The organism is Pseudoneobacillus rhizosphaerae (assembly GCF_917563885.1).
Classification (GTDB): domain Bacteria; phylum Bacillota; class Bacilli; order Bacillales; family Cytobacillaceae; genus Pseudoneobacillus; species Pseudoneobacillus rhizosphaerae.
In genome coordinates, this window is the sequence record NZ_CAKJTG010000010.1 from 57,672 (window position 1) to 115,342 (window position 57,671).

The 57,671-nt window shown below is 37.2% G+C and carries 45 protein-coding genes and 1 pseudogene (2 of these 46 cut by a window edge); 12 read left to right on the plus strand and 34 right to left on the minus strand.

All coding sequences use genetic code 11. From position 1 onward, the window contains the following. From LRP83_RS10660 to LRP83_RS10690, 7 genes are all read right to left on the minus strand, one after another. On the minus strand, positions 1 to 794 hold the 5' portion of the coding sequence (locus tag LRP83_RS10660; RefSeq protein WP_230496686.1) for a YitT family protein. It extends 70 nt beyond the left edge of the window; the window shows 794 of its 864 coding nt (coding positions 1-794); it begins with the start codon at positions 792 to 794; its stop codon lies off the left edge, out of view. A gap of 197 nt (positions 795 to 991) precedes the next feature. Further along, positions 992 to 2,290 (minus strand): cytochrome c3 family protein, encoded by a 1,299-nt coding sequence (locus LRP83_RS10665; protein WP_230496687.1) that lies wholly within the window; start codon positions 2,288 to 2,290, stop codon positions 992 to 994. Positions 2,291 to 2,636: 346 nt separating this feature from the next. Continuing rightward, positions 2,637 to 4,613 carry a cytochrome c3 family protein gene (locus tag LRP83_RS10670; RefSeq protein ID WP_230496688.1) on the minus strand — a complete coding sequence of 659 codons (1,977 nt, stop codon included), beginning with the start codon at positions 4,611 to 4,613 and terminating at the stop codon, positions 2,637 to 2,639. 98 nt (positions 4,614 to 4,711) lie between these two features. Continuing rightward, the gene (locus LRP83_RS10675) at positions 4,712 to 5,683 is read right to left on the minus strand and encodes a 6-bladed beta-propeller (RefSeq protein WP_230496689.1); all 972 of its coding nucleotides are present in this window, start codon (positions 5,681 to 5,683) and stop codon (positions 4,712 to 4,714) included. Positions 5,684 to 5,701: 18 nt separating this feature from the next. Then, complete coding sequence (locus LRP83_RS10680; protein ID WP_230496690.1) at positions 5,702 to 6,406, minus strand: tetratricopeptide repeat protein; 705 nt, start codon at positions 6,404 to 6,406, stop codon at positions 5,702 to 5,704. 28 nt (positions 6,407 to 6,434) lie between these two features. After that, entirely contained in the window at positions 6,435 to 7,601 is a 1,167-nt protein-coding gene (locus tag LRP83_RS10685; RefSeq protein ID WP_230496691.1) for a cytochrome c3 family protein, read from the minus strand. 31 nt (positions 7,602 to 7,632) lie between these two features. Then, complete coding sequence (locus LRP83_RS10690) at positions 7,633 to 8,994, minus strand: cytochrome c3 family protein (protein WP_230496692.1); 1,362 nt, start codon at positions 8,992 to 8,994, stop codon at positions 7,633 to 7,635. Positions 8,995 to 9,539: 545 nt separating this feature from the next. Here LRP83_RS10690 and secA point away from each other — a divergent pair. Further along, complete coding sequence (secA, locus tag LRP83_RS10695; RefSeq protein ID WP_230496693.1) at positions 9,540 to 12,056, plus strand: preprotein translocase subunit SecA; 2,517 nt, start codon at positions 9,540 to 9,542, stop codon at positions 12,054 to 12,056. A gap of 166 nt (positions 12,057 to 12,222) precedes the next feature. Then, a protein-coding gene (gene prfB, locus LRP83_RS10700) for a peptide chain release factor 2 (protein ID WP_230496694.1) occupies positions 12,223 to 13,324 on the plus strand; the annotation gives its coding sequence in 2 pieces (ribosomal slippage) (positions 12,223 to 12,294 and positions 12,296 to 13,324; 1,101 coding nt in all). A gap of 251 nt (positions 13,325 to 13,575) precedes the next feature. On the opposite strand, the gene LRP83_RS10705 is transcribed toward prfB, so the two are convergent. The 16 genes from LRP83_RS10705 to LRP83_RS10780 form a co-directional block, all read right to left on the minus strand. Continuing rightward, positions 13,576 to 14,409: a DUF1028 domain-containing protein gene (locus LRP83_RS10705; RefSeq protein ID WP_230496695.1), complete on the minus strand. Its 834-nt coding sequence runs from the start codon at positions 14,407 to 14,409 to the stop codon at positions 13,576 to 13,578. A gap of 137 nt (positions 14,410 to 14,546) precedes the next feature. Next, positions 14,547 to 15,863 carry an anaerobic C4-dicarboxylate transporter family protein gene (locus LRP83_RS10710; protein WP_230496696.1) on the minus strand — a complete coding sequence of 439 codons (1,317 nt, stop codon included), beginning with the start codon at positions 15,861 to 15,863 and terminating at the stop codon, positions 14,547 to 14,549. 295 nt (positions 15,864 to 16,158) lie between these two features. Then, entirely contained in the window at positions 16,159 to 16,872 is a 714-nt protein-coding gene (locus tag LRP83_RS10715; protein WP_230496697.1) for a response regulator transcription factor, read from the minus strand. 133 nt (positions 16,873 to 17,005) lie between these two features. Beyond that, positions 17,006 to 18,034 carry an ABC transporter ATP-binding protein gene (locus LRP83_RS10720; RefSeq protein ID WP_290369535.1) on the minus strand — a complete coding sequence of 343 codons (1,029 nt, stop codon included), beginning with the start codon at positions 18,032 to 18,034 and terminating at the stop codon, positions 17,006 to 17,008. Between the two features lie 2 nt (positions 18,035 to 18,036). After that, a complete protein-coding gene (locus LRP83_RS10725; RefSeq protein ID WP_230496783.1) occupies positions 18,037 to 19,026 on the minus strand; it encodes an ABC transporter ATP-binding protein in 990 nt (329 codons plus the stop codon). A 23-nt stretch (positions 19,027 to 19,049) separates the two neighbouring features. Further along, on the minus strand, positions 19,050 to 19,991 hold the full coding sequence (locus tag LRP83_RS10730; RefSeq protein WP_230496698.1) for an ABC transporter permease: 942 nt from the start codon (positions 19,989 to 19,991) through the stop codon (positions 19,050 to 19,052). 16 nt (positions 19,992 to 20,007) lie between these two features. Continuing rightward, positions 20,008 to 20,970: an ABC transporter permease gene (locus LRP83_RS10735; RefSeq protein WP_230496699.1), complete on the minus strand. Its 963-nt coding sequence runs from the start codon at positions 20,968 to 20,970 to the stop codon at positions 20,008 to 20,010. Between the two features lie 209 nt (positions 20,971 to 21,179). Continuing rightward, positions 21,180 to 22,820 carry an ABC transporter substrate-binding protein gene (locus LRP83_RS10740; RefSeq protein ID WP_230496700.1) on the minus strand — a complete coding sequence of 547 codons (1,641 nt, stop codon included), beginning with the start codon at positions 22,818 to 22,820 and terminating at the stop codon, positions 21,180 to 21,182. Between the two features lie 37 nt (positions 22,821 to 22,857). Next, the gene (locus LRP83_RS10745) at positions 22,858 to 24,114 is read right to left on the minus strand and encodes an S-layer homology domain-containing protein (RefSeq protein ID WP_230496701.1); all 1,257 of its coding nucleotides are present in this window, start codon (positions 24,112 to 24,114) and stop codon (positions 22,858 to 22,860) included. A 631-nt stretch (positions 24,115 to 24,745) separates the two neighbouring features. Next, a complete protein-coding gene (hpf, locus tag LRP83_RS10750; RefSeq protein WP_230496702.1) occupies positions 24,746 to 25,294 on the minus strand; it encodes a ribosome hibernation-promoting factor, HPF/YfiA family in 549 nt (182 codons plus the stop codon). Between the two features lie 233 nt (positions 25,295 to 25,527). Then, positions 25,528 to 26,079, minus strand: coding sequence for a ComF family protein (locus LRP83_RS10755; RefSeq protein WP_230496703.1), 552 nt, complete (start codon positions 26,077 to 26,079; stop codon positions 25,528 to 25,530). 157 nt (positions 26,080 to 26,236) lie between these two features. Next, positions 26,237 to 27,637 carry an ATP-dependent helicase ComFA gene (locus LRP83_RS10760; protein WP_230496704.1) on the minus strand — a complete coding sequence of 467 codons (1,401 nt, stop codon included), beginning with the start codon at positions 27,635 to 27,637 and terminating at the stop codon, positions 26,237 to 26,239. Positions 27,638 to 27,732: 95 nt separating this feature from the next. Beyond that, positions 27,733 to 28,572 (minus strand): DegV family protein, encoded by an 840-nt coding sequence (locus LRP83_RS10765; protein WP_230496784.1) that lies wholly within the window; start codon positions 28,570 to 28,572, stop codon positions 27,733 to 27,735. Positions 28,573 to 28,741: 169 nt separating this feature from the next. Next, complete coding sequence (locus LRP83_RS10770) at positions 28,742 to 28,903, minus strand: YwzD family small protein (RefSeq protein WP_230496705.1); 162 nt, start codon at positions 28,901 to 28,903, stop codon at positions 28,742 to 28,744. Between the two features lie 228 nt (positions 28,904 to 29,131). Beyond that, entirely contained in the window at positions 29,132 to 29,818 is a 687-nt protein-coding gene (locus tag LRP83_RS10775; protein ID WP_230496706.1) for a response regulator transcription factor, read from the minus strand. A 27-nt stretch (positions 29,819 to 29,845) separates the two neighbouring features. Beyond that, the gene (locus tag LRP83_RS10780) at positions 29,846 to 31,018 is read right to left on the minus strand and encodes a sensor histidine kinase (protein ID WP_230496707.1); all 1,173 of its coding nucleotides are present in this window, start codon (positions 31,016 to 31,018) and stop codon (positions 29,846 to 29,848) included. Positions 31,019 to 31,232: 214 nt separating this feature from the next. Here LRP83_RS10780 and LRP83_RS10785 point away from each other — a divergent pair, with 214 nt between their 5' ends. Continuing rightward, complete coding sequence (locus tag LRP83_RS10785; protein WP_230496708.1) at positions 31,233 to 31,874, plus strand: YigZ family protein; 642 nt, start codon at positions 31,233 to 31,235, stop codon at positions 31,872 to 31,874. A gap of 152 nt (positions 31,875 to 32,026) precedes the next feature. Next, a complete protein-coding gene (locus LRP83_RS10790; protein ID WP_230496709.1) occupies positions 32,027 to 33,049 on the plus strand; it encodes an LCP family protein in 1,023 nt (340 codons plus the stop codon). A 30-nt stretch (positions 33,050 to 33,079) separates the two neighbouring features. Here LRP83_RS10790 and LRP83_RS10795 read toward each other — a convergent pair whose 3' ends face one another. After that, on the minus strand, positions 33,080 to 33,349 hold the full coding sequence (locus LRP83_RS10795) for a hypothetical protein (protein ID WP_230496710.1): 270 nt from the start codon (positions 33,347 to 33,349) through the stop codon (positions 33,080 to 33,082). 406 nt (positions 33,350 to 33,755) lie between these two features. Beyond that, complete coding sequence (locus tag LRP83_RS23225) at positions 33,756 to 33,884, minus strand: hypothetical protein (RefSeq protein ID WP_290369536.1); 129 nt, start codon at positions 33,882 to 33,884, stop codon at positions 33,756 to 33,758. Positions 33,885 to 34,071: 187 nt separating this feature from the next. Here LRP83_RS23225 and LRP83_RS10800 point away from each other — a divergent pair, with 187 nt between their 5' ends. Further along, positions 34,072 to 34,950, plus strand: coding sequence for a helix-turn-helix domain-containing protein (locus LRP83_RS10800; protein WP_230496711.1), 879 nt, complete (start codon positions 34,072 to 34,074; stop codon positions 34,948 to 34,950). A 77-nt stretch (positions 34,951 to 35,027) separates the two neighbouring features. Here the strand turns inward: LRP83_RS10800 and LRP83_RS10805 are convergent, their stop codons facing one another. Then, positions 35,028 to 36,089, minus strand: a complete 1,062-nt coding sequence (locus LRP83_RS10805; RefSeq protein WP_230496712.1) for a glycosyltransferase family 4 protein — start codon at positions 36,087 to 36,089, stop codon at positions 35,028 to 35,030. 338 nt (positions 36,090 to 36,427) lie between these two features. Between LRP83_RS10805 and LRP83_RS10810 the strand changes: the two genes are divergently transcribed. Together LRP83_RS10810 and LRP83_RS10815 are read left to right on the plus strand one after the other, a co-directional pair. Continuing rightward, positions 36,428 to 36,652 (plus strand): hypothetical protein, encoded by a 225-nt coding sequence (locus LRP83_RS10810; protein WP_230496713.1) that lies wholly within the window; start codon positions 36,428 to 36,430, stop codon positions 36,650 to 36,652. Positions 36,653 to 36,670: 18 nt separating this feature from the next. Beyond that, positions 36,671 to 38,074, plus strand: coding sequence for a SpoIID/LytB domain-containing protein (locus LRP83_RS10815; RefSeq protein WP_230496714.1), 1,404 nt, complete (start codon positions 36,671 to 36,673; stop codon positions 38,072 to 38,074). 803 nt (positions 38,075 to 38,877) lie between these two features. On the opposite strand, the gene LRP83_RS10820 is transcribed toward LRP83_RS10815, so the two are convergent. The 7 genes from LRP83_RS10820 to LRP83_RS10850 form a co-directional block, all read right to left on the minus strand. Next, positions 38,878 to 39,630 (minus strand): S-layer homology domain-containing protein, encoded by a 753-nt coding sequence (locus LRP83_RS10820; protein WP_230496715.1) that lies wholly within the window; start codon positions 39,628 to 39,630, stop codon positions 38,878 to 38,880. A gap of 175 nt (positions 39,631 to 39,805) precedes the next feature. Next, a complete protein-coding gene (murJ, locus tag LRP83_RS10825; protein ID WP_230496716.1) occupies positions 39,806 to 41,314 on the minus strand; it encodes a murein biosynthesis integral membrane protein MurJ in 1,509 nt (502 codons plus the stop codon). A 79-nt stretch (positions 41,315 to 41,393) separates the two neighbouring features. Continuing rightward, positions 41,394 to 42,479, minus strand: coding sequence for a glycosyltransferase family 4 protein (locus LRP83_RS10830; RefSeq protein ID WP_230496717.1), 1,086 nt, complete (start codon positions 42,477 to 42,479; stop codon positions 41,394 to 41,396). A gap of 4 nt (positions 42,480 to 42,483) precedes the next feature. Further along, entirely contained in the window at positions 42,484 to 43,635 is a 1,152-nt protein-coding gene (locus LRP83_RS10835) for a polysaccharide pyruvyl transferase family protein (protein WP_230496718.1), read from the minus strand. 108 nt (positions 43,636 to 43,743) lie between these two features. Then, positions 43,744 to 45,342 carry an N-acetylmuramoyl-L-alanine amidase gene (locus LRP83_RS10840; protein WP_230496719.1) on the minus strand — a complete coding sequence of 533 codons (1,599 nt, stop codon included), beginning with the start codon at positions 45,340 to 45,342 and terminating at the stop codon, positions 43,744 to 43,746. A gap of 108 nt (positions 45,343 to 45,450) precedes the next feature. Next, on the minus strand, positions 45,451 to 48,213 hold the full coding sequence (locus LRP83_RS10845) for an S-layer homology domain-containing protein (protein ID WP_230496720.1): 2,763 nt from the start codon (positions 48,211 to 48,213) through the stop codon (positions 45,451 to 45,453). A gap of 282 nt (positions 48,214 to 48,495) precedes the next feature. Next, positions 48,496 to 49,947, minus strand: coding sequence for an O-antigen ligase family protein (locus LRP83_RS10850; protein WP_230496721.1), 1,452 nt, complete (start codon positions 49,945 to 49,947; stop codon positions 48,496 to 48,498). Between the two features lie 205 nt (positions 49,948 to 50,152). Between LRP83_RS10850 and LRP83_RS10855 the strand changes: the two genes are divergently transcribed. The 4 genes from LRP83_RS10855 to LRP83_RS10870 all read left to right on the plus strand — a co-directional run bounded on the left by LRP83_RS10855 (position 50,153) and on the right by LRP83_RS10870 (position 56,264). Next, the gene (locus LRP83_RS10855; RefSeq protein WP_230496722.1) at positions 50,153 to 52,273 is read left to right on the plus strand and encodes a S8 family peptidase; all 2,121 of its coding nucleotides are present in this window, start codon (positions 50,153 to 50,155) and stop codon (positions 52,271 to 52,273) included. A gap of 230 nt (positions 52,274 to 52,503) precedes the next feature. Next, entirely contained in the window at positions 52,504 to 53,940 is a 1,437-nt protein-coding gene (locus tag LRP83_RS10860) for an MBOAT family O-acyltransferase (RefSeq protein ID WP_230496723.1), read from the plus strand. Positions 53,941 to 53,951: 11 nt separating this feature from the next. Next, the gene (locus LRP83_RS10865) at positions 53,952 to 55,049 is read left to right on the plus strand and encodes a hypothetical protein (RefSeq protein ID WP_230496724.1); all 1,098 of its coding nucleotides are present in this window, start codon (positions 53,952 to 53,954) and stop codon (positions 55,047 to 55,049) included. 177 nt (positions 55,050 to 55,226) lie between these two features. After that, positions 55,227 to 56,264, plus strand: coding sequence for an S-layer homology domain-containing protein (locus LRP83_RS10870; protein WP_230496725.1), 1,038 nt, complete (start codon positions 55,227 to 55,229; stop codon positions 56,262 to 56,264). Between the two features lie 39 nt (positions 56,265 to 56,303). Here the strand turns inward: LRP83_RS10870 and LRP83_RS10875 are convergent, their stop codons facing one another. Beyond that, entirely contained in the window at positions 56,304 to 56,849 is a 546-nt protein-coding gene (locus tag LRP83_RS10875; RefSeq protein ID WP_230496726.1) for a L,D-transpeptidase, read from the minus strand. A 168-nt stretch (positions 56,850 to 57,017) separates the two neighbouring features. Here LRP83_RS10875 and LRP83_RS10880 point away from each other — a divergent pair. After that, a pseudogene (locus LRP83_RS10880) lies at positions 57,018 to 57,671 on the plus strand (C39 family peptidase) (its annotated part continues 33 nt past the right edge of the window); the annotation flags it as partial.

Here is a 57,671-nt window from a genome sequence, read left to right on the forward strand (position 1 = left end):
ATGGTTTTCACTAATTGTTTCAATTTTGTGAACTCCGTTTGATCCACTACACACATAACAACGGGTCGTTCATGATCCGTATAACCGCCATATGCACTTAGTTTTGTCACACCACGGTCGATTTTATTCAAAATTCCTTCTTGAATTTCTGCTTGACGATTAGAAATAATCAAAGTCATCTTGGAGCGGCCAAATCCGATTTGGACTAAATCGATTGTTTTTGTTGTTACGTAAAGTGCAATTAAAGCATAAAGGCCTCTTTCTATGTCGAAAACGATGGCTGCTGTTAAGACAATAAGACCGTCAATAATTGCTACACATGTTCCGAGTGTTAAGCCTGTATATTTATGGATGATTTGCGCGGCAAGGTCAGTTCCGCCAGTTGATGCGTTTCCACGAAAAACAATGCCAAGACCCAGCCCGACCGATATCCCTCCAAACAGGGCACCTAGTAGGGGGTCGTTAGTCCATGGTTCAAGGTCATTTGAGAAAAAAACGACAAACGGAAGGAAAATCGTACCTACCAAGGTTTTAATTCCGAATTGCTTTCCAAGGACCAGGACGCCTGCAATGAACAATGGGATGTTGAAGGACCATTGAACGAATGCTGGTTCCCAGCCTAGTGTTGATTTTAGGATTGTACTGATCCCGCTTACGCCTCCTGAGGCGATGCTGTTAGGTAGTAGGAAGACGTTGAAGCCTATGGCGATGATTGCCGAGCCTAGTAGTATGTATACATACTCAGATATGATTTCTATTTTTAGATTGGGTTTATTCGTCCGTTTTCTTTTCATTTATGGTTATCCCCTTTTGTTTCGGTTGCGCTTAGGTAGCGCAGTTACATTATTAACCGAGAGTGAGTATAGCATGGGATAAAGTGTGTGTAAATATCCTTTGAGTAACGTGTTAAAGCGTTGATTTAAATTTATGATTTTAGATATAGGTTGTGTTGAGGATTCGGGTTTTATCCATAAAAAATACCTCCAAACTTTTAATTTGGAGGTGGTGTTGGCGGGAGATATGGTATAGGGCCGGCCACTCCCTTTATTGGTGCATGTGCCGCACTCTTTGAGCGTTCTAAGAATTCACTACTACCGTCACCATGGCAATCGGAACACGCCTGATTGTTATCTAATTCATGACCACTAACAGAAGTTCCCTCTAGATTTTTATCCGAAAAAGTTACATTCTTACCGTACATTTCTGTGTTGCCATTATGACATTTTAAACAGAAGTTTCGTTCATCAGCTATTGACCAATTTGAACTCGTTTCAAAATCATCATTCCTAGTTTCATCACCAAGTTTTTTCTTTAATGCCTTGATATTACTAGATCCATGAGTATCATGGCAATCAGAGCATGGCATTTGACCATTTAAGGGACTTTCATTCTCTGCATCAACATTATGACCAGATTTAGTTATGATGGCTGGAGAATTATAATATTGTTCAATGTTACTATTCACTCCGTTATGACACTGAAAACAGAAAGAATAATCATCAGCTGTTCCAATAGCTGTATCCCCCTTTTTATAGTATAAGGTTCTATAATGAGAAATATTTATTATTATTTCACTATCTTTATCTTCAGGACATGCCTCGCAATTTATTTCTTTAAGTCTAAAAGGATTTTCTAGGGTTCTATCAATGTGTGGGTCATGACATCCAGTACATGACCCTATTCTACCCTTTTCAACATCAATTTGTTGATGTAGATTGTGCTGATTAAATTCATCTATTATTGGCGCATTAGTTGTACCATCATGACAAGCCATACACATATTGGATGCGTTTTTCTTGGAAGCTGATCCACCGTTTAATCCTTTTCCTGACGACGCTGTGTGGGTATTATGGCAATTTGCACATGCTTGAGTATTTGTTGAATAGTTTCCATGAGCACCAACTACAAAAAAACTGATTTCTTGGTTACCTATTATATCTTGACCATCTTTTAATTCAAACTTAACGACATGAGTACCATCATATAATTCTTTTACAAATGTCCAATTTTCTGAATAAACGTTAATTATAATAGGTTCGGGATTCGAATCAAAATATATGAATATTTTCAAGTCATCTATAGCACTTTCTATATTTATAACTGTTCCATTAAAACTAACATTCAATTCATTTAGTTTTGAGCTATTTTGAGGTGAGTGAATCAACAGTTTAGGGGGATCAGACGCTGCCTCAATACCAATTTCAGGAAAAACAAAAAGGGTTAAACCTATTGAAAAAAATAGGAAGAGACTATTTATTAATATTACTTTTATTAACTTGGTAATTCTCATAGTTGGTCACCACTTTTTCTTTTTTTGACAGAAATATTTTGACTTGAGAAATAATAAATAGTTTGTATAGTCAGCAAATTCACTTATATAATGAATAAATTAATTAATATTAATAATACAAAATAATAAAGTTTCTATTATAAATATAGTCTTAATCTACATTAGATTGAATAGATAAATTGTGAGTATTAATTGACAAATTTGTGAATGAGCTTTTGATAAAAATATGAATATATGTAAAATAATAAACAAGGTAACAATATGCTAGAAGCACATCATTACCTTGCTCTTTTTATTGCTATAATCGTTTCGGGCTATCAAATAGTGGGGCTATTTGGTAGCTTTTTTAGTTACCCCATGGAATTAATTTTTGACCTTTTGTTACACTTCCAGATTGGAAACCATTATTTGAATCTGTAGTGTTATATTCATTGTTATTGATGAATCCTTCAGCATGTGAAGAAGTGTGACATCCATAACATACAGCCATGTTTGTGAAACGTTTTAGGGCAGAAGAATCGTTTTGATCTTTCAAGTACTCGATTGCTTTAACTTGATTACCAACAAATTTTCCACCTGTAGCAGTTAAATCTTCAAGTGTACTACCTTGAGCATCTCTCATGATTTTTGCATCTGTACCGTGGGCATAGTGACAGCGTTCACAGTTGTAGGAATCACTCATTGTATGGTGATTATAGTTTCCATCGACACCAGTGTTTGTTTTCGTGCGTGTGAAGTAATCAACGTGACAAGCTCCACACCATTCATTCATTTGAATACCTTTTCCAGTTGTAGTTAGGTAATTGTTATCAGTTACTAATGGTTGATATCCATTTGCAGCAGGATTTACAACTCCACCCAGTTTATTTTGACCAGAAGGTAAATATCCTAATTGAACAACGTAAGCTTTTTGAACTTCTGTAATTTTATTTATAGTACCATCACCTTTTGTACCTGGTACCTTGTAAAATGCTTTACTATTATTGAACCAATATTTTCCATCAGTTGCATCTTGTTTGTTTGCATTTGCTACAGTGGTTTTGCCAGGTTCAGATGTAGGAACAGCAGGTGGCCAAACTAAAGTAGTATCTTTGTACAATTTCGGCCAGTAAGATGTATTATTGATACCTTGCTTTGTTAAATATACCCCAGGAGCATTTTGCCATGAACCAATGTATCTTTGAAGCTGAAGTACTCTGTCCCCTACTTTTAGACCAGTATTGTAATAATATCCAGCAGGAGTAATAATTTTAGGTGGCGTAGCGGTATCAAAGACAGGAGCAGCAATATCTGCAGCACTGATAGTAATATCTTTAAAAGCATAATCGTTTAAATTAGTTGCAGAAATATTAGCTGTAGGCATTGTTTCATAGACAGAAACTTCCATTAACTTGTTACCATAAACTGTGCTATTAACAGATTTCCTTTCAACAGTTGCCATGCCGTTAGGGTTGACAGAAAGTAAACGATCAGAGTAAGAACCGTGTGGATCATGACAGCTTGCACAAGTGAATTCTGCCGACCACGTTGTGCCCACTTTTGCGTTAGAACCAGGTGCTGCACTAATTTCTAAAGCACCAGTAGCCATATGAACTGACATATTTCCATCATGTGTACCACCAAATGTACCAGCACCCATGTCTTCTGCATTTGAAGTTCCGAAGACATTGTAGAATCCTAAAGTACCGTCATGACAAGCAGTACACGTGTTGTAAGCACCATTTTTGAATAACAAACCGCTGGAAGCCGCTGTATGTGTTTGATGACAGCTTGCACAAGAGTTTGTGTTGTTTTGGTAAGAACCGTGTAATTTGTGTGCACCTATTTTTCCTGCATTATCTAATTGATTACCAGGGTTTTTAACTACTTGACCCACACCAGTTTTATGTGCGTTATTTATGCCGTTATCTACTTCCCCTTCAGGAATAGGTTTTCCATCAAGACCAACCATTGCTTCATTATTTGCTTTTTCTGGTACAACAGTAACTAATGTTGACTTACCAGATATGCCATCTGTAGTTGTTGCAGCTACTTGAAAAGTGTGGTTATCTGTTGAAGTTAGTCCAGTCGCTACATAAGAATTACCACTTGCGACAGGAACATCAATTCCGGCTGTATCTCCATCAACAAAGATTTTATAAGTAACATTTGTTGCACCACCACTTGCTGCTGTCCAAGTCCAGCCTACGTGAATATTTCCGTTTTTCCAATCGAAATACTTCACAGAAGGAGCAGATGGAGCAGCTGCAAAAGCCACTACGCTAAACATTCCAACTAATAAAAGGGTTAGCAAGAATGAAAAGCTTAATTTAACCTTACTCATTTAAAAAACCTCCCTTAAATCTCTCTTTTTCTTTTTTAAAATCTACCACACTTACATTGATGCATTGTTAAGGCATCACCTCCCTTAAATCCTAATAGTTAGTTATAAACAGCAATTCTTTGATTAACTGTGTCAGTAATGTAGATTAATCCGTTTTCATCGATGTTAAGTCCATTAGGTAAATAAAATTGATTGTTTTCCTCACCCATAGTTCCAAATTCAAAGATCTTTTTACCATCTTTATCAAAACCAGACACACTTGATGCTAAGTTATTAACTACATATAAAATCCCTCTTGAATCCACCCCCACACCACGAGGATTAACAAAAGTAGATTGTCCGTTTCCATCTGATGAACCATTAATCGTAGCGAGATATTTTCCTTCTTTGTCAAATTTTAAAACTCGTTGATTACCAGAGTCAGAGACATAAATATTTTTGTTATCGTCCAATGCAATGGCATTTGGAGCAGCCATCCTATCATCTTTATTTTGGCCTTGACTAATTTCTAACTCTTTCTTTCCATCTAAACTAAAGATGTATACAGAGCTTTTTTTAATGTCTGTAACATAAAGTTTATTATTAGTAATGCGTAGTCCAGCAGGTGCTTCAATGACTTTATTATTTTTATCTTGTTCTTCAAAGTACTTAATAAATTTTCCTTTAGAATCAAAGATTGATATTTTTCCAGTATACAAATCAGCGATATAGACATTTTCTTTTTCATCCCCAGCAATTCCGTAAGGGAATCTAAAATCACCTTCACCCTCACCTTCTTTTCCAAACCGGAAGAAAGTGGAGCCTGATACATCAAATACTTGAACTTGCTTATTATTTGTATCTGTTACATAAAGAAATTCACCAATTTTTGCAACGTCCATAGGCTTATTTAAAGGGTTACTAAAATCACCGTTAATTAAATAATCAAACACTGGTTCAGAATTCTTATCGGGAATATTAGCAACTTTTTCTAATTCGTTATTTAAACCAAGAAAATATACAGCTACAAAAAAGATGCTAGTTAGGACAACAATGCTAGACATCAGTATATATAAAGTACGTTTCTTCATGGTATCTCACTCCTTTCGTTACTTTTTGGACAATTCTTCTAATGCATTAAGAGCTGGTTTATAAAGTGGATCAAAGGTTAATGCTTCTTTATAAATCTCTTGCGCTTCCTTATTTTGTCCTTGAGCTTGAGCCACTTGGCCAATTTCAAAAATAATATCTGCATTAGATGACATAAAATTCAATGCTTCTTCTAATGATTCATTTGCTTTGTCATACATTTTTAGTTTTCGGTAGGCTTTTCCTTTTAGGAGGTGTCCCTTGTAATCTTTAGGAGCAAGTTTTGCCGCTTTAGCAGCCATCTCTAATGAATCCTGGTATTTATTTTCTTTATCATAGACAATGGCCAAATTTAAATAACTTGGATAATAATTTTTATCAAGGCCAATGGCTGTTTTATATTGTTCGATTGCTTTATCGTTTTTTCCTTTTAAAAAATAGACATAACCAAGCTGTACCCTAAGGTCTGGGTCATTTGACTTAATATCAACTTGTTGAGTTAAAAATTCTAATCTTTTATTTAACTGTTCTTCATCAGTGTTTTTCCAAAAATATTTATCACTAATAAAATAGCCAGCTGAGAGACAAATCCCAAGTGTTGTGAATAATATTAATATTGCTTGCCACCATTTCACTTGGCTATTTTTAGCTTTTTTTACCTGCTCTTGAGAGATAGCAGGCTCTTGATCGCTACTTTGACTATTGGGTTGGATTTCAGATTGCATAAGAACCCTCCTAAATCACAATAAAATTTTATTTATCCTTATGGCAGGAAGTACATACTTTTTTGGTATGGCATTGGTAACATGTTTGATTTAACTTTTGATTTGGTGGTAGTTCTATTGGATGTGTAATTCTAAAGTCACTGCCATGGCTAGATGGGTGACAGCTACTGCAAGTGACATTGGTAATGTTGTTTTTACCTGTCTTTTGGTAATTATGACAAGCAAAACATTTTTGTTCGTTTTGCTTTGCTATCGGTCCATGTAGGCTAACAAAACCATTAATATGACTTGGTGGTTTTTTCATATGGCAGTCCTGGCAAAAAGTGTTATCTTTCGCATAATCTGCTGCATTTACCCTTGGTTTAGTTATTTTTTCATTTTTTAAGATTTGAGTATAAACAGGTTGTTTTTCAAAGCCCCTAATTTCATTTTTTGACATGTATTTATGGCATTTATTACACGATCCAATGTCCTTTTTCGCATCTTGTGGATGCATTGCAGTTTTAAATTCTTCCTTTTTATGGCTTTTCGGATACATTCCTGTAGTATGACATGCTTGACATTCTAAAGTGACATCCCTTGATTCATGACAAGACATACATTTTTCCATTTTCGGACGGACATAAGACCTTTCACTCATTATCGAATGACCAACTTTTTCATCCCATTTTTCATAATCAGTTTTAAAAGTTACTTTCCGTTCCGCAATTTTTCCGTGTGCAACTCCACTATGACATTGAATACATGCAACATTTTCAGTTTTATGTTTGTCATGGGGTATGATAATGTCACCGGTTGGTGTAACATTTCGACTGTCCATATTGTGACACCTTTCACAAGCGTCATTAGGGATTTCATCAGGCATTTGTATAGGTGCCGAATACGTATTTGTCGCTTTTTTGAACACCTGCACGAGGCCATTAGCCTTTGCCTTAGCATAATCTTCTTTCGAAGATCCAGTATGGCAGTTAACACAATCGACCTCGCTATGACTTGATGCTTTCCATGTGTAGTATTCAGGTTTCATCTCATGACAGGAAGCGCAGAACTTGGAGCTCGATGTTGTCTCGAGACCAAGGTATCCAACTGAAAAGAGTAGTATGAGAAAAAACAAGGTTAGTGTCATTACTTTAATCAATCGTCCACGAAAACGGGGAGGGGCGACGGGTTGTATTTCATTGTGCTCCTCTTCCATTTTAAATACCTCCTGTTAAGACGGGCTTTGTTTATGATTTCTTATCCCCTTTGAATCCAGTACGGTGACAGAATTCACAGTATACGTCGGTTGGTGCCGTCGGATTTTCTGTTCCTGGTTTTGGTTTTTCTCGATCGTGACAGACATAACATTCTGCTTTTGCTTTATCAGTTTTAGCCAGTGGAGCATGGGCTGTTAACCATTCGTCGCTCTCGACGTGTCCTGGTGGGCGTTTTCCGTGACAAGCGCTACAGAAGCTATTGTTACGTGAGTGATTTTTAACCGTTAGCATATCAGCTACATATTTTTCCTTGTCTACTGCATTAATTAAATCCATGATATTTTCTTTTGGTAATTTTTTTACCCACTTTGAATCTTGATGACAGTTCATACATTTATCTAAGTTTGTAAAAGCAACGTCACCATGACTTTGGTTCCATTGTTTGCGATCATGGTTCTTCGGTGTTGCGACTTCTTTGTGGCAAGTGGCGCATGCCATTGAAAGTTCAACGTCTTTTTTCTGTTTACCGATGGCTTGAAGAATGATATCTTGGGTATGCTCTTTAACTGCTGCTTCGGAATCAGCTGCAACTTCTTCATGTACTTCAGTTGTGGCCGTCTCTGCTCCATGACCTTCTTCTTTTTTCTCATCGTGTTTACCGTGTGTATTTTCAGGTAAGATGTAAGCTTCATCCTTCCAAGGTTTTTCCCCGTTATTCACTTTGTTATGGCAATCGATACATGTTCCCATATTCGGAGATGTGTATTTTTTTGAAATTAGCTTTTCGGCATTTTCTTTTGTCCAGAAATCCATATCTTTTTGAGTATTTAGTCCGCGTTCTACTGCTTTCGCATGAACAACACCTGAATGACAGGTGATACAAGGTATTTTTGCCTTTTTGATGTGTCCTTCATGATTAACGATTACATCACCAGTAGCAGACACAAGTCGATTTTCCGAGTGACATTGGATACAGTTGACATTCATTACTGGGACTGTTTGAACGATTTGATCAGGAACACCGACGATGTGGTAGTACACTTCTTTCATCGATTCGATTTTATGAAGGAGCATGTTTTTCGCCCCTGGCTCTATATGACACTGTGTACATTTAATCTGATTATGGGCACTTGCTTCGAATGTCACATGTTCCGTTGACATTTCGTGACAATTTTTACAAAAAGATGGAGTGGAAGTGAAAGCAATTGCTCCATACCCTACTCCAAACATAGCTACCGTAAAAAACAAAACAGCGAATAGGAGTCGCCATCTATTTAACGGATTCTTCCAATCAATCCCTCGAAACTTTCTCCAAAGTCTTTTTATCAAACCAGGCTTTTTCTCCCTGGTGCCTTCTACGTTTTTCTCTTTCTGTTTCCCCCAAAAGGCCATTTGACTCACCCTTCCCATCATTTCTATAATCTCTAATTAAATTTCATATTTATCTCTCTAATCGTAGTATCTAATATTGCACCGTGTTTTTCCAATGTACATTTTGTGAATATTTTTATAGTGTGACTTTCTTCACACAAAGTAGGTTTACACCTTGATAACATTGTATTCACACCTTAGACACAAACGGAAAGATATAATGTCTGTTGTATAAATATTCAATTAAACCAATTAGTTATTCATATATCGATAGTGATAATAGATAAAAGGAAGAACGACTAATCTATCAAAACTGGATTTTTAACGGAGGAATGTTTTACTTACCTTTGTGGCAAAAATAAAACAGTATAAGTAAGCTTTCGTTTTATTTTTGAAATGTCATTCTAATTTTAGACGTTTGTTGTCACTATTTAATGGAAGTGGTAATATTGATAAAGAATAAATTGATTTTAAGAGGAATTAGACGATTTAAGGCGAATTTTTTTATTAGTACATAATTTTTAAAAAAGTGAAATTACTATCTCGATATATAAAGGGGCGTTTACATGCTTGGGATTTTAAACAAAGTATTTGATCAAAATAAACGCGAGTTAAAAAAGTTAACACGACTTGCCGGGCAGGTAGAGGCACTAGCTGCACAGACGGAAAAGTTATCGGATGACCAGCTTCGTGACAAAACAGAAGAGTTCAAAAAGCGCTATCAAAATGGGGAAGCCCTAGATGCTCTTTTAGTAGAGGCATTTGCGGTTGTACGTGAAGGTGCACGTCGTGTCCTTGGTATGTTCCCGTATCCAGTTCAGCTCATGGGTGGTGCAACTTTACACGAAGGTAACATTGCTGAGATGAAAACTGGGGAAGGTAAAACATTAACAGCGACATTGCCTGTCTATTTAAATGCCCTATCTGGTAAAGGTGTTCACGTTATTACTGTGAACGAATACTTAGCTAGTCGTGATGCTACTGAAATGGGCCGCTTATACGAGTTTCTAGGTTTAACAGTTGGACTTAATTTGAACAGCTTATCAAAGGAAGAAAAACAGGCTGCATATGCTGCCGATATTACGTATGGAACGAATAATGAGTTTGGCTTCGATTACTTACGTGATAACATGGTTCTCTATAACAATCAAAAGGTTCAACGTCCATTGTATTATGCTAATATTGATGAGGTTGACTCAATTTTAATCGATGAAGCACGTACGCCATTAATCATTTCTGGGACAGCTCAAAAATCAACATCCTTATATATTCAAGCAAATGCATTTGTTCGTATGTTGAAGAAGGAAACGGACTATACGTACGATGAAAAAACGAAGAACGTTCAGTTAACGGAAGAAGGCTACACGAAGGCTGAGCGTGCCTTTGGAATTGATAACTTATTTGATATTACCCATGTAACCTTAAATCATCATATTAACCAGGCATTAAAGGCGCATGCGAGTATGCATTTAGATGTCGACTACGTAGTTCAAGATGGCGAAATCGTGATCGTTGACCAATTCACTGGCCGTTTAATGAAGGGCCGTCGATATAGTGAGGGCTTGCACCAAGCGATTGAGGCTAAAGAAGGCTTAGAGGTTCAAAACGAAAGCATGACGATGGCAACCATCACGTTCCAGAACTATTTCCGTATGTATGAAAAGCTTTCAGGAATGACAGGGACAGCCAAAACAGAAGAAGATGAATTCCGTAACATCTATAATATGAATGTTGTTGTAATTCCAACAAATAAACCAATTCAACGTGACGACCGTCCAGATTTAATTTTTGCATCAATGGATGGAAAATTCCGTGCGGTATGTGAAGATATTGCCGAGCGAAATACAAAGGGACAGCCCGTGCTAGTAGGTACAGTTGCCATTGAGACTTCTGAATTGATTTCACGTTATTTAACGAAAAAGGGCATACACCATAATGTCTTAAATGCAAAAAACCATGAACGCGAAGCAGAAATCATTGCTGGAGCCGGTCACAAAGGTGCAGTAACCATTGCAACAAATATGGCTGGTCGTGGAACAGACATTAAGCTTGGTGAAGGTGTTCTTGAGCTTGGTGGTTTAGCGGTAGTTGGTACGGAGCGACATGAATCTCGCCGTATTGATAATCAGCTACGTGGACGTGCAGGTCGTCAAGGAGACCCAGGGGTAACACAATTTTACTTATCTATGGACGATGAATTAATGCGTCGTTTCGGCTCAGACAATATGAAAGCGATGATGGGTCGCTTAGGCATGGATGATTCACAGCCGATACAAAGTAAAATGGTTTCACGAGCAGTTGAATCCGCACAGAAGCGTGTGGAGGGTAATAACTTTGATGCACGTAAACAATTATTATCGTATGATGATGTTTTACGACAACAACGTGAAATTATCTATAAACAACGTAATGATGTATTAGACTCGGAGAACCTACGTGAAATCGTTGAGGCCATGATTTTATCTTCGATTGAACGTAATGTTGAAGCTCACACTCCTAGACAAGAAGAACAGGATGCTTGGGATTTACAAGCTGTTGTTGATTATGTTAATGGAAATCTTCTACATGAAGGTGACATTACTATTGATGACCTACGAGGGAAAGATCCTGCGGAAATGGTTGAAGTAATCTTCGCGAAGGTGAAGGAGCGCTATGACGAGAAGGAAGAGCAGCTATCCGAAGAGCAAATGCGCGAATTCGAAAAGGTTATCGTTCTTCGTTCAGTTGACTCTAAGTGGATTGATCACATTGATGCAATGGATCAACTTCGTCAAGGTATCCACCTACGCGGTTATGCACAAATTGATCCACTTCGTGAATACCAATCTGAAGGCTATGCGATGTTTGAAGCTATGATTGAATCAATTGAAGAGGATGCAGCTAAATACATCATGAAAGCCGAAATTCGCAACAACCTTGAGCGCCAAGAAGTTGCCAAGGGCCATGCCGTTGATCCAAAAGAAGGCGAAGGCGGAAAAGTTAAAAAGAAACCAGTCGTCAAAGCATTGAACATTGGCCGTAACGACGAATGTCCTTGTGGAAGCGGTGAAAAATACAAAAACTGCCACGGTAAAAACGAGTAAAAATGAGTGTATAACTTTAACACTGTAAAGCAGCCGGGGACAGTCCCGCTCCACGTTAATGCGTTAAAGAAAGAGAGCTTTACGGCTCTCTTTTTGTTTTCATATTCGCATTTGAAGTATTCGACGATATAATAGTTATAAAAAAGTTTTTAAGAGGTGACTAATAATGGAATTAGCAGAAATTCGCAATGAACTTGAGAAAACAGCTAAGAAATTAGCAGACTTTAGGGGGTCTCTTTGACCTAGAAAATAAAGAGGCTCGTATTGCAGAACTTGATGAGGAAATGCTTCAGCCTGATTTTTGGAATGATCAGCAAGCGGCACAAACCATTATCAACGAGTCAAATGGATTAAAGGAACAGGTCCACGAATATCATGCTTTGAATGAGTCTCAAGAAAATCTTGAACTCACTTTTGAGCTAGTGAAGGAAGAGCAAGACGAAGAACTCCAGGCTGACTTAGAAGCTGAATTAAAAGAGCTAGTATCCCGTTTAGCTGACTACGAGCTTCAGATGTTATTAAGTGAGCCTTACGATAAAAATAATGCGATTCTTGAGCTACACCCAGGTGCTGGTGGTACCGAGTCACAAGACTGGGGATCCATGCTTCTTCGAATGTACACTCGATGGGCGGAAAAACGCGGATTTAAGGTTGAAACGCTAGATTATTTGCCTGGTGATGAAGCAGGAATTAAAAGCGTGACACTACTAATTAAAGGGCACAATGCCTATGGCTACTTGAAGGCGGAAAAAGGGGTTCATCGCTTGGTACGCATTTCACCATTTGACTCATCTGGGCGTCGACATACTTCTTTCGTCTCTTGTGAGGTTATGCCAGAATTTAATGATGAAATTGAAATTGATATTCGCACGGAGGATTTGAAGATTGATACGTACCGCGCTAGCGGCGCTGGAGGGCAGCATATTAATACGACAGATTCAGCTGTCCGTATCACTCATACTCCTACTGGTGTCGTCGTAACGTGCCAAACAGAACGCTCTCAGATTAAGAATCGTGATCAAGCAATGAAGATGTTGAAAGCAAAACTATACCAACGCGAAATTGAAGAAAAAGAAAAGCAATTACTTGAAATTCGTGGAGAACAAAAAGAAATTGGCTGGGGAAGTCAAATTCGCTCTTACGTTTTTCATCCCTACTCAATGGTTAAAGACCATCGTACTAATACCGAGGTTGGTAATGTGCAAGCTGTTATGGATGGGGAGTTAGATAACTTTATAAATGCTTTTTTAAGATCGAGATTAGCTTAGTTTATAGATATACAAATGAAAAAACGACCGATTAGTCTGGTCGTTTTTTTCATTTGGACTGATTTCGGGTAGTAGGATTAAATTCTAATCGTTACCGTTCTCTTTCTCTTCAACTGATTTCGGGCACGATTAACCTCTATTCGTTACCGTTTTCTCTCTTTTCTACTGGTTTCGGGCACGTTTAGCTTCTATTAATCCAAATCAAAAAATAACGAATAACCAACGGGCTATATGCCGTTGGTTATTCATTATTATCCTTGTTTTTTCATATACGCTAAAATATCTAAATCAATATACCCAGCTGCTTGCTCACGATTTTCAAAGTTTTCAGTATGGATATAAGTTTTTAAAGCTTGTAGTAAATCTAATTCTTTACTTAGATAGCCTAGCCTATCGAGGTTTAATGTTAATTCCTCTTTTACATGCCCCGCTATCGAAACGATGTTTTCGGGTTTGGTCGGAGCAAAAAATAATTGCTGCAATTGATAGATCCGAATGAGTTCTTTTATCGGCTCAGGATGGTCATCAACTCGAAGATCAATGTAGCGGTCATTAAAGCCGGCATAGCCACCTTTTTCCTTCACGACAAGTAAAGCAGCTGATTGCTGTCCTCGACTGTCCCCACCTGCTTCCTGTCCAGCGAAAAGAGCAGCAAGTAATCTCTCAGCCAATGAACCTTCACTATTGGTAAAAATAGAAGCCATCGCCTCAACTGTTCTTTCATCGACTAAAATATTTCCTTGCGTAGCAAAATGAGAACCAGTTACTCCTCCTGCCCAATGATAGCAGCCTTCTCCAGTAAAGGAAGCAGCGTTACCGTGAGCATCGATTAACCCTACCTGACGTAAATGGTGGTCTTGGTCATCTCCTGTAATGATTTGTAATGCTTCTTCTGCCGTCTTCCCTTCGGCAAACAAATCTAGTGCCCGTGGACCATAGGTAGTATTTGCATACGACTGCGTTGCAACAGCACCTACACCCGCCTTTGCAAATGGTACAACCGCACCTACAGCAAGAAACTTGGATTGAACTGCAATGCCCCACTCTTTTTCGATTGGACAGTAACCCACAATAGAAAATGTCATCGCTCAAACCTCCCAAATTATTTACTACTATATTTCTCGAATTAACAGATGAAATCCTTCTTTTTCTTTGTAGTTTAGCGCATTAAAGGGTTAGAGGATGCTCCCCTAACCCTGTTTTCGCTTAAAACCAAAAATTTTTACAATAAGATCGTACTTAGGAATATTCCTATCGCAACTGAGGTCACGGTAGCAATTAATCCCGGTATCATAAAACTGTGATTTAAAATGTATTTACCAATTCGTGTTGTTCCGGTTCGATCGAAATTAATAGCAGCCACGACTGTTGGATAGTTTGGAATGAAGAAATATCCGTTAACGGCTGGAAACATAGCAATAAGTAGCGCTGGGTTGATGCCAAGTACTACTCCAAGTGGCATTAACGTCCGAACCGTTGCTGCTTGGCTATAGAGCAAGATGGATAGCGCGAATAAAGCAATTGCAAACAACCATGGTGCTGATGTAACTAAATCTGAAATTGATCCTGAAATCAATGCTAAATTTCCTTGAAAGAAGGTATCACCCATCCAAGCAATCCCAAAAATCGCAACAACAGCAGTTGCACCTGCTCTAAAGACAGTACCTGATACAATATTCTCTACATTCGGCTTGCAAAAGATGATAATTAAAGCCGCGATAGTCAGCATGACAATCTCTATCGCTGCCGGCATTGTCATTCGAGTGAAAACACCCTCAATTGTCCATCCTGGGCGAAGCTCTTCAATCGATCCAAGAATAACAACAAGTACCGCTGCCAATAAGAAGAAAACAACAGATAGCTTAGCTCCTTTTGACGGAATAAATTCAATTTTATCCTTCTTTATTGGAGCAAGCCCTTCTTCCAAACGTTTTAGGTATTCCGGGTCCATATTTAACTCTTTACCCATCTTACTTGAAACAAATGCTGCTAACATACAGGCGATAAAAGTGGACGGAATACTAATCATTAGAATATCTAGTAAACTAATATTAAAATCAGTCAACAATGCTAGCAAGGCAACTGTAGCAGCAGAAATAGGACTTGCCGTAATCGCTTGCTGAGAGGCAATAACCGCGATTGACATCGGTCTTTCTGGCCTAACACCAGATTCACGAGATACTTCGGCAATAACAGGTAAAATCGAATAAGCAACATGCCCAGTCCCAGCACAAAATGTAAAGATATACGTTACCATTGGAGCAATAAATGTAATCCATTTTGGATTTTTTCGTAATGCTTTTTCTGCTATGTGGACGAGATACTCCATCCCTCCTGATGCCTGCAGAGCACCAGCCGCTGTTACTACGGCTAATATCATGAGCATCACGTCAATTGGAGCGGATGTTGGTTGTAAACCAAATCCAAAAACAAGTATGGCTAAACCAACCCCCCCCATAACACCAAGGCCCACTCCTCCTAGACGCGCCCCTATAAATATACAAGCTAGTACAATGAAAAACTGCAACCAAAATAGCATACTGATAACCTCCCTTTTTTAGTGAATTCCTTCTTGTGAATTCATTCACAAGAAGGAATTCACTAAAAGAATTATTTAATTTCTATACCCCAATTGTACCTGATGTGAATGTAAACAAATATAGGCCACACTCCATTTAGTATCATGATAATAAACGATTTCATAAAAGTGTAACAATTATTAGTGAATGTACTTTAGCACTTTAAAGGTTGTGGGGACTGTCCCCCATTACTTTAAAGCGCTAAAGCTTTTAGGCAAATAAAAACCCTGCTCTGGTCGGCAGGGTATTTTAACTTTATTTTGTTTCGACTATTTCAACCGTTTCATTTTCATCGACGTGTAATTTGTATCCGATTCCCCAAACAGTTTTAATATTAATGTGAATACTATTTTGTTTAAGCTTTTTTCGAATTCTGTTCAAATGGGTATCTATCATACGATCGTCGTCAAGGTGCTCATAGCTCCATACTACACGGAGCAGTTCTTCGCGAGTCACAACCTCATCTTGTTTTTTCACAAGTGTCCAAAGAATCGAAAATTCCTTTTTAGTAAAGTTTAGTACTTTTTTATCGTAATGAACTTTAAAAGTGACTTTATTCATCTTCAATCGGCCAAATTGAATTTTATCGTCTTCAGCAGATTTTTTAGCGGAAATGTGATCGAGTAGAACATTTATTTTGCACAATAGGATTGGAAAGGTTACGGGATATGTAATGACATCATCCGCCCCTGCTTCAAAATACTTGATTGTCGCCTCTTCTGATAGGGGTTTTCCTAAAACGATTATAATAGAGTTTAACTTTTGCCTCATTTGTCGGCATAGCTCAAGGCTATTTACATTTAATAGACTATGGTTAATGATGACGATGTTTGGTTTTGATTCAATCGCTGTAATTAACCCCAGTAGTCCATTATTAAATGGATGCACCTCAAAGTATGGTTCGAAAAATTGGGATAATTTATTACTTGTTTGGGAATCTTCTTCGATTATCAACAATTTTTTTTCCATAGTACTCCCCCATACAGTACTAAAGACAGTTATGCCTTCGTTATATCATATCACAATCCTTTCGAATGGTAAATAATTTCTTAAGATTCGGAATATGACATGTATTTTTTACAAAAAGTTAACTTTTACTATATTACGATAATGGATAATGACATGCAACGTATTGATTTTCACCCGTTTTCACAAATTCTGGCGCTTCCTCACGACATTTTGGTTGAGCATACGGACAACGTGTATGGAAGTAACAACCGGAAGGCGGATTGATTGGGCTTGGTACATCGCCTTGTAAAATAATTTTCGGCTTATCACGTAATCTTGGATTAGGAATTGGGTTAGCAGAAATCAACGCTTGTGTATATGGATGTTTCGGTGATTCAAATAAAGTATCTGAATCTGCTAACTCTACCATTTTTCCTAAGTACATAACCCCAACACGATCGCTAATGTGACGAACAATATTTAGACCATGCGAAACGAATAAGTATGTTAATCCAAATTTTTCTTGTAGATCTTCTAGTAAGTTAACAACCTGTGATTGAATGGATACATCTAGAGCTGAAACTGGCTCATCCAGAACGATTAACTTCGGATTTAAGATAAGTGCACGGGCAATCCCGATACGTTGTCTTTGTCCACCACTGAATTCATGTGGGTAACGTCTCATATGGAATGAGGTTAAACCAACAAGCTCTAACACTTCTTTAATGCGATTTTCACGTTCCTGAGGATCTTTAACACCGTGTATCTTTAGAACACGTGAAAGCGTTTCACCAACACTTAATCTTGGATTTAACGAAGAAAAAGGATCTTGGAATATAAGCTGCATATCACTTCTTGTAGCTCTTAAGTCGTTGTCATTTAATGAGAAGATCTCTTTACCATCAAAATTGACAGAACCACTCGTAGCTTCAAGAAGACGTAGTAATACACGTCCAGTAGTCGATTTTCCACAACCACTTTCTCCAACAAGCCCTAGTGTCTCCCCTTTAATAATATCAAAGCTAACTCCATCTACTGCTTTAACATGACCTTGAGTTCGACCTAAAAGTCCACCCTTGATTGGGAAATGCATTTTGATATCTTTAACACTTAATAGGATTTCTTGGTTCACTTTTTCTACCTTTTTATCACTTTGAACTGGTTCTACTACTCCACTTAACATGTCTACGCCTCCCAACGGTCCGTGTATTTCCAGCAGCGCACAACTTCATTTTCATTTATTTCCTGAATTTGTGGCATTTCCTGATGACAAAGTGATGTTGCATATTCACAACGATCAGCAAAACGGCAACCAGGTGGAAGATTTAAAGGATTTGGAACTACTCCATCAATTGCATACAGTTTACCTACACGCTTTTCAGCACTAGGCATTGATTTAAGCAAGCCTTCTGTATAAGGATGCTTAGGATTTTCAAAAATAGTAAAGACGTCACCTTGCTCAACAATTTGGCCAGAATACATAACAACAACACGGTCTGCCATTTCTGCAACTACTCCAAGATCATGAGTGATAAGCATGATAGACATATTGGACTTTTGCTTTAAATTTTTCATTAACTGCAAAATTTGATTTTGAATCGTAACATCAAGTGCAGTAGTCGGCTCATCGGCAATTAAAAGCTCAGGATGACATGCAAGCGCAATCGCAATCATAACACGTTGTCTCATCCCACCACTTAGTTCATGTGGGTATTGATTAATGCGTCTTTCCGGCTCAGGTATTCCAACTAAATTTAAAAGATTAATAGCTTCAGCAAGAGCTTCTTTTTTGTTCTTCTTTTGGTGAAGAATAATTGTTTCAGAGATTTGGTCTCCAACCTTATATACTGGATTTAATGACGTCATAGGTTCTTGGAATATCATTGAAATTCGATTTCCACGAATCGCACGCATTTCTTTATCTGACTTAGCTAAAAGGCTTTCACCTTGGAACTTAATGTCCCCATCCAGAATTTTTCCAGGTGGTTGAGGAATTAATCTCATAATGGATAGAGACGTAACACTTTTACCACTTCCTGATTCTCCAACGATGGCAAGTGTTTCACCTTTTTTAACCTCAAAGCTCACTCCATCAATAGCAGGAACAATTCCATCTTCTGTATAAAAATAAGTTTTTAAATTTTCGACTGATACAAGTGTATCTGTTTTTGTCATCGTTGTAGACATGATTGTTCCTCCTATTCTTTCATTCTTGGATCAAGAGCGTCACGAAGACCATCACCAATAAAGTTGACTGCTAATACTGTTAAGATAATAAATGAACCTGGGAAAATAATGACCCAAACATAATCCATTACCGTTGTTAATTCCTGTGCAGATGTAAGCATATTCCCCCAGCTTGGTGTTGGTGGCTGAATACCTAATCCTAAAAAGCTAAGTGAAGCCTCTGCTAAAATATTTGCAGCGATATCTAATGTAGCAATAACAGTAATTGGAGCAATCGCATTCGGTAGTACGTGATAAAAAATAGTGCTAGCTTTCTTCTCACCAGTTGCTCTTGCTGCTTCTACGTAATCACGTTTCTTTAATGATAAAATTTCACCACGAACGATACGAGCCATTCCTGTCCAACCGAAAACACTCAATACTAGAACGGTAGACCATAAAGATGGTGTGATGATTGCTGCAACGATTAATAATAAGAAGAATGTTGGGATTGATTGAATCGCATCAACGATACGCATCATAATATTATCAATCCAGCCTCCAAAATAACCTGAAACAGCGCCATAAATAATACCAACTGAAACCGTACAAATACAAGCTAACAATGCCACACTTAATGAAATTCTGGCCCCAAATACAATACGTGTCCAAACATCTCCACCCATAGCATCGGTACCCATTAAATGAAACTTACCAGAGAATGGGTCATTACCTGGAGGTAAAAATTGATCTAAAATATCATAAACGTCAGGTTTATACGGTGTTAATAGTGGTGCAAATATCGCTAAAAAGCACATAGTTGAAAAAACAAGTAAACCAATTACTGCCAGTTTATTTTTTTTATAACGGCGCCAAATGACCGAAGCTTTACTCTCAATTTTTAAATCCTTTTCAGACGTTTTGGGCGTTTTTAATTGTACTGGACTATTCACAGATGGATTAGGAATCCCCATTTATTTCTGCTCCTCTCTAGTTCTTGCCTACTTGGATGCGCGGATCCACAATGGCATAGCAAATATCAGCTATTAGATTTGAAAAGACAACCATTACACCAGCAATCATCGTCGTTCCCATAATTACTTGATAATCACGGATAAAGATAGCATTAACGGTTAATCTTCCCATCCCTGGCCATGCAAATAGTTGCTCAATAAATAGGGAACCTCCGAATAATGCAGGAAGTTGTAGCGCCAAGATTGTAATGATTGGAATTAATGCATTACGTAACGCATGTTTGAAAATAACTTTACCTTCAGATAAACCTTTTGCTCTAGCTGTTCTGACATAGTCCTGTTTGATTACTTCAAGCATACTTGAACGCATATAGCGAGATTTTGAAGCGATTAATCCAAAAGCTAGCGTTAAGGAAGGCAATGCTAAGTGATGAATACGATCCCATAAATCAAATGCATCATAATTTTCCCTCAACCCTGAAACTGGGAACCAACTTAATTTTAAAGAGAAAACGAGAATAGCAATAAGAGCAATGAAGAACGAAGGTACTGCTATACCTAAAAACGATGTAAATGTAAAGAAATAATCGAATATGGAATACTTCTTAACGGCTGAAAAAACACCAATTGGAATCGCAATAATAATAGAAATGACTATTGCTGTTGCCATTAACAATAATGTTGCTGGAACACGTTGAAGGATTTTTTCCAATACTGGTTGTCCATCTTGGAAGGAATATCCCATATTTCCTTCTAACACTAATAGCTTTAGCCACTTATAATATTGAACATAAATAGGGTCATCCACACCTAACTGTTCTCTAATAGCTGATAGATCTTGTTCATTTCCAGCTTCAGGGTTCTCATACATCGCGGTAGGATCCCCAGGTGCCAATGACATGAGTAAGAAAGAGATAATAGAGATAATAAATAATAGAGGTATCGCTTGAAGCACTCTTCGAATAATGTATTTAGTCAAAGGTCTCCCCACTTTCTTTTAGCATAGTATAAATGTAATTTATGAATCTAGCTTCTATACTTTTATAGAAGACTTACTTTCGAGGTAAGTACTGGAAAAATATTAATCTATGAGATTAATATTCTCTATTTGGGTATAGCGTTTTGGATTTTTTTATAAAAGAAAGCCGTAGCGACTCTCGTCGCAACGGCCGCTTTAACTACAACTTTTTATTTTCTTTTTGCAGCTGTACCCCAGTACCAATCTTCAAGATTGAACATTGGAGAAGATAATGTTGTTTTAATTCCTTTTAGGTCTTTATCATGACCCATATTTTTCATTGGGTGAACTGTCCAAATTACAGTAGCATTTTCAGCCATGTATTTGTGCATTTCTTGGTATATTTTAATACGCTTGTTACGGTCTTCTTCTTGTAGATAGGTATCTAACCACTTATCGATTTTTGGATCATCGATACGGTTACGGTTGTTACCTGGAGAAGTTGCAGTTGGGATATTTTCAGAATGGAAGAAACCTTTGTGTTCAACGTTTCCGTCATATCCGCCCCATCCTAATGCGAATGTGTCTAACTCACCTTTTGCATATCTGTCAAGGAAGATTGACCATTCTAATCCACGTACAGAAACCTTAACGCCTAACTTACCCCAGTCTTGTTGAGCAAGTAGTCCGATTTTTTCACGGCTCTTGTTACCGTTGTTGAAGTAGAATTCAAAATCCATCTTTTTGCCGTCTTTAGCGCGGATACCATCGCTACCTTTTTTCCAGCCAGCAGCATCTAATAATGCAGCAGCTTTCTTTTGGTCAAACGCTAAAGGCTTAACAGCTGGATTGTTTTGTGGAATTTTCGGATGGAAAGGTCCACTTGCAATGTAAGCTTTACCTAACATGATTTTATCAACGATCGATTGACGGTTTAATCCGTGTGTTAACGCTTGACGAACTCTTACATCATTAAATGGTGCAACTTTAGAGTTGAAGCCGATAAAGTCAAATTGACCGTAATCCCACTTCGTGATTTTCAAGTCTTTATCTTTAGCAACCTGTGCAATTGTAGCTGGAGTTAATGCTTCTACCCAGTCAACGTCACCTTTAATTAAGTTGATTGCTTCTACGTTAGCATCTGGAAGGATACGTGTGATAACTTCATCCATGTATGGACGGCCATTCCAGTAGCTCTTGTTAGCTTTAACAACGATACGCTCATCTGTTTTCCACTCTTTGAAAACGAATGGACCTGTACCAACTGGGTTACGGTGAACCGTATTGTTTTTGTTAAAGTCATCAACACCCTTAGGGAACTTATGTTTAGGGATGATTGCTGCTGGGAATACGTTAGATACAATTAGAGCATCTTTTTCTTTTAATTGAATCTTAACTTGGTGCGTACCTGTTTTAGTTACGCTTTTGATTGTTCCGAAGTCACCAATATAGCTGTTGATTGACTTAGGATTCATGTACATTTGGTAAGAGAATACTACGTCATCAGCAGTAAATGGCTTGCCATCATGCCATTTAACCCCTTTACGAAGGTCAAATGTGTAAGTCATTGACGCTTTATCGTATGTCCACTTTGTAGCTAATTGTGGAATTGGATTACCTTTTTGGTCAAGGTTTAACATTCCTTCGAAGATCATACCTTGGATACGACTTGAAGCAGAGTCAGAAGTTGTGTAAGGGATTAATCTTACAGCATCTGAGAAAGATGTTAAAATAACTTTACCGCCGACTTTTTTAGGGTCGTAACCAGGACGTGCTGCATCTGCACTATCAGTAGCTAGGAAAGAGAAGCCGCCAAGTGCAACTGCTGATGCTAATGTTGTTGTTAATAATTTCTTTTTGAAGTTTTGCATCGTTAATATTTCCCCCAATCGTATTTTTTCGAAAAAATTACTTCGCAGCTGGAGCTGTAGCAGTAAATTCTAAAGATAATCCTAAACCGTCAGCACCCGCAACTAGAGTTCCTTTTAACACTTTTCCAGAAGCTTGTAATGCTGTAAGTTCAGCAAGTGTTTTAGTTGTTTTTGTTTCGCCTTTTTCACCTTCAAGAAGCGTATAAGTTGCTTCTTCGCTCATTGTGAAGGTTTGTGCTTTAAGTGCTACATCAGCAAAATCATAAGTTACTTTACCATTTGAAACTGTGAATACTCTGTTAGCAACCTTTGAAACATAAGCTTCTAACATAGTGATTTCGTCAGTTGCAGTATTAGAATAAAGTGTTCCTCCGAAGCTCACACCAGCTTTAGATGCATAGTTACTGAACTCAGTGTAAGTAAATGGTACAGCTGCATTATTAGGTAATGCTACAACAACTGCATTTAACTTGAAGTTCTTAGCAGCGCCATTGAACGTTAAGTTACCGCCAGCGTATCCTAAGTTACCATCAAATACTTCTAATCCATTTCCAGTTAAGTAAGCAACTTCACCTTTTTTGTTTAGGATAAAGTTAACATCAGTTCCTTTTGCAAGGTTACCTTGTGATGCAGCTTGCTCATCCATGAATAATGAAGCTTTAGAATTGATTTTGTAAGAAGCTGAACCAGAGTCAGTTTTTACAATCAATACATTTCCAGTAACACGGTCTACAATACCAGAAGCTTTAGTATAGCTATCGCTAACAGTCATAAAATTGTCAACTGCAACTGCAGCATCTTCTCTAGTTACAACAGCGTCTAAATCAGTATCAATGCTAAGAACACCTTTGCGCTCTAAGAAATATAAGTGATCGATTGGACGATTTGACCAAGATTTTTTGAATCCAAGTCCGTATGCTAATCCTCTTGCTAAGTCAGAGTATGTAATAGCATTTTTCGGTTTGAATTGACCTTTGCTATTAACTGTAAGGATTCCAGCGCCTACAGCTTTAGTAACAGCTGCATTGTTTTTCACATCACTGATTTTTACAGTTTTTGGAGCGCTTAAAGTCATGATTCTGCTTGAAATTTCAGCAAACTCTTGACGAGTTAAGCCTTTGTCTGGATTAAAGTTAGCGCCGTTGTTTACAACAACACCTAATGATACTAATTTAGTAATTGAAGCTTCGTTCGAACTTACATCATCAAAACTTACCGCCAATGCAGAAATACTGCTAAATGTAAGTGTAGTTGCAAGTGCGCCTGTAACGATAAATTTCCGCCAATTCAACATGATTTTCCCCCTTAGAAATTTTTGAAAGTAAGCTTGGATCAGTTTGAAAAGCTCCCTCCCTTTTCCTGTTAATAAAAGTTGTTAGAAAATTAAGATATGTCTAAACATATTTATAGCATAAAAGTCTTAGGAAAAAATCCTCAAAAAGTCAACATAAAAATAACAAATTGTTCAACCTGTCGCTTTCTGTAATATTCGAGTTACGAAGTAATTTTATGCGAAAATCACCTTTTTTCAGCCTTTTCAGCTAAAATTATCTAACAATTAGGACAATTTCATTTCTTGTCTATAGGTGATACTCACAAAATATTTAAATAATTCTAACAAAATTCTAACGTTTTATAAAATATTGACATATTTTTTAGTATTTTCACGTAAATAAAACTATCTTTTTGACAGGATTAAAAATTAAAATACGAGGATATATTCAGAAAATTTCCACACAACAGGCAAGTATTTCCACTTTAGTTTCAATAGTGGTTAAGAATTTCTCAAGAAACTATTTGAGACTTTTTAGTAAAAAGCTTTTTTACAATAGAAGATAGGTAAAAGTTCGGAAGAAACCTGTCCTTTATAAATGCAAAAAAAGAGCCTATCCTTAAATTAAGGGTAAGCTCTCTTTCTTTTGCTATTAATGAGTTTCAATTAGACCATATCGACCATCTTTACGCTTATAAACGACATTAGTACGATTTGTATCAGAATTTGTGTAAACATAGAAATTATGACCAAGCATGTTCATTTGAAGAATAGCTTCTTCACTGTCCATCGGTTTCAAATCGAAACGCTTTGTACGCACTAGCTCTAAATCATCTTCATCCACGTGTATTTCTGGACTCTCAGTTGAAACTGCAAAGAATGATCCAACATCGCCTTTTTCACGGAATTTACGATTGACCTTAGTTTTGTGTTTACGAATTTGACGTTCTAATTTATCTGAAATTAAGTCAATACCCGCATACATATCATCGTTTGATTCTTCTGCTCGCAATACAAGATGTGGAAGGGGAATCGTAACTTCTACCTTAGCCTTTTTATCTTGATAAACTTTTAAGTTAACGTGTACGTTTGCCTCCGGTGTTTCGGTAAAATAGCGCTCCAATTTTGAGATTTTTTTCTCTACGTACTCTCGAATTGCTGGAGTTACCTCAATGTTTTCACCACGAATGACATAATTCATAAGTGAGCTCCTCCTTTTAAAAAAAGACTATGATATTACATTTCTATTTTACCCTATGAAAATCCTGCTAAAACAGAAGAAAATTTAATTGTCATGATATTGACGATTTATTTAGAATAATTGTGACAAACATCGCTTGAAACTTGACAAGCATTAAATTAAGGAAATAACTGCACGTTTTAAGTAAAGGTTTATAGATTCTATTTGCTCATCATGTAAAACATACCTTATTGTTATCCTCTAGCAATAGTAATAGAGATTATTTCATTTGCTCCAATACCTTTCAGTACCCTTGCAGCATGCCTTAACGTAGAGCCTGTTGTGTAAATATCATCGATTATCATTACTTTTCCAGTCACTTGGGCTGTCGTATGAAAAACTTGAGGAAGATGGATTCGATCTGTTCTAGATTTTTTCGATTGCTTTTCACTATGAATTCTCGTTAATATGTTCGTTGATTGAAACCCAGCTTCTAATATAAGTGCTTCAGCTTGATTAAAGCCTCTCTCATATATTCGTTCCTCACTCAAAGGAATCGGGATGATATAGTTAGGCTTCATTTCTTTTATTTTTTTTTCAATCTCACTAGCAAATATTTTCGCTAGGACATAATCACCCCTATATTTATATTTAGCGATTAACTCCTTTAGAAATTGATTGTAAGAATAAAGGGAGTAATTTTGTGTTAATATGCCTTTATAGTTTGGTTCCTCTTCCCAGCGATAGCAATCGAAGCAAAGTTCTCCTTTTTGATAGTATGCATCCAATTTTAAAAATGAACGCATACAAATTTGACACTTTACCCCTTCGATTCTTTCCAGTTTTGTTAGACATTCATAACAAACAACCTCCTTCTGCTCAGGTACAAACAAATCCACCCAACTCAATGTTGACTCAATCCTATCATGACAAATTAAACAATAATTACAATCAAACCACCCCCTAAACATAGTCTATCAATCCTTTTCTGTATGCTTCCTTATTCATATGGTCAATTTGTTTATAGGCTTTAATCATTGCCTGGCTTTTCCCATAGTGAAAAAAGGTGATATTTCCACTTGGATATTTAGAACTGCGGCCAACACGGCCCGAAATTTGAACGAGTGCGCTTTCTGTAAAAATTTCTTCTTCTGCTCCAACAACGGCTACATCAATATTTGGAAATGTGACTCCTCGTTCGAGAATTGTCGTTGTAAGTAGGATTAGTGTTTCGTGATTACGCATTGCTTGTACCTTTTCCTTACGCAAAGGGTCTTCAGCATGAACGGTTTCAATCTTGGGATCAATGGTACGAAATAAAGAAATCGTTTTCTCCATGAGGCGAATATTGGGGAAGAAGATCAATGCTTGCTTTTGGTTTTGTATGCGACTGCGAGCCCACTGAAGTACATTTTCAGGAAGACGTTTTTTTTCCAATTTACTTTTCCAGTTTCCGCACCAAACAAACTTTGGTAAAGATAAAGGATGTCGATGGAATCTTGCAGGAATAGTAACATAACTTCGTTTACCCGAGCGACATTGACGTTGCCATTTTTCATTTGGGGTTGCCGTTAAAAAAATAAGCGAAGATTGTTTTTTCCTTGCTTGTTGAACAGCAAATTGGAGTGATTCATCCGCAGTGTACGGGAAGGCATCTACTTCATCTACAATCATCATGTCAAATGCTTGATAAAATCTTAATAGCTGATGGGTAGTTGCTATTGTGAGCGCCGCAAATTGATGGCGATCGTCACTACCTCCATATAAAGAAGCAACAGATATATCCGGGAATACTTTTCGAAGCCTTGGGGTTAACTCAAGAACGACATCAGTTCTAGGCGTCGCTAGACACACTCGTTTCCCTTTTGACAAGGCCGTACCGATGCCAGCAAATAATACTTCTGTTTTTCCAGCCCCACAAACGGCCCACACTAGCAAATCCTGATGAAGATTTACGGCTTCGACTAATTGATCGGAGGCGTGTTGTTGACCCTCTGATAGCGTCCCTTGCCATTCAAGTGGTTGGGACGTCGCTGGTAAATCCTTAGGTGGTCCACACCAACATACTAATGAACTACAAGAACTTACTCGTCCCATCATGATACATTTACGACAATAATGGCATTTTTGTCCACATCTTACACATGGAAATTCTCCAAAAAAATGAGATTCAGAATTTCCACACCGATTACACTTATATTTAGAGTTTTGAAGCACTAAGCCTTCTCGATACTGAACATAGCCATTTTCAAAATGCTGCTGAACTTCTTCATGTGAAAAGGGGATGTCACCTACTAAAAGCTGTCTTCCTGATAAAAAGGTTTGAAGCTGAGGGTTACTTTGAAAATTTGTATTTTGAACCATTAAATTCACCTCATTTTAAAATATAAAACGCCACTCCAAAAAAACTTGGAATGGCGTGTTTCTTGTTGAATGTTCTGTTCTTTCCGTTAGAATTATTATTTTTTTACCCACCCAAGTCCCATTGAGCCTTCTCCTAAATGTGACCCTATCACGGGACCGAAGTAGCTAATCGTAAACTCAACATTTAAAAATACAGCTTCAAGCTCCTGCTTCCATTCAAGTGCCTCTGCTTCACGATTAGCATGAATAATGACCGCATGAAAAGGTTCACCACTTTTAACAGCTTCACCTAACAGATTTGCAACCCGCTTCATCGCTTTTTTACGGGTACGAATTTTTTCAAATGGTACAATTTTTTTATCTACAAAATGTAATAATGGCTTTACTTGTAATAAGCTACCAATAAATGCTTGAGCACTGGACAATCTCCCACCACGCTGCAAATGCGATAGGTCGTCGACCATGAAATAAGCATCATTTGTTTTTCTCATTTCCTCAAGACGTTCCATAATTTCAGTAGCTGATTTATTTTGCAAAGCCCATTCAGCCGCTTCTAATACATAGAACCCCTGCACCATACAGCTAATTTCTGAATCAAATGGATACACCTTTATTTCATCAACCATGCTTGCTGCTGCAACCGCCCCTTGGTACGTCCCACTTATTCCACTAGATAAATGTATACTAATAATCGCATCATATTCAGCAGCTAACTTCTTATATAGCTCAACGAACTCTCCCACTGGCGGCTGTGATGTAGTTGGAAGGTCTCGTGTCTTGACTTCTTCAAAAAACTCAGTTGCACTGATTTCAATTTCCTCTCGATATGCCTCAGCACCAAAGATAACACTTAATGGAATCATATGTATGTTAAGTTTTTCTCGGATTTCCTTCGGTATGTATGCTGTACTATCCGTGACAACTGCCGTTTTCATAAAAAAATTACCATCCTTCTTTATTAACACTAATTTTAAAAATCGTTCTTCATTAATATTTATTTTAAATGATAAAACTAAAAATTGCACTTATTAAACATGACAAATGTCATAGTCCAAATGTATTTTTTTGGTAAAACAGCAAATAGAGGCCAAATCCATTGTGGATTCAGACCTCTCCTTGTCCAATTATATCTTTTGCTAAGATTGGCATAAGTTTCTGTTTAATTTCATTGACTAATGTTTCAACCGATAGCTCATTACTAGTTATGCCTCTTAGATAGGCGTCTTTCATTATTGAAAAGAACAGCTCTCTTTCCTCAATTGACATAAGGCAAATTCCTTCCATTTCATGAACCGTTATTGTGTAAATATTTTATAAAATTCCTCCTAGGTAATAGACATTGTCCTAAAATTCTCAATCACTAAATTACCATATTTTTATCATCGTATTCGATAAGGCAAATTGTTGTGATACCGCTAATTAATCATTTTTTATCTACTCTAGAAAAAAAGTCCAGTTCCCTTAATTCAGGAAACTGGACTTTTTTACTTAATCCTAATTTACGAAGACCCAACCATTCTTAATCGCTTCGACAACGGCTTGTGTTCTGTCATTCACATTCATTTTTTGAAGAATATTACTTACGTGATTTTTAACTGTTTTTTCACTAATAAATAATGCTTCACCGATACCTCGGTTACTTTTTCCATCAGCTAGCATTTGTAAGACTTCACATTCGCGACGAGTTAACAGATGAAGTGGACGGCGAACCTCAGCTTGTTGGAACTGTCCACCCTCCTGGTTATTATCATTGATTGCTAAACGACGGTATTCCTTTACCAAATTATGAGTAACCTTCGGATGTAAATAAGAGCCACCATCCGCAACAACTTTTACTGCATCAATGAGGGCATCAGCATCCATCTCTTTCAATAAGTAGCCTGTCGCGCCAGTTTTTAAGGCATGTGATACATAATTTTCGTCATCATGAATCGATAAAATAAGCACCTTCGAATCAGGGTAATGATTGATTAGTTCACGGGTTGCCTCAACACCATTTATTTTAGGCATATTAATATCCATAATGATTACATCCGGACGATACGTTTCGACTAGAGAAAGTGCCTCACTACCGTCATCCCCTTCAGCCACTACTTCAAAATTTGGCTCAAAATCCAAAATTCGTTTAACCCCTTCACGAAATAACTGATGATCATCGATAATTGCAATCTTTGTTGGCATTCTAAACTTCCTCCCTTTGCGCTTTCTCTATATCTTTAAAGCCGAATTCAATTGATTTTCATCTTCAACAGGTATTTCAATACGCACAGTTGTGCCTATTCCAACCTGTGAATCAATGGTAATTTCCCCATCTAATAGTTCTACACGTTCTTTCATTCCTATAATTCCAAAGGATTGAAATTTCACTCCGTTTAAATCAAATCCCTTACCATCGTCTTGCACGATGACAATCAGTCGATTCTTTCTTAAATCAACCGTCACTACTATTTCCTTCGCTTGAGCATGTTTCATTGCATTATGAACGGATTCTTGGATTAAACGAAAAAGTGAGACCTCGAACTTTGTGAGTAGCCTGCGGTCTTGTCCTAAGTTAATGAATGTTATTTTTGAACTATTATGATATTCTTCTGTTGTTTGTAAATATTTTTTCAATGTAGGTATAAGGCCTAAGTCATCTAGTGCCATCGGTCTCAAATCATATATGATTCTTCTTACCTCGTACAGAGCCGAACGAACCATTTTTTTGAAATTCTTCATTTCTTCAAAGCCTTCTTTAGCACTTCTTTCTCTAAAAATTCTTTCTATTAGATCGGAACGCATCATTACGTTGGCTAGCATTTGCGCTGGTCCATCATGAATTTCACGTGATAAACGCTTACGCTCCTCTTCTTGTGCCTCAATGATTTTTAACCCGAAATCCTGTTTTAACTGAGCATCCTCTAACGCCTTACCAATTTCCTTTAAATCACTAGCTAAATAGCTTTTTACTACAGAAACCTGCGGAATCAATTCCTCTGCTCGGTCAATGGTATCTCGAATACCAAGCAATCGCCTTTCTAACTCATCACTACGGTTCATAAGCTTTTTTTCCTGTTGCCTTTTCATCATGAGATTCATTTGAAGCTGATGGGCTTGCTCATAAGCATCGCGAACCTCCGCCTCACTAAATTGTTGAAAATGCAAGCTGACCTCAGATAATCGCCTCCTGGCTACTTGAAGCTGAGAATCAAGCTGATCTCCTTCATTCATCACCTTAATAACCATTTGATTCACTTCTTTTAAATCTTCGGTTATACTTTCTGATTCACTACGACATTTCTCACTTATTTGAAATATTTCATCTTTACTCGTTCCAATCGTCTCAATCATCTTATTTAATATTTGATCAAGCAATCTCGAATCGAACTTCTTTTTCGCCATATATGATCCCTCTTAGCCGCTTTCACATCTAAATATTTTTATTATTCACTTAAAATAAGATTACGATAGATCGTTGTCATTTCTGTCCGTCATGATATTTCCGGATTTCCATAAACTACCCACCATATAAGCGTAATTTCTACTATAATATAAATTATAACATGAATAGATATTTTACTACCGAAAGCTGATATCAAGAAAGGAGAGATTTTTCATGCTCCCACAATATTATACAGTAAAAGAATATGGTGAAAATGAAATCGTGATTGAACGTTCACGATTTATTTCCTATGTTAGTCGTGCCGAAAGTGAGGAAGAAGCACAAGCATTTATCCAAACTATTAAGAAAAAGCATTGGGATGCAACTCATAATTGCTCTGCCTATATCATCGGAGAAAACAACCACATTCAAAAAGCAAATGATGATGGTGAACCGAGCGGAACAGCTGGAGTACCCATTTTAGAAGTATTGAAAAAAAAGAATTTAAAAGATACAGTTGTTGTCATAACTCGCTACTTTGGTGGAATAAAATTAGGTGCAGGGGGTCTTATTCGCGCCTACGGAAAGGCTACTTCCGAAGGAATTAAAACAACCGGTATCGTTGAGCGCAAATTGATGCGAATTACCCACACAAAAGCCGATTATACTTGGCTAGGTAAAATTGAAAACGAATTGCGAAATTCCTTATATCAAATAAAGGAAATCCATTACTTAGATCAGGTAGAAATCGAATCCTATGTGGAAGAAAGCGACGTTCCAAATTTTATTGCTTGGATGACTGAACTTACGAATGGTCAAACTAAAATTACAAAAGGTGAAGTCCTCTATCTCGAGGAAGAGGTCTCAGATAGTTAATTTATATGGATTCAATCCAGGTGTTTAAACAATTTCTAGTGCATTCTCCAAAAAATTCAATTTACGAATGTCGAAAAACGTTGTAAAATGTAATTTGTCTAATAAACAATATCACAAAGGATATTTACCTTTTGGTAAAAGGAGAAAAATATATGTCTCTAGAAAGACGTTCACTAAAACTTCAAAAAAAGAAAAAGGGTCGTAAAAAATGGATTTACTGGATTGTGGCACCTCTACTAGTCCTTCTCTTTGCTGGAGGAGTCTATGCCACTTATTTATATAATAAAGCTGAAACGGCAATGGGAAATTCTTATAAACCAGTCGATCGGACTAGCTCTAAGCGGGAAAAGAAAGTGGATCCTGCATTTGATAATATTACTGTTCTATTCGCCGGTCTAGACGAAAGTAAAAAGCGTGGAGAGAAAGCTTTAAGAACAGATGCATTGATGCTTGCCACTTTTAATCAAAAGCAAAAATCAGTAAAGCTTCTGAGTATCCCTCGTGATAGTTACGTCTATATCCCGAGCAAAGGTCGTGAAGACAAAATTAATCATGCATATGGAAAAGGGGGCATTACTTCAACTATGGAAACAGTTGAAGAATTGCTTGATATCCCTGTTGATTATTATGTCAAAATGAACTTTGAAGCATTCATTGATGTTGTCGAAGCTCTTGGTGGTATTGACGTTGATGTGACAAAAGCAATTGATGAAATGGATTCACAGGATCGACATCACGCCATTCAACTTCAGCCAGGCTTTCAAACACTTAATGGTGAAGAAGCACTTGCTTATGCTAGAACAAGAAAAATTGACAGTGATATTGAACGTGGTAAACGTCAACAAGAAGTTATTAAATCGATTATTAACAAAGCTTCCTCAGCAAAATCCATAACGAAATATGGTAATGTGATTGAAGCCGTTGGTGAAAATATGGAAACCGATCTTTCATTTAATGAAATGAAATCGTTTATTGACTATGCAACTGCTGGAAATCAGTTAAATGTAGAATCCTTAACATTAGCTGGTTCTAATTCAAGAATTAGCGGTATTTACTACTACCAATTAGATCAAACCGCTTTAGAACAAGTAAAATCTACGTTAAAATCCCAGCTTGAATTTGGTAAGGTAGATATTAATACTACACCAACATTAAGCGAAAATTCAAATAGTTAAGAGCTGTTAAAGCTGGCCAATAGGTCAGCTTTATTTTATTGAAGAAATACTTTGAATTCCAATTATTTTTAAAAAGTCATAAAGCTTTTTCATTGTAATCGTTTTATATTCCTCCAAAATCTGCATCTTACTACAATAGGCAATCGTGAGCGGCTTTTTCTTCTTGAATTTTTCCACATAGGTATCAATGATAACATCACCTATATGGATCTTACCCTTAATAAATCGAAAGCAAAAAACAATTTTACATTCATTTTCGATAAAAGTCGGTAACACCTTCATTTCAATTTCATGTTCCATGCTAAGCCCACCTTAATAGTTATTTCGTATACTATAACAAAACCTAAATAAAGACGTTTTACCTACTTTGAGCTATTATTGTAAAAGAGAGGTCATTTTCCTATAAATTTTGTTGATTTTCTAATAAATTATAACTTTAGGAATATTGATGGGAAAATAAGAAAAGCGGAAGCGCCCGTTTAGCGGCGTATGGACTGGAGCTCTCCTGACTGAGATAAAGGATGCACGAATCGAGTTCTTTGCGATTCGATGTTGACTTATCGTAGGGAACGCGAGTGAAGTCCACTAGACGCTGGGTGCTGGAGCTGGACAACTTTCAAAGTCATTTTCAAAAAAAATCACTCCAATGTTTTGGAGTGACAAAAGGAGATTGTAAATTTCAAGAAAATGACTGAGAAAATCTGTTTTAATGGACTGAAGGTAGCTCTTGAATGGTGACTTCACCATTTGGTTCCTCTGCATGTCCCGTTTGTGCCATTAAACTAGAAGTGCTTAAAAGAGCAACAAGTGCAAATGCAAATAAGAATTTTTTCATATTGAATACCTCCAGTTTCATTTTCATATCTTAATCAATTTCTTAACCATATTAAACCATATTTGGAAACTAGTCTTATTCGTTAAAATCGCTGAATTTGTCCGCTTTTTCAGGATAAATCAATGATTTCCTTACAAAATCGATAATAAATATAATTATAGGAATATTTTGGGGGTGGGGATAACAAATGGATTTTTTAGCAATTGGCGAAAAGATAAAAGAGCTTCGAAAATTATTGGGATTAACTCAACTAGATTTAGCAAAAGGCATTTGTACCCAAGCGCAGATAAGTAAAATTGAAAAAGGAGATGTCTATCCATATGCCTCGACACTATATCAAATCTCTCAACGACTTGGTGTAGATGTTAATTACTTTTTCGATATTGGTTCAACTCCTAGATTAGAATATGTTCTGGAGGTTAGTCACCAATTGAAGTTAGCACGACGTAATGTAAATTATGAAGAAATGAGACAGATCGTTGAAAACGAAGAACACAACCCTTTGTTTATTCAAAATCGAAAAAATCTTCAGCTTCTTTTATGGCATAAAGGTATATATGAATACCATTTAAATGGTGAAGTTGACCTTGCATTCAAGTACCTTGATGAAGCGATTTCATTAACTCATAATAAACATTGGTCGGAACGAGAAATAGAAATTCACATCAGTAGAGGGATCATCTTTTTTGAGGTTGGGAAATTAAATGAAGCTCTCAACATATACACCCCGGCAAAGGAGTATTTAGACTTCCTTCCCCACTTACATGATCAAACGCTTCTAAGCAGGCTCTATTACAATATCGCCAGGACATTTACACGTCTCGGGGATACAGAAAGCTCCATTACAATCTGTAAGGACGCTATTAAGAGGTGTATTGAAAAGGATAATCTTTATTTACTCGGAGAACTCCATTACCATATTGGCTATAACTATGAATTGAGTAATCAACACTCTTTAGCTAAAAAATACATGGAAAAGGCACTAGTTGTCTTTGACCTGCAAGATGATGAGAAATATTTTGATTTTATTGAGGGAAAGATAAGAAACCTTGCATGTGAGGTTTAGTTTTAGGAATAAGTGGATTATTGATTCAATCAAAAAAGGGTTCCTGGATCAATTTCTCCAGAAACCCTTTTATTTATTTAGCGATCCTTAACTGTTGAATAACGAATCTCTCTGTAAAGCTTTAGAAGAGGCCTATGGTTATGACCCATCAATCCGATTTTCTCAGCAAATACTTCAATCATTAACAGCAACACTGCAACTACAACGAACGATCCCCAAACTTTTGCCTGCGAGAAAATAACAGCAGTTAAACCGAAGAACGCGGCCATCGCATAGATGATTAACACCGTTTGACGATGCGTATAACCTAAACGTAACAAGCAGTGATGTAAATGTGATTTATCTGGAGCCGATAAAGGCTTCTTGTTAACGATTCTTCGTATAATGGCGAAGAATGTATCAGAAATCGGCACCCCGAGGATAATAACAGGTACAACAAACGAAATCAGCGCTACATTTTTGAATCCGAGTAACGAAAGGACCGAAATGATGTAACCTAAGAATAACGCACCTGTATCGCCCATAAAGATTTTCGCTGGATGGAAGTTGTATACTAAAAACCCTAATGTAGAGGCTAACACAATAGAAGCCACAGCTACTACGAAGCCATCTCCCATGATAATAGCCATACCAGCAATCGTAATTAAGGCAATTGAGGATACTCCTGCAGCTAAACCATCTAATCCATCAATTAGGTTAATGGCATTGGTGACCCCTACAATCCAAATGACTGTTAGCGGGATACTTAAATATCCAAATTCAACGACACCACCGAATGGCAGGTTGATAAATTCAACTTGGATACCGCCGTACATGACAACAATTAATGCAGCAGCGATTTGCGCAATAAATTTTATCTTAGCCGATAATTCAATCATATCATCCAAAATACCTGTGATGACAATGATGATACTTCCAAGCACAATCGGAATGGCGTATGTGCTTTCAGGTCTCAAAATTAACAGACCAATAATAAAACTAAGATATATCGCTAAACCACCAAGTCGTGGCATGATTTTTTGATGGACTTTACGTTGATTCGGTTTGTCCGTTGCACCAATTTTGAATGCAAGTTTTTTAACCATCGGAGTGATCAATATTGATGCTACTAAGCAAATAACCAAGGTCAAATAGAACATGAAGACCCTCCTTAAATTTATCATACCCAAAAAAGTTTTTAAAAACACAAATTTATTCATTTCATTTTATAAAATCATACAATATACGACAAGTTAATCCAATAGCAAACTTACAATTAATCTAGTATAAAGGTCTTATTTTACATGCCAAATCGAATTATATCATAGACTTCAATAGTTGGGAATAGATTTCCCATTTAACAATTTGCGATATTTTTCGACTTATCCCCCTACTATTCTACTAATTTTTTAGTATTTTAAATATGTAAACTGACATTCTCACAAACTCTGCTATAATAAATGTACGAAATAATAATAGAAAAATTGGGGGTAATATAGTGAAAAGACACATGAAAAAAAAGGCAATTCCTGTCTTTTTGACATGCATATTATTGATTAGTATTAGTTCAACTGCATTGGCAAGCTCAGAAACAGTGATTGCGAGTGTGGATTGGGTTATGACAAAAATAAATCCTTTAAATTCCAAAGTAACTAATCTGGAGAAAAAAGTTGCTGAATTAGAGAATCAAGTCGAGCAGCTTAAACTACAAATAAATAAATAAATAAATAAATAAGGGAGGATGTTTAAGATTAAAAAACAAATAATCCTGTCAATTCTGCTCATTTTCTCTTTGTTATTATCTACAACAAATGGGTTAGCTTCTGGAGGGGATATTCCCTCGGAACCAATTAAATATAAGACGGAAGTAAAAGTGAAATTGTTACCCTCAGGGACAAGCTTTATGGCTACATTAAAGGGCAGCTACGAAATCATCAATTTAGATGATTTTTCACTCGTACCGTATATGACTTCGGTTAAATTTTCGATTGTTAGCGGCAAGGTATCCATAGCAGTTGTCGATGGAGAAACAGTAACCTCAACTAAAGGATTTTCTATTAATGAGTTTAGTGAAAATGAAACAAACGAGGTTGAAATATCAAAAATCTTAACAGCAAATGGTGTCGCTAATGCTCGCTATCGTGGTTCGTTTGAGATTTTACCTGCTCAAACAGTCCCATTATTGATAAACCGCTTAGGGATGGAAAATTACTTAAGAGGGGTTGTCCCAAGTGAAATGCCCGCTAGCTGGCCAATGGAGGCTTTAAAAGCTCAAGCAATTGCCGCTAGAAGCTATGCGTATACACAAACACAAAATGCTAAACCAGGTTCATACCTTGAAATGACTGTTACTAGTCAAGTTTACGGCGGAATATCAAAAGAAACAGCACGTAGCAATCTTGCAGTTAAAGATACAGCTGACATGTATGCGACACATAATAATATTTCCATTCAAGCCTATTTCCATTCTAGTTCAGGCGGTCATACTGAAAATAGTGAAAATGTCTGGACAAGCAAAGTTCCTTATATAAGAGCAGTTATTGATCCGTACGATAAACATCCAAAAAATTCTCACTATGGCTGGGAAACCACTGGACAAGCCACAACCATCTCCCAAAAATTAAAGCTAACAAGCAATCAAATTTTAACGGGAATTAAAATCATTGAGCGTGGACCTAGTAACTCAGCCAAGCAAGTCAGCGCTTCTGTTTATGATAAAACAACGAAGACTAGCTCCAATATTAATGTCGTGGCAAATTTAATCTCCTCACCGGACAGTCTACGGTCTTTTTTCGGAACTTCACTAAAAAGCATCAAGTTTAATATTTACTCCGATTCTGAAGTGAAAATCAAAATGGCTGATGGTAGCGAAAAAAAGTCGACTACATTAATGGGCTACAAACTTCAAGAGGCTAACGGTTCTACTTCGTATATAGAGGATCTTAATCTTCCTGTTAAAACGATTTCAGAGTCTGTTACCGTCAAAACAAGACCAGATACCTACCGTTTTAAAGGTGATGGTTGGGGCCATATGCTCGGTATGAGTCAATGGGGAGCCTACGGAATGGCTGAAGCAGGTTTCACATATGATCAAATCATAAAGCACTACTATACGGGTGTTGAGATTAAAAAATTGCAAAACTAAATTAGAACTAGATGGTGCCATTCAGCTATTTTGGAAGGCACCTTTTTTTATGTGCTTGCGTTACTGTTTTTGCCGTATTATAGCTGTTTTTGGATAAGAGAATTTTCTTCTTGCTTGCGCATTTACACCCTTTCGGATGGGATTTGGGTACGTGAGAAATTCTTGCGTGCACGTTTACCTCATTTTGTGAGTGATTCGGGTACGCGAGAACTCCTTGCGTGCGCACTTACTCCCTTTTGGATTGGTTTCGCGTTCGTGAGAACTCCTTGCGTACGCACTTACTCCCTTTCGGACTGGTTTCGCGTTCGCGAGAACTCCTTGCGTGCGCACTTACTCCCTTTTGGGCTGGTTTCGCGTTCGCGAGAACTCTTTGCGTGCACGTTTTACTCCTTTTGGGCGAGGTTCGCGTTCGCGAGAACTCCTTGCGTGCGCATTTACTCCCTTTTGGACTGGTTTCGCGTTCGCGAGAACTCCTTGCGTGCGCTCATACTCCCTTTTGGACTGGTTTCGCGTTCGCGAGTACTTCTTGCGTACATGTTTACTCCCATTTTGTCAGGATTCGTGTACGCGAAAACCTTTTTAAAACACCTTTTATATTTATATCAACAATATTAACTAACTGGTCATAAAAAGGTGCTTGGGGGCTTCAATTCCTTAAACAACCCAATTAGAGCTTGTATAGCAAGCGCAAACCATCTTTGAGCCTCACTTCTTGAGTTACCGTTAATAAAAACTTACTTATGTATTTCCCCCCAAATTCTACCCATAATAAAAAGAAAAACTAATCCGCTTTTGCGGATTAGCTATTTTTGTAATGCACGATATAAAAAAACGGAGAATTGTGAGCGTTTGGTTGGTTCCGATGGCATGAATTGTCCATTGCTTCCCATGGCAATCCCATTTTGCGATACGGCTTGAATGGCTGCATATCCATCGTTTTTAGTCGATACATCACTATACCCCTCGTAAGTTGCTGATGTAGTTTTCAATTGGAACGCTCTTTGAAGAACCACTGCCATATGCTTACGAGTCATTGGGGCATTTGGCATAAACTTCCCATTACTCCCTTTAAAATACCCCTTCTCAGTAACGGTCATAATCGCTTTCCGTGTTGCCATATCATCCTTCACATCAGAAAATTGAGAAGGAGCATCACTTAACGGTATCCTTAATGCTTTGACGAGCATGGCAGCCGCCTGCGCGCGGGTTACTGAATTTTCAGGTCTAAACAGCTCTACCTCTTTATATCCAGAAATAAGGTTACGATTATATAAAGTCATAATTTCTTTAAAAGCCCAATAGTTTGCTGTTACATCTTTAAACACGATAGTAGGAGGTACTGCCTCTCCACCTAGTAATGAATTGATTTCCTTTTCTAATTCCTCAGTTCTTGATTCTAAGCTATTTACCTTGGTTGAAACCTTTTGTACCTCAGCTTCTGTCCAATCAACCCCTGCAGCTTCAGTCACAATATTTGCTTCCACTTCCTGCTTCGAACAAGCCGTCGACGTAATCGCTAATAAAGCTACAATCAGCAACAAGAATCTCTTTTTCATCTGAATTTTATCCCCCATAACACTTTCTATTATCTATATACTCTATAAAATGGTACCACAAGACTTTTGTCGAAAAAAGAACTAAAAGCCCTATTTTTAGAAAAACGGAAGCGCCTGGATCAACCCCGACAAGCATAAGGCACTGCAGCTAGACAAGATAATGAAAGGTGAATTTTTATGATACTCCTTTTTTACGAAGAATCAGATTTAACTCTGAAAATCGAAGGACTTTTAATCCACCTAAAAGTATGACAATAAAAATGATTCCACCGATTAGGATATCTCCCCATGTCCACCCCGTTTTAATATAAGTAGACGATAGATATAAAATCATGATTAATGCCCCATAAAGGCCAACGGATTTTATTTTGTCCAGTAAACTACTCTTCATTGATAATTTTAACATATATTTTGCTAGAACCATTAACAGGATTAAATTAACAATCGAACTAATCGAGGTCCCCCACGCTATTGCTCTAGCTCCATATTGGTCGAGCATCAGCATCGTAAAGATGATATTAACTCCAAATACACAGAACAAGCTAATTAGCACAGTCAGATATGATTTTTCCATTGCATAAAAGAATCGAGAAATATACACGTTTCCTGCCATCGCAAACATTGATAACGAAAAGATTTGTAATAGCGGGTAAGTCATTTTGGTCGAATCAGCCTGGAAGTTTCCATATTCAAAAATAATCGCTATTAACTCCTTCGAATAGAAAAACACAAAAATGGTAACAGGTAATAATAATAACCCCAGTAACCCCATACCCTTTTGATAAAGCTCAGACACACTTTCATTTTCCTTCGCACCGACCTTTTTAGCTAAAAGCGGGTAAATAACTGTCGTCACAGCAGTCATGAGCACCGCTTGAGGAAATTGTGTTAGCTTTGATGCGTAATTAAGGGCTGCGATATAGCCATCCGATAAGTGGGACGCAAAAGCTCTTTGAATAAAAAAGTAAAATTGTAGGGATGCACCACCAAGCATAATTGGTAAAGCTATCAACCATAATCTCTTTAATTCTGGTGTATGTGTGAAGCGAAAAGTGAAATGACGAATGAAGTCTTTCTTTAAGCCTATCAGAAGCATGACAACCATTATGACAGCACCTAGAACCGCTCCAAGTCCATAAGAATCAACGTACATCAATGGGGTAAATATAACAGCAATTAATAGGAAGGCAAGGTTATACACAAATGTGGAAAAGGTAGATAACTGAAATTTTTGATGTACATTTAAAATGCCACTTAACCACATTGACCAAATTAAAAAGAACGTAGAGGGTGCCATCCACAGAAACAATTTTCTCGTGACTTCTAGTTCTTCTCCTTCTAGACCACGGAAGGAAACCTTTAAGATTGGTTCTGCGAAAACTAATAAGAGGGCCGTTACTAATCCAACGATGACCGTAATATATGTAAAGGTAGAGGAGAGAAAATCCTGCTTCTCCTTACCTTCAGATAATTTACTATAAACAGAAATAAATGCAGTTGTTATAGCTCCACCAACAACGATATACAAAAAGTTAGGAATGGTATAAGCAGTAATAATACTATCTGCAAATAAAGATGTTCCATATTGATAGCCAATCACCATTTCTCTAGCAAACCCGATTAGTCGCGCCAAAATATTAATGACAGCTACTGCGCCAATGATTTTCAACATTTTTCCCTTCATATTGTTTCATCCTCTATCATAAAAATATTAGCCAAAGAAAATGACTGACTATGAAAAAAGAGCTGACAACGTCAACTCCTTATTTTGAAAGCTGATTATAGATTGTTTCAAGCTTTGAAATCATCTTCTTTTCATCATTCTCCGCTGCTTTCTGCTCGCCTTTTTGAATCAATTGTTTTTTTAATTCTGAATTTCCTAATACTTCTAGAATAGCTTCAGCTAACGGTAAAACTTGTTTAGCTGGAACCAATAACCCGCTTCCATCCTTGAGCAAATAATGAAGCCCACCCACGTCCGCCCCAATAACTGGAGTATGACAGGACATCGCCTCAACCGCTACAAGTCCAAATCCCTCTAAATGGGAAGGAAGAACGAACACCTCAGCCGCTGACATCCACTTCGCTAACTCGGCTTGTGGCAGGGGCTCAATAAAATGAACCCCATCCCCCATAAGCTGATGTAATTCTTCACGGTAAGCGTGATTACGGCTCGCACCGATTAAGTATAACTCAGCCTGTGGACGCTTAGTCTTGACCAGCTTAAAAGCCTCAACAAGTTCAGTTAGTCCTTTTTCCCGAATAATATTGCCTACAAACAAAACAGGCTCCACCCCGTCAGAAATTTGAAGCTCGTGGCGAATTTCCTTTTTCGAGTAAGGTCTAAAAACGTCACGGTTCACACCCATATTAATAATTGAAAGCTTATTAGCATTAACTTTATAGTCGTTGCTAATCTCCTCGTAGAGTGCCTCACCTACAGTAACCACATGGCTTGCTTCTTTAAGAATAGATTCAGTCAATTGGCGGATTTTTGGACTTTTCTTCGCCATTCGGTCGATATCCCCACCATGCGCTGTCACAATAAATGGTTTCCCTAATAGTTTTTTATAAAGTAGCGCAAGCAAACCGGATGGAAACACATAATGGGCATGAATGACATCATATTTTCGACCGCGAGTAAGTATGTTCATTTTCGTTTCTAAAATCCAACGAAGATATTTACTAATGACATTTTTCTTACCAGTGAGGGGATTTTTAATGCCAATAACATCCACTTCATTCCCGGTCGCTCGCAGTGCTTCTACCTGATTTTTGACGAAAATCCCAAATGTTTTATGAGTTTCTGTCGGATACATATTACTTATTACGAGAATCTTTTTAGCCATTATTTTAACCCTTCTTCGGAGGTAGCATCGAAAATTGCTTTAATCCTTTAGCTGCCTTCTCTTTTAGTACGCCTGAAATTCGGTTTGCCTCCAGTTGAACATGTTCCCAGCTGTCATCCATTTTTTCAACGATATTTAAAAAATGCGTACTAGATTCGGAGAGATCTGACATCGATACACACTGATCTGATTTTCCCACCATTTGCATAAAATGGGCAACCTTATGATGGTAACCGACCCCAATAACAGGAGTTTCCGCATCTAGTGAAAGTATAATTGAATGCAATCTTGTCCCAATGATTACATCCATTTCCCCACAAACATCGATCAACTGGGCTGGGGATAAATGCTCTTCATTTACGACAACACCTTGCTTATTTTTCATCGCTTCATAAATATCCTTTGTCACCCAAACATCCTGTGGATATTTTGTGGAGAAAAAGGTAATTTGGACATTTTTTTCCGCAACCAGCTCATCTAAATTTTTGGCCATCCCCTGTACATATGCCTGATATTTTTCTTCATCTGCCTCTGGCCAGTATTTAATATTATAATATGGCACAGCAGTTACACCGATTTTTTGAATTTTTGTAGATAGCTTATGTTTTTTCGCTGTCGTTAGCGTGAAGGCTGGATCACCAATAATTTCTATTGGCTTAGTTACACCCACAGATTTAAGAAGTGCTTGAGACTCAGGATCACGCACAGAAATGGAATCCGCTACAGATGCTAACCTTTTTATAAAAAACTTCCCTACTGAGGAGGTTAACGGACCAGCCCCACAGCCGTATACAACAACCTTGGCACCGCCCATTTTCCCTAAAATTCCGTATGTACCATATAGTGGTGCTTCCCGTTTGTAAAGGTCCATTAAAATACCGCCACCGCCGATGATGACAACATCGAGTTTGTTCACAATCTTTCGGCTTTGTTTAACTGTTTCTGCAAACGTCTTGACGATAGAACCTTTTTTATAATAAAGAGGGTACGCGTCTACCCCGTAGCGCTCTTTCGTTTGTTCAGGGTTATTACTGAATACGGTAATATCCTTTGTTGTCACATCAAAATGTGATGTAAGCTGAGTGATGATCCCTAGAAGAATAGCTTCATCCCCATTATTGTTGTTTCCATAGTTACCTACAATTCCTATTCTCATTAACAAACTTCCTTTGCTATCGATTAGTAGAATTTTCGCCTTGGTAATTATATCATATCCTGCCAATGAAAAAACAATTAAAAAGAGAGAGAAGGAATCCCCTCTCTCTTACTTTAAGTAATAGTTTCGAATACCCTGATAAATAGCTTCAGCGAAAATATTTTGAAATTCATCCGAAACTAACTTTTCACGATCCTCTTTATTTGGTAGAAAGCCCATTTCTAGTAGCACGGCTGGAATTTGGTTATTTTTAATTACAAAAAACCCACTGTCCTTAATGCCGCGGTTATACATGTTTGCGCGCTCGACCATTTCCTTTTGAATTTCAAATGCAAGCAGTTTACTTTCTGCGCCATTCATATTGTTTGATGTATTAAAATACGTCTCTGTCCCATTTGCTGTCGTATTATCTTTCACAGAATTCACATGAATACTGACAAAAAGCTCGGCGAAAACATCCTCAGCCATTTTTACCCGCTCATCTAATTCAAGGAAAGTATCCGTTTCGCGAGTCATAATGACCTTTGCACCTGCTGAACGAAGTCGTTCAGCTACTTTTTTTCCTACACTTAATACGATATCCTTTTCTTTATAACTATCATAATTTGTACCAGGATCTTTTAACCCATGTCCAGGATCTAACACAATAATTCGATTCTTTAATGGATAATTAGGATCTGGTGAATAAAGTTTCAAATATGATTTATGAACAAATCCTGATATTCCGTTATAGGTAACTTTAGCCCAAAAACCGTTAATATCAAGGATATTGACCATCGTTCCAGGCGTTAGCTTACCAAGAATCGTCGATGAAGCCGATTCAGACGCCCGAATATTCAATGCTGTCTTCGAGATGACTTTTCCTTTAGTCGTAACCGGTCCTGTCACTTTCAAACGATACCCCGGCTCAATCGCTCTTGATAAAAAGGCAGAAAATTGCGCTCTAGATATTAAATCCTCTGGTAAAAAGCGGTAATTACTACCATTCGACATGCCATTGTAATGCATCTTTTCAATGTAATCATATGCCCAATACTTCGAACCTACATCGTGAAACACTGGCGTGGAAGGTGTATAGCCATTGTAATCAAAGTGATAGGCCTCAACAATCACCTTCGCCATTTGCGAACGTTTCAGCGTGTCATTTGGCCCAAATCTGCCATCGTCATAACCTTTAAAAATATGAAGCTCGTATGCTCTTTGTATATATCCTGCTGCCCAATTGGTAACTGGAACATCTGTAAAAGTTTGATTGGTGACATTAGCTTGCTTTTCTCCAATCGCTTCAATAATCATTTTAGCCGCTTGAGCTCTTGTTACCTTTTGATCTGGATGAAAGGAAAAGGTTTTATCAGCGTTTTCATATCCGCTAATAACTTTAAGTTCATATAAATGCAGTATATTTGAAAAAGCCCAGTAATCAGGAGTCACATCAGAAAAGGGATTGATTACAGTAGCTATACTTTGAACTATTGGATCTATATTATTATCTGGTTTTTCTTCTTCGCAAAACTCTTCTTCAGAAGAGTTTTGGGTTTCTGGACAAACGCCTGGTTTTTCTTCTTCTCCTACCGTTACCGAATCGGTTTGAGGTTTTGACGGTTCTATTGTCGTGTTTTCTTCTGCTTTTGCCCAAATTTCGGTCATAGGAGAAAAGATAAGTAGGCAACATACTACAGTAATTAAAAAACGAATTTTCCTCAACATATCCTCCTCCTTCTACAACTGCATATTACGTATCAAATGCACTTGCCTCATAAAATATTTCGTTTGTAGATTCCATCTCAGTATATTGAGGTGGAATCTACAGTAAGTTTACTGACCCTTTTTAATAATAATTCGATATAAAAAAGCGCTGTATTGAACCCTTGTAACGGTTCCTCCCGGTTTAAACGTTCCATCTGGGTAGCCCGTTGTAATCCCATTAGCTGCTAATGCTTGAATTTGCTTTGATGCCCAATGTTTTGTTGAAACATCAACAAATCCCTTTTCATATACTCCTGTTAAGGAATAGGCAGAGGATAGGATGGCGGCCATTTGAGCTCTAGTAAGATTTCCTTCAGGGTCAAATATTCCATTTCCTTTTCCACTCATATAACCACTACCTACAACAGCCGCAATTTGCGCATAATAAGGATGCGTTTTTGGAACATCTGTAAAAGAGATATCCTTTACATTTGTTGTATCTAACTTAAAGGCTCTAGCTAATAACACGGCTGCATGAGCACGTGAAAGCTTATTTTCTGGTTGGAAAGATCCGTTTGGATAACCGTTAATAATGTCTCTTGAAGCTAAATATTCAATTTCTGTTTTTGCCCAGAATTTACTCGTTACATCGTTAAACATGTCTTCCTTGTAATCATCTAGATAGACAGCTTGAAGCTTATCTAGGTAAATCGCCCCTTTACCCTGCTTTTCAGCTAATGCTTCTGCAAGATAAATTTGTTGAATGGAAAGTGGGGCAACTGCTGTAGCTGGCACTTGTGCCTCAACATATTTCCAACCAACCCAATTTAATTTTCCTTCTTCGGTAAAATTCAGTGTATGTGCAGTTCCTGCACCATCTAAAATTTTCCCACGAAGCCAATGATTTTTGCCATCTCCAAATACCCATACCCCTAGCTTAACTGGAGGTCCATCCAACGGCATATTCATTTTTGCATTTACATAAGCCGCAGCAATACCACTTTCACCAGTCGAAAAATCATATTCTAGTTTTAATGATGAATTTCCATTCTTCACTGGTTCGGGACTTTGAACAGGTAATATGGTTGCACTCGCCCGTGCTGTCGATACTGTCCAATTTGTTGAATCTTCAAAGTCATCGATGATTACAGGTTCGGCATTTACGGTTACTGTCGCCGTTACTTTCGAGTTACCGTACTTAGCTGTAACGATTCCAGTACCTTTTTTGGTTGTAGTTAAAGTACCATCCTTCGTAAGGGTGCCGATATCTCCAGATAGAGACCATTCCACTAAACTATTGTTAAAAATTAATGGTTGTCCATTTTCATCTAAAGCGGTAGACGTAAATTTATGGGTTTGTCCTAGTTGCATGACTAGATTATCCTTATTCAGTTTAAAAGCATGAATCGAATCCACAACAGATAAGGAGATTTCTTGCTTGGCGTTTCCGTATTGAACAACCATTTTGCCATCACCTTTAGTTGTACCTGTTACCTTCGTTCCTGTTGCTGTAGCAATTCCAGAAGGAATCGAAATTTTCACGTCTGCAGGATTTACTACTAAACTATTAAAATATTGATCTAGTACATAATCTACTCCGATATCAAGGGTAGAACCTACTAAAAGCTTTCCTTGCTGCTTTTTGTTAGCCTTCAATTGTGTTGGCTCTCCAAGTGGTGATGTACTAACAGCTTGTAGAATAGTTGAGACTGCTCGCTCGTTTCCATCTGACGGACTATTCATTAAAGTCACTTGATTTTTGCCATAAAGTCTAGAGGATAACGTCGTTGATCCACCACCATCTAGGTTGATTGCTCTATCTGCACCAAGCTCCACAAGATATTGAGCAAACTGTTTTAAATTCATCCCTGAACTAAATCCTGGTTGGCGTCCATCAACCGTAACAAAGAAAACCCGATTTTTTGATTGGTCAATCGCTACTGCGCTTCGTGCCGTTATTTCCCTCGCACGTGAGCTATTTTCATCAATCGTCATAAATACTTTGCTATCTTTAACTAGCATTGGTCCACTTGCTAACATAAATTGGGCATTCATCCATTTAGAATCAATTGATAAATTGAAAGATACTTTTTCTCCAATCACCAATCCTTGAAGTCGATCATTCCAAACTTTTCCCTTATAAGAAACAACAAATCCGTTAACTGGAATTTTTGTTTTTGTTTTATCACCGTACCGTCTAATTTGTTGTATGGTTCCTGTTAACTGATCGCCAAATTTAAGCGGCTCATTCAGTTTGTCTTGTTCTGTAACGACTATCAATTCCGAACCCGTTTCATTTGTATTTGTGTATCCATCTTCGTGTGAAGGTGTATAAATGATTAACTCATCGTTATTTCGAACGCGGTTTATCCCAGAAATGGGGAAGTTTTCATTTCTAAACTGAATTCGATTATTCAACGTGTAAGAATCAATTTCACTTTTACCATCAGCTGTTACACCAAATGCTATTGGTTCACTTACATACTTATCCGAACCTGCCGATATAATCCCCGAATTATAAAGGGCATTATCTTTAGCAATTAAATACATTGGCATGCGGCTTTCAAAAAAGGAGCCATTCATCGCCCCAACCACACGGTTTCCATCTGTTCTAGATAAGTTGGCACGTGCAGTAGTGGTCATTAATTTGTTTAACGGACTTGGAATACCAACTTCTACTTTCGTATAAGGGTCCGCTAAATTTATATCCAATATATTCATAGATTGATTGCTGCTAGTTTGATATGTAGTTTTTCCATAAACCACACCAGATGAAACTTGATATTGCTCTTTAATTGTTCCTGGATAGGAGTTTGCTGCTTTCATTTCCTTACCAGGAATTAAACTGAATAGTAATGCAGTCGTGATTGCTACCTTGAAAAACCTTTTCAATCTTAATCCCCCTTACAAACCATTAATTGCTAATTTTTTGGTAAATCTATTACTCTCTAACCCATCTTAGCAAAAAATGTCGTTAAACTCTATCAAACAATTCTCCTAAACTGACATTATACGACTTTTTTTTTCTTCAAAAGTCTCTTAAATTTCAATTACCGCAAATTATTTCCTAGAAAATAGTCGAGAGAGAGAAAATAACAAAAGAAAAGGAGAGGTCATGTCGAAACACGAATTCTCCTTTTCTATCCATAGTTTCACAGCACAAAAAAACCTCTACTATAAAGTAGAAGTTTTTCCTTTTCTTTGTTTTATTGTGAAAGCACCTAATAAAATAAAATAAAATAATGTGAAAAGCTTTAACTCCCAAATGTTATAAAATAGCCCCATAACACCTGTCGAGAACCATAAAGCAATCATGAAGTTTGATAAAAACACTTTTTCCTGACGTCGCTTCCAAAACATTAGAAGTAATCCTAGAAGGAATACTGCAAAGGATATGATACCAAGTGCCCCTGTTTCGGCAATAACTTGAATATATTGGTTATCAGAGTAGAAGTTTTTACCACCATATATATCTGAACGTATTCCGTAGTTCTGATAAATCGGAGAACCGTATGATAATGTTGCTGAATCCCCAAATGTTCCAAATCCGGACCCTAGAACTGGATAATCTTTAAAAACTTCAAAGCCTTTTTTAATGTAAAAAATCCGACCACTTTCAACCATTAGATCGATATTTTCTTCACTAGTGAGTTCCCCTAGACGTCCACCAAGGGTACCTCCTACATTATCCGCATTATGCTCGATATCTAAATCTAAAGTCTTTACAAACTGAACACCATAGTTTACCGGCGTATATACAAGGATAAATCCTAAGAGTGACGCAATGATAAGTGGACTTATGATGTTCCATTTTCTTGCTAACAGGATAAAAATGATAAGTCCTACTACTAATGCAATCCAAGTACCTCGAGAGTAGGTTAATAACAAAATCCCACTAAATAATACTAATGTACCGAAGAGAAGCTTTCGTTGTGCAACCTTTACTTCATAAAGCAAATAAAGTGTGCAAACGATGGCGAATCCCATAAATATCGCGAGTGAATTCGGATTACCAGTCATACCATATATACGCACAATGTTAGTCGCTGATAAAGTTTTTGCGCTCCAACTCTCTGGAAGTAGAAATTGGCGTAAAGATAGCTTTTCAACAATCCCATGTACACTTATTACTATACCTACCAGAATGGTAACCCATGCAAAATCGATATAATCCTTTTTGTCTAACTTCATTCTTGAAACAATGAAATACAATAAGTACATAATGAGGAATGTTCGTAACTGAAAGATTACAGCTCCTGGAGATACACCCATTAATAGTCCAACAAATGACCCAATTAATAAGAAAGCAAAGAATCCCCATTCAAAAATATGGAAGTGGAACCAGGACTTCCAATCCTTTCGTGTATCATAAAGAACACGTAATAACACGATGAACGTTACAGCATCCCCAATTAACTTTAAGCTTGGATTCATTTCAATTAAAATCGGCCTTATCGGCACGTATAATAACAAAAGAAGTAAAGCTTGTTTCGGTTTAAGGAATGAAAAGACTGTAAAAACTCCTGTTAAGAGGATTAGTGCAATCGTGCTCGGCAAGAACATGCCAATGATTAATAGAACTAAGGCAGAAAATAAAAATCCATACGTACGTAAATTCAAATCCATCTGTCGACCTCTCCATTGTATGCTACTAATTTATTGACATATACTTATCAAATATACCTTAACAATTTCCAATTCGTCAAAGCCAAATTTAAGAAAAGTGTCAAAATATTTTTATAATTATCTGTTTATGTCAAATAAAGTCATATTATTAGTAGCTTTATATTTGATATAATATTGATACTTGTCTATAAGGAGTACAAAAGTGATGAAAAATCGAACTTGGCTTATCTTATTTATTAGCATACTTATATTACCTGTATCCATTCAGAGTCAAACGATTAATCCCATCGACCCTTTATACGAGGAACAGTGGGCTTTAAAAAATATTGGTTTTGAAAAGTCTGGTTTATCACAACAAAAACCTAGAAATAAAATAGTAGGAAAAAAGATTGAGACCCCATTAGAGACAATCGTTTACGACGAAAAGCCCTTTTCCGCTGCTAGCTTTACTCTTCATTTTGGATCAGATCAGATTCGTCGGCTTTCAATTGAACTAGCGAATCCACAAGGTAGTTGGTCGGTGGCAGTACGAAATAGCCGGAAAGAACTTCTTAGGCACAATACTTCTACTTATAAACGAATTGATTTACTATTACCTAAAAATGCAAATCTTTCAGAGCTAGACATTTCATTAAAAAAGACTGAAGGTGAATGGGTCGAAACACCTAAAATAAAGAGATTAACAGGACTAAACTCCTCCATTATAGCGGTGATAGACTCTGGTGTCACTTTGGAACATGAAGATTTCTGCGATAATATCCTTTATAGTCTTGGAAAAGATTATCGTGAAGGAATGGATTTGCCTGTTGATAGTAACGGACACGGTACTCATGTTACTGGAATAATTGCAGCTTGTAATCAAAATGGAGTGGGCTTAACTGGTGCTATTGGTGGGGCAGAAATCGATGTGATTCCTTTAAAAGTATTAGGTGCGGATGGATTGACGGATGATTTTGTTTTAGCTGAGGCTGTTCAAAAAGCGATTCAGCTTGATGTAGATGTTATTAATATAAGTATCGCTGGAGTAACAATTGAAAATGTGTTCAGAAAAGCAATTCGCGATGCATTACTTTTAGGAATTCCTGTTGTTGCGGCCGCTGGCAATGGAAATAATCCAACAGAAAATATCTTTCCCGCAAGTCTCCCAGGGGTGATTGCTGTTGCTGGTGTCACTCAATACGGAAAAAAGGTTCCAAGATCAAATTTCGGCTGGGAAGTGGATATTAGTGCCCCTGGTTTTGAAATAGTAAGTACATATACAACACCAAGCTACACAAAATTGAGCGGTACCTCCATGGCAACACCTTTTGTCACTAGTGTGGTTGCTCATTATAAAAAGATAAACCCACAGCTTGATTTTGTTCAAATAAATCAATTACTCGCTAGGAGTGCACTTGATTTAGGCGGAAAAGGCTATGATATTTATACAGGTGCTGGTCTTGTACAATTTTCTAATAACTTGGATGATATCGGAAAAATTGATTGGTTAAATTTAAAACCAAATCAGCCAATCGAAAACAAAGCCGAAATAGTTTTAGGTTTTTCTCGCGAGTTGGTGGGGAAGTCGGTGTTAATTTTTAAGGACGAGCGGATTTTTAGAACGATAGAAGTGGATGAAATGATTGAAGAGATTTCACTTAAAGGCACTCCGTTCTCGATTCGTGAAAACTCGATGTTTGCAGTTGTGGTTGATGCTGAAAATCGTGTATTAGACAGTTCATCTATTTCAGTTATAAATTCGAAACTCGCCATGAATTCAGGAGAATTTAAGGATGTTGCAAAATCACATTGGGCTTATGAGGAGATTTTACAGGCGACAACGGTAAAATTGGTGAATGGCTATTCTGATGGCAGCTTTAAGCCATCTGACAGTATTAATCGTCGCCAAAGCATGATGATGCTGAATCGATTATTTTCAAGTGAGAAACCTGGATCTTTGTCCATTCCTTTTAAAGATGTCACGTTATCAACTTCAGGGGTATTGGCCATTCTGAATGGCGCTGAGAAGGGATATATCAAAGGTCTAAATGGCTTCTTTCTTCCAGAGAAAAAGTTAACACGTGCTCAAATGGCTTTAATTTTGTCTCGAGCACTAGAGCTAACAAACAACGCAAAGGGTAAGAATACACATCCCTTTAGGGATGTCCCACAAAACGCAGAATACTTTAAGGCAGTTCAAGCATTAACCGATTTAGGCATCATAACAAAACAATCTTATTTCAGACCAAACGAAACCATAACACGTGCCCAATTCGCCGCCATGTTAATCAGAACCCACCAAATCCTAAATGATAATAAACAAAAAGCACTAGGAGCAACGCTCTAGTGCTTTTCCGCATTAAAGGAGTGGGGGACAGTCCCTCATAACTTTAACGCGTTAATCCCCTTGGGGACAGTCCCTCGATACTTTAAAGTGGTGAAGTGTTGTTAGATTTTGCACATTTTGGATACATTATTATTAAATATTTGTTGCATTTTGATTACATTGTTTTCGACATTTTTTTCATTGTGTTATAATGTCGTAGTTGTTTAAGATTAAGGTGGGAGTTGGGATTTTTGTTATTTAATTCTTACGTTTTTATCCTTCTGTTTTTCCCAATTGTTTTAATTGGCTATTTTACATTGTTAAAGTTTAAGCAAAAAAACCTTGCTAAGCTTTATGTTATACTTGGCTCCATCTTTTTTTATAGCTTTTGGAGTATTAAATTTTTACCGATTCTACTCCTGTCGATCAGCGTAAATTATATCGTTTCACAATTTATTAATAAAGATACAAAGTGGAAAAAGTTAATTTTAACACTTGGAATTATCTTTAATGTTCTATTATTAGGCTATTTTAAGTATGTGGATTTTTTCATCACAAACATTAATACCTTGTTTCAATCGCAGTTTCCCTTACTATATATTGCACTACCGTTAGGAATTAGCTTCATTACCTTTCAGAAAATTGCTTACCTAGTAGAGAGCTATCGTGGTGAAACAAAAGGGTATAGCTTTATCGACTTCTTATTTTTTGTTACATTTTTCCCACAATTGATAGCTGGACCGATTACCTATCATTCAGAGCTTATGGCACAGCTAAAAAAGCCCGAAAAGTATTATAAAAATTTAAATAATATGTCAGCCGGGCTTTACATATTTGCGATCGGCTTATTTAAAAAGGTCATTATTGCTGACACATTTGCGGTATGGGCGACGGATGGTTACAGTAATATTGAAGCACTATCCCTCGTTGATAGCTGGATTGCAACCTTGTCATACACGTTCCAGCTCTACTTTGACTTTAGTGGTTATTGCGATATGGCAATTGGAATTGCCTTATTTTTCAACTTTGTTTTACCAGTGAATTTTAATTCTCCATATAAGGCGTTAAATATCCAAGATTTCTGGAGAAGATGGCATATTACACTGAACCGATTCTTCACCCAATATGTTTATTTTCCTCTCGGTGGTAGCCGACTTGGAAAGGTAAGAACGTATGTGAATATCTTTATCATCTTTTTTATTAGCGGATTTTGGCATGGGGCGGGGTGGACCTTTGTCATTTGGGGAATCCTGCACGGCTTAGCAAGTATCGTTTACCGAACATGGAGTCAGTTAGGGTTAAAACTTCCTAAAGTTTTTGCATGGTTTGTGACTTTCTTGTTTGTCCATTTAGCTTGGGTCTACTTCCGAGCACCTGATATAGCTAGCGCACATGCGATGTTTGCCAAGATGTTTAACTTCGGAGAACTGCAGTTACCACCGAGAATTGCTAGTATTGTAGCAGATTCATTGGGACTATCGTTTCAAAGCGCAGCTTATTTCTTTGATTTAAAGCTGATTATTCTTCTAGCTATTTTCTTTGGCGTTGTACTATTTACGAAAAACTCGATTGAGAAGCTTGAAACGTTTAAACCTACTGTAAAAAATGCAGCGTTCATAAGTGTTGTAACAGTCCTCTCACTTCTTTATTTAAACCGAGTGAGTGAATTTTTATATTTTAATTTTTAGAGGGTGATGAAATGTCAGCAAAGAAATTTTTTATCTTGTCGATAACCATGATGGCTACTCTTGTTCTGATCGTTTCTGCCCTTTTCTTTTATATAGATCCTCTATTTTTTTATCGTAAAACTGATCTTTATGAGCCACAATACATTGGGACAGAACGGTATCAAATGCCAGGTCTCCTTAAAACAATGGATTACGAGACTGTTTTTACTGGAACCTCAATGGGCCGTAACTTTGAAGAAGGCTATGTCGACGAAAAGCTAAAAACAAAATCCTTTAATGCTTCTTTGCCAGCCTCGACGGCTAGAGAGCAGTCAATGGTTGCACAAACGGCGATTCGAGAAAAGGAAAAGATTGACCATGTAATTTGGGAGCTAAATTACTATTCATTTTCTGGTGAACCAGATTGGGTGACAGGACTTCCGAGTGATTTTCCAGTTTATATGTACGATCGATCAAAAATAAATGATATTCGCTATTTATTTAGCTCTTATACATTAGAAATATTGTATAAAAATATTCAAGCTAACAAGAACGATATTCGTAGCAGGCGTAACCCTCTAACTATTTATAAATTTGGTAAAGGCGCACCGGAGGAAAGCTATGAACGGATCGAAGAAGCATTAGCAGAAATACCTGAAATGCAGGAGCTTCCTGATTACGAAACGTCAGAGACAATGATTCGTTCCTTCAAGAATAATGTTTTATCACTTGTAAAGGATAATCCTGATACAAAGTTTACATTTTTCTTTGCCCCCTATTCAGTGTATAATCAGTATATTTCTTATGAAAAACACCCTGATTATTTAACAGAAAGAATCAAATTTAAAAAAGAGGCCTTCAAACTTTTGAGCCAATATCCTAATGCAGAGCTTTATGATTTTCAAGCGATGAAACAAATTACCTTTAATATCGATAATTATATGGGAGACGGGGTTCATTATTATAACTTTATCAATCGTTATATTATTGACTATATCTCGGAAAAAAAACCGATTCAAAATCTAGCCCGTTACGAGCTGCTTATCGAGAAGTATGTAGACCTAGTCGAGAACTTCCAACCAGAACAATTAGAAAAAAACACAACCATTCGAAAAAACTATCAGCTTTAAATCTAATACTGCTATGCTTTAAAGTATTGGGGGACTGTCCCCCAGGACTTTAAAGCGCTAAAGGCCAGCGATTTTCCGCTGGCTTTTTTCCATTTTTTTATCCGTTATTATTATGCTGTTTCTGTATGTTGTGTGAATAGTTTGGAATGATAATTTTAAGGGGAGGTATGAATGTTAATGAAATCCATTAGAATATTATTGGGCTTGTTTTTTACTATTGCCGTTTTCCCTGCTTCTGTATTTGCTGCTGAAAAAACAACTCTACATTATATCCCAGATGATTTTGATTTCAAGTACTGGGCTTATATGGAAATTGATGATTTTTTATCTGCAAATATTATTGACGGGACTGTTGTATATGAAGATGATTATCCCATCGTGACCGTTAATCCAGAAGGAAATATTACTCGCGCTCAATTCACAAAAATGATTGTGAATGCACTTGATTTAAAATTAAAAGGAACAGCACAAACCTTTAGTGATGTGAAAACGACTGATTGGTATGCCCCCTTTGTTGCAATTGCCAATAGCCACGGAATTATTAAAGGGGTTAACGGAAAGTTCAATCCTAAAAATAATATTACTCGTGAACAAATGGCCTTAATGATTTATCGTGCTTTTAAGGAAAGCATTACTTTCAAAACTACAGGTAAAACCTTCACAGATGTAAAGCCGGGTACAGAAGCTGCAGATGCCATTACGAAAGCAGCTGCAAACGAAATAGTTAAAGGCTATGCAAACTTATTTAAGCCACGAAACCTAGCAACTAGAGCACAAGGAATTATTATGATTCATCGCGCCCTTCATCAGGAAACGAGCCAGTTACCGACTTCAGAACAATTGTTATCTATTGTAAATGAAGTCATTTCAACGGAAAAGGAAGGGTTAGTTTCAGGTAACTACACGTCAATGATTCCTGTTTATAATCAATACAGTACAGGCTATTTTCAAGCTGCCTCCATCGAATCTGTGAATGCGTATGAATATATGAAAAATAACGGTCAAACTCTCACTTTTACACCAGTTGGTGAGTTCACTGCTCAGGTGTTATCAAAAAACAACCGATTTGCCAGTGTAGAAATTGATAATCTTTTGTATGATGTTACAGTTGCCGGACAAGAGGGAACAGAAAGATCCGACTTTTCAGGAATTTTATCCTTAAAAAAAGATCCCGACGGAACTTGGAAGGTTTATAACGTTATTACTTATGAATAGAAACAAAAGGGTGCCTGTTAAGGCACCCTTTCGTCTATATTATTTTTTCACAACTACCTTTGTCGTATGCTTCTGTGCTAACACGTTAAATGAATCACTTGAAGTGACAATAACGACTTTCGCTTTTATATCGATTCGCTCGTAAAGATCTCGAATAGAATTATTATGCATGCGAATACAGCCAGATGAGACATATTTGCCGATGGAATTCTCGTTATTGTTGCCGTGGATTGCATATGGATACGACCCGCGCTCACTAGCACTTATACCAAGCCAACGGTCCCCTAACGGATTTTTTGGATCTCCACCTCTTATTTTCTCCTTATAATATGGCCTATTTTTAATTTTTTCACGAATATAAAAACTTCCTTCTGGAGTAAGCTTCGGTGTTTTTCCGGTGGCAACTGAGTATGTTTTTACTAGTTTTCCATCTTCAAAAAAAGCCAACTTATTCGTTTTCTTATTAATAATAATTAGTTGATCTTTAGCAACAACTGCAGCAGCAGCAGCAGCATCAGAAGGCGCCGGCCAGTTTAAAAACCCAAAGCTAAAAATCAATAAAAAAATGATGATTCGTTTTACCATGAAGTCCACCCCACTCATTTCTTCTCATAAACAATATATACGATAGCTATGACTTTTTTCCCTTTTTAATTCCAAATGTTTCATTCATCAAATTCTGACAATTTCCTACTTGGATGAAATTGGATATACACACAAATTAATCCTATTTTTCAAGTATTCTATTGTATAATGTTTAGTAATAGTTTTATATATTTGGAGGTTATTATATTGAATCGCTTCAAAAAATCTACTTTTCTAGTTTTGTTTTCATGTTTCTTACTCCTTTTTTCAAACCATACGTATGCAAAAACGATTACGGCACCACATATTAAACAGTTGCCGGAATTACCTAGAGGCTGTGAGGTCACGTCTCTTGCGATGATGATCCAGAATGCTGGTGTGAAAGTGGGGAAAATGGAGCTTGCAAAAGAAGTTCGAAAGGTTCCTTTTAAGACGAATGGTCTGAATGGCAATCCTTATGATGGCTTTGTTGGAAATATATACACGTTTAGCCAACCAGGTTTAGGCGTATACAATGGTCCCATACAAGAGCTTGCCGAAAAATATCTTCCGAATCGAGTAGTAAATTTATCAGGGTATGATTTTTCTTACATCTACAAAATGTTGGACAAAGGTGTGCCTGTTTGGGTGATTACGAACTCATGGTTTAGTCACCTACCATCCTCTCAATTTAAAACATGGCAAACGAGCTCTGGGCCATTAAAGATTACGTATCGTGAACACAGTGTGCTTGTGACGGGTTATGATGAAAACTATATTTATATTAATGATCCTCTTTACCATAGTGCCAATCGTGCGGTAAATAAAGCAGGTTTTATCGCA

Bases quoted from the DNA above. Each gene is read 5' to 3' on its own strand.
- LRP83_RS10830 (WP_230496717.1), bottom strand. From the start codon at position 42,479: ATGGCTAAAAAGATTCTCGTAATAAGTAATATGTATCCGACAGAAACT.
- LRP83_RS10715 (WP_230496697.1), bottom strand. From the start codon at position 16,872: ATGGAAAAAAAATTGTTGATAATCGAAGAAGATTCCCAAACAAGTAAT.
- LRP83_RS10740 (WP_230496700.1), bottom strand. From the start codon at position 22,820: ATGCAAAACTTCAAAAAGAAATTATTAACAACAACATTAGCATCAGCA.
- LRP83_RS23225 (WP_290369536.1), bottom strand. From the start codon at position 33,884: ATGAAAAAATTCTTATTTGCATTTGCACTTGTTGCTCTTTTAAGCACT.
- secA (WP_230496693.1), top strand. From the start codon at position 9,540: ATGCTTGGGATTTTAAACAAAGTATTTGATCAAAATAAACGCGAGTTA.
- LRP83_RS10720 (WP_290369535.1), bottom strand. From the start codon at position 18,034: ATGTTAAGTGGAGTAGTAGAACCAGTTCAAAGTGATAAAAAGGTAGAA.
- hpf (WP_230496702.1), bottom strand. From the start codon at position 25,294: ATGAATTATGTCATTCGTGGTGAAAACATTGAGGTAACTCCAGCAATT.
- LRP83_RS10835 (WP_230496718.1), bottom strand. From the start codon at position 43,635: ATGAGAATAGGAATTGTAGGTAACTATGGAAACAACAATAATGGGGAT.
- LRP83_RS10805 (WP_230496712.1), bottom strand. From the start codon at position 36,089: ATGTTCTATTTGACCTTGGTTATTTGCTTAGTAGCATCAATATTGATC.
- LRP83_RS10840 (WP_230496719.1), bottom strand. From the start codon at position 45,342: ATGTTGAGGAAAATTCGTTTTTTAATTACTGTAGTATGTTGCCTACTT.
- LRP83_RS10725 (WP_230496783.1), bottom strand. From the start codon at position 19,026: ATGACAAAAACAGATACACTTGTATCAGTCGAAAATTTAAAAACTTAT.
- LRP83_RS10675 (WP_230496689.1), bottom strand. From the start codon at position 5,683: ATGAAGAAACGTACTTTATATATACTGATGTCTAGCATTGTTGTCCTA.
- LRP83_RS10780 (WP_230496707.1), bottom strand. From the start codon at position 31,018: ATGGCGAAAAAGAAGTTCGATTCGAGATTGCTTGATCAAATATTAAAT.
- LRP83_RS10665 (WP_230496687.1), bottom strand. From the start codon at position 2,290: ATGAGAATTACCAAGTTAATAAAAGTAATATTAATAAATAGTCTCTTC.
- LRP83_RS10775 (WP_230496706.1), bottom strand. From the start codon at position 29,818: ATGCCAACAAAGATTGCAATTATCGATGATCATCAGTTATTTCGTGAA.
- murJ (WP_230496716.1), bottom strand. From the start codon at position 41,314: ATGAAGGGAAAAATGTTGAAAATCATTGGCGCAGTAGCTGTCATTAAT.
- LRP83_RS10870 (WP_230496725.1), top strand. From the start codon at position 55,227: ATGAAATCCATTAGAATATTATTGGGCTTGTTTTTTACTATTGCCGTT.
- LRP83_RS10820 (WP_230496715.1), bottom strand. From the start codon at position 39,630: ATGAAAAAGAGATTCTTGTTGCTGATTGTAGCTTTATTAGCGATTACG.
- LRP83_RS10730 (WP_230496698.1), bottom strand. From the start codon at position 19,991: ATGGGGATTCCTAATCCATCTGTGAATAGTCCAGTACAATTAAAAACG.
- LRP83_RS10800 (WP_230496711.1), top strand. From the start codon at position 34,072: ATGGATTTTTTAGCAATTGGCGAAAAGATAAAAGAGCTTCGAAAATTA.
- LRP83_RS10745 (WP_230496701.1), bottom strand. From the start codon at position 24,114: ATGTTGAATTGGCGGAAATTTATCGTTACAGGCGCACTTGCAACTACA.
- LRP83_RS10710 (WP_230496696.1), bottom strand. From the start codon at position 15,863: ATGCTATTTTGGTTGCAGTTTTTCATTGTACTAGCTTGTATATTTATA.
- LRP83_RS10770 (WP_230496705.1), bottom strand. From the start codon at position 28,903: ATGTCAATTGAGGAAAGAGAGCTGTTCTTTTCAATAATGAAAGACGCC.
- LRP83_RS10795 (WP_230496710.1), bottom strand. From the start codon at position 33,349: ATGGAACATGAAATTGAAATGAAGGTGTTACCGACTTTTATCGAAAAT.
- LRP83_RS10760 (WP_230496704.1), bottom strand. From the start codon at position 27,637: ATGGTTCAAAATACAAATTTTCAAAGTAACCCTCAGCTTCAAACCTTT.
- LRP83_RS10785 (WP_230496708.1), top strand. From the start codon at position 31,233: ATGCTCCCACAATATTATACAGTAAAAGAATATGGTGAAAATGAAATC.
- LRP83_RS10765 (WP_230496784.1), bottom strand. From the start codon at position 28,572: ATGAAAACGGCAGTTGTCACGGATAGTACAGCATACATACCGAAGGAA.
- LRP83_RS10855 (WP_230496722.1), top strand. From the start codon at position 50,153: ATGAAAAATCGAACTTGGCTTATCTTATTTATTAGCATACTTATATTA.
- LRP83_RS10815 (WP_230496714.1), top strand. From the start codon at position 36,671: ATGTTTAAGATTAAAAAACAAATAATCCTGTCAATTCTGCTCATTTTC.
- LRP83_RS10850 (WP_230496721.1), bottom strand. From the start codon at position 49,947: ATGGATTTGAATTTACGTACGTATGGATTTTTATTTTCTGCCTTAGTT.
- LRP83_RS10790 (WP_230496709.1), top strand. From the start codon at position 32,027: ATGTCTCTAGAAAGACGTTCACTAAAACTTCAAAAAAAGAAAAAGGGT.
- LRP83_RS10670 (WP_230496688.1), bottom strand. From the start codon at position 4,613: ATGAGTAAGGTTAAATTAAGCTTTTCATTCTTGCTAACCCTTTTATTA.
- LRP83_RS10690 (WP_230496692.1), bottom strand. From the start codon at position 8,994: ATGGCCTTTTGGGGGAAACAGAAAGAGAAAAACGTAGAAGGCACCAGG.
- LRP83_RS10680 (WP_230496690.1), bottom strand. From the start codon at position 6,406: ATGCAATCTGAAATCCAACCCAATAGTCAAAGTAGCGATCAAGAGCCT.
- LRP83_RS10865 (WP_230496724.1), top strand. From the start codon at position 53,952: ATGTCAGCAAAGAAATTTTTTATCTTGTCGATAACCATGATGGCTACT.
- LRP83_RS10875 (WP_230496726.1), bottom strand. From the start codon at position 56,849: ATGGTAAAACGAATCATCATTTTTTTATTGATTTTTAGCTTTGGGTTT.
- LRP83_RS10685 (WP_230496691.1), bottom strand. From the start codon at position 7,601: ATGGAAGAGGAGCACAATGAAATACAACCCGTCGCCCCTCCCCGTTTT.
- LRP83_RS10705 (WP_230496695.1), bottom strand. From the start codon at position 14,409: ATGACATTTTCTATTGTGGGTTACTGTCCAATCGAAAAAGAGTGGGGC.
- LRP83_RS10755 (WP_230496703.1), bottom strand. From the start codon at position 26,079: ATGCGTTCATTTTTAAAATTGGATGCATACTATCAAAAAGGAGAACTT.